Here is a 57671-nt window from a genome sequence, read left to right as displayed (position 1 = left end):
CTCAATCAGACGTCAAAGCAACAGGCGCTTCACTGGTCGGCCGCGTGTCCGTCGGCCTTGTGCCATTTAGCAGTGCGGCGACGCTCTCCGCCGATCTGTTGATCGAGACCCGAAAACGTCACCCCGGAATCCTGCTTCATCTGACCGAAAGCGTCGGTCAGACCTACAGCCAGATGATCATGAACGGACGTCTGGAAATGGCGCTCATTCACGGCTCGGGGCCAATCAAGGGCGTGCGTTTTGAGCCTTTGCTCAACGAGGATTTCTATTTCGTCGGTCACAGCCGAATGGGGATCGAAGCGAGCGATCAGCCTCTGCCAATTTCGGCGCTGGAGGATGTCCCCATTCTCATGCCGCCGCCTTACAATTTTGTGCGTCGTGCGGTTGATCTCGCCTTCACCCGCGCACGCGTCTCACTGAACGTCGTGGCAGAAATCGAAATCGTCCGGACGCTATCGCGTGCCGTAACAGATGGCATGGGTGCAACGATCATGCCGAAGGCGATCAGCGAGCGCCTTCTGGCCGAAACGAGCGAACCTCTGATCGTCCGCCCCATCACGCCAAGGATCGAGGAAACCCTGTCGTTCTGTGTTTCCGACCAAAGCGAGTTGTCGGAGCCGGCGCTGGCGGTGAAATCCATTCTGATGGAGCTCACCGCCCGCCTGAAATCTTAGTCGGTCAACGCAGCCCGTTGCAGAATTCTGCGATGCGGTTGCAGCCCTCTTCCAGCATTTCCATGCTTGTCGCATAGGAGATGCGGAAATACGGGCTCATGCCGTATGCCGCGCCCTGCACCGTTGCCACGTGGTGTTCTTCGACCAGACCCATGACGAAATCGACGTCGGTCGCAATCTTGCGACCGCCCTTGCTGGTCTTGCCGATGAGCTCGGAAATGTTCGGGAAAATGTAAAACGCACCTTCCGGCTTGTGCGCCCGCAGACCGTCGATCTCCGCAAGCCTGCCCAGCACGTAATCGCGACGGGTCTTGTAGATGGACGAACGTTCCTTGAGAAGATCCTGCGGCCCATCGAGCGCGGCCACGGATGCAGCCTGGGTCAAGGTCGAGGTACCGCCGCTGTTTTGTCCGTTAACGTTGCTGATTGCCGCGATCAGATCCTTCGGACCGCCGCAGTAACCGAGGCGCCAGCCGGTCATCGCATAGGCCTTCGACACGCCATTCATGGTCAACACGCGATCGTAAAGACGTGGCTCGACCTCGGCGATCGTGCAGAATTCGAAATCATCGTAGACGAGATGTTCGTAGATATCGTCCGTCAGAATCCAGACATGCGGATGGCGCAGCATGACCTCGGCGATCGCCGCCATTTCAGCACGCGAGCAGGCGGCGCCGGTCGGATTGTTCGGGAAGTTGAGGAAAAGCCACTTGGTGCGTGGAGTGATCGCTGCCTCGAGGTCTTCGGGCCGCAGCTTGAAACCTGCATTTTCCGGGCACGGTACCGAAACCGGAACGCCACCAGCAAACTTGACGATATCTGCATAGCTGACCCAGGACGGCGCAGGAATGACAACTTCATCGCCCGGATTGCAGGTTGCCAAGACAGCATTGAAGATGACCTGCTTGCCGCCGCCGGAAACAACGATCTGGTTCGGTTCGTAAACGAGTTTGTTGTCGCGCTTGAACTTGCGGATGATCGCCGCCTTCATCGCCGGCGTACCATCCATTGTGGGATATTTCGTATCACCTGCAAGAGCGGCCGCATGAGCGGCTTCGACGGCGTGTGCAGGCGTCGGGAAATCTGGTTCTCCGGACGAAAGGCTCACCACCTTGATGCCTTGAGCGGCAAGTTCGCGCGCGCGTTGCGTCATTGCGGCGGAAGCGGAAATCGAGACATTTTTCAATCGGTCGGCAATCGCAGGCATGGTCTGGTCTTCCAGTTTTGAACAGATGGTGAAAACGGATCGGCTGAAAACCTCAGCCGGCAACTTCGGATGCAGGCGCCAGCGAGCCGCCGGCGTTTTCGATTTCGCTACGGACAATGCGCGCCAGTTCGAGAGAACCCGGCGTATCGCTGTGGACGAGAATCGAGCGGGCCGTCATGGCGATGGTTGCGCCATCAATGGTCGTGACAGTTCCATCGATCAGGAACTGGCGAACGCGGGCGCGCACTGCAGATTCTTCTTTTACCAGCGCACCGGGCAGACCTCGGGTAACCAGACGGCCCTCGCGATCATAGGCTCTGTCCGCCAGAAAAAGGGTGAGCGTCTTCAGCGAAGCACGCTTTGCAGCGCCTTCAATCTCACTGCCCGGCATTGCAAAAATGATAAGCCCCGGATCAACGGCGCGGATCGCATCCATCATCAGATCGGCAAGCTTCGGGTCCCGGTTGACCATATTGCCCATTGCCGCATGGAAGCTGAAATGAGCGACCTGCTGGCCTTCGCTTGCGGCAATCGCCCTGAGCGCACCGAGCTGATAGAGCATCTGCTGACGCAGCTCATCCGCCGAATAAGGAATTTCGCGGCGACCAAAACCGGCACGATCGGGCAGGCCAGGATGTGCACCGATGCCCACACCGTTCGCTTTGGCCAGCCGTACCATCCGGACCATCGTGTCGGGGTCACCGCCGTGAAAACCGCAGGCGATGTTGGCCGAGGAGACAACCTTCATCATCGCTTCATCATCACACAGTCGGTAAGGGCCAAAACCCTCACCCATGTCGGAATTCAGATCGATCTTCATTCGTCCCTCCTTCGCGTCAGTTGATCACGGCAAGCGCCTGGCAAACCATGCGCGAGGTTCTGCGGACATCGGCAATGAATGCTGCGACCGACTTTTCGACCTCAGCCGCTTGCTGGTGCGTCACGCGGACAAACCGCAACCGGCTGCCGATGCGCGCCTGGCCAAGTCGCCACAGGTCGGCCTCGATAACGCCAGCAATCTTGGGATAACCACCTGCCGTGTTGGCGTCAGCCATCTGGATGATTGGCTCACCGCTCGGCGGGACCTGCACAACGCCGGAAACAACACCATGCGAGCGCATTTCCACCGGTGTTGTCGGCTTGATGGCATCGCCCATCAGTCGATAACCAGTTCTGTCGCTCTGGGTTGAGATTTTCCAGGTCTGCGACCAGAAACGCTCGGCATCATCGCCGAAAAGCGCATGTTCACCGGCCGGAATGGCACGAACCGAAAGCACACCATCTTCCGCTGCCGGAAAAGCATCCGCCAGCGCATAGACCGGATCGACAAAGGCGACGCCCGCTGCCGGAAAATTCAGTGGTTCGGAAACCTCATCGACGCGCAATGTATCGCCGACCGCGAGGAAACGGCCGTCGTTACCGCCGAAGGCACCGCGCAGCGACGTACTGCGCGATCCCATGACAGTTGCGACATCAATGCCGCCGGCAACGCAGATATAGGCGCGGGTGCCGGTGCGGGGTTGGCCCAGCTCCAGAACCTGTCCAGCTTGCACCGGCAAAGCGCAGCAAGATTGAATGGCTGCGCCATCAAGCGATGCGCCGCAGTCGGCACCGGTGACAACAAACGCGGTCGGCTTCGAAAACCGCAGCTTGAAGGGATAGGTCTGAATCTCGAGCGCGGCAGCGCCTGCGTCATTGCCGATCAGACTGTTTCCAACCTTCAAGGCCAGCGTATCCATTGCGCCGCTGGTGGTAACACCGATATTTCGGAAACCGGGGCGACCAAGGTCCTGTACCGTATTGAACGGTCCCGTGTGGATGATCTCTATCATAGCTCTATGCTCGCTGGCACGAAACGCACCGTATCACCCGGCGCCATGATGGCAGGCGTATCCGACATTGGATCAAACATCTGCAATTCGGCAAAGCCGATTGAATTCCAGCCATTCGGGCCCGTCAGGACTGCAACACCGGTCTGCATGCCGCCTATGGTGACGCAGCCTCTTGCCATGTTGAGTGAAGGAACGGTCTTTCGCGGCATGTAGATACGCGGATCAAGACCGTGCAGGTAACCGAACCCCGGCGCACTTCCGAGTGCAAACACCCGGTAGGTCCCTTCGTAGTGAATGCGCACCACTTCGCGGTCTGACAATCCTGATCGGTCGCAAAGCGCGGCAAGATCGGTGGCGTGATCACCGCCATAGGTCACTGCGATTTCGATCGTTCTTCCGGCAAGATCGATGCTCTCGGCCTGATCCCAGGCTTCCAGAAGACGCAGTGCCAGAGCCTCCGGGGCATCGGGCGTGGCCTTGAGCACAACGAGGAGATTGGTCATGCCCGGCACAATTTCCTGGGTTTCGCTCCAGGTTTCGACGACCTTGGACAAAGCCCAGATCCGCCGCTGCGAGGCAAGATCGAAATCGCCCGTGGCTTCAAGAAGGAAAGCGCGGGAGCCAATCGGCGACACGCGCGCCCCATTGCGGTCCTGTGAAAAGACCTCCAAAGGGGCTAGGATTTTGGCAATCGAGGCGTTCATGCTTCTGGCTCGACTTCTGCAATCGGGTCGCCGAAGCCGACGACCGTTCCGGGTTCAACGAGATGGCGGCGAAGGCGTTTCGAGGTCCCGGCTTTCACCGGCAACAGAACTGGTCCGACACGGAGGAAGCCCACCAGATTGTCATTCGCAGAACTGCCCTGCGTTGGCGCGCGCGAAAGATCTGATGGCCAGAACACTCCCGCCATCGGCGCCTTGAAGATCGCGGCAGACGCGGTCTCCGACTTGCTGGCGCTGATATCACGCGCGGATCTTCCCGCAGATCCGGCCACAACGATCCGCACGGTCTGGTCCCGGCGGGTGATCTCGATACCATCGACACCGGCGGCTGCAAGAACGAGTGTCAGCCTTTCGATGATCGCGGGATCGGTGAAATCAACCTTGCTCATGCGCGCCCCCGCGTCTTCAGCCATTTTTCGAGATAATGGATGTCCGTTTGGCCCTCTTCAAAAGCCGGGTCTTCAAACAACTCCCGCAACAGCGGCAGATTGGTCGCGATGCCGTCCAGCTTGAAGGCGGCGAGCGCGGCGCGGGTGCGGGCCATGGCCTCAGCCCGATCACGCCCGTGCACGATAAGCTTGGCGATCAAGGAGTCGTAATAGGGAGAGACCCTGTAACCGGCTTCGACATGCGTATCGACACGAACGCCTTCGCCTGTCGGCAGTTCGAGCGCGGCAATGACGCCGGCCGACGGCATGAAGGTGGCCGGGTCTTCGGCATTGATACGGCATTCGATGGCGTGCCCCTGGCAGGCCACGTCGTTCTGGTTCATCGGCAACTCTTCGCCCTGCGCAACACGGATCTGCTGCTGGACGATATCGACACCGCTGGTTTCCTCGGTCACGGGATGCTCGACCTGCAGACGCGTGTTCATTTCGATGAAATAGAACGCGCCATCTTCATAAAGAAACTCGAAGGTGCCAACACCGCGATAGCCGATCTGCTGGCAGGCCTTGACGCATGCTTCTCCGACGGGACCAATCAGCGCATCCGAAATGCCCGGCGCCGGCGCCTCTTCGACAACCTTCTGGTGGCGCCGTTGCATGGAGCAATCGCGGTGACCAAGCCAGACAGCATTTCCATGCGTGTCGCACAGCACCTGAATTTCAATATGACGCGGATGCTGGAGGAATTTCTCCATGTAGAGCGCCGGCGTTCCAAAAGCCTTGCGGGCTTCTTCGCGGGTCAATGTCACCGCTTCCAGCAGATCAGCCTCTTCAAGCACGACCCGCATGCCGCGCCCACCGCCACCACCGGCAGCCTTGACGATGATCGGATAGCCGATCTCCGACGCGATGGCGCGGATCGCCTCCGGCTCAGCGGGAAGTTCACTGTCGGGACCTGGAACGCAGGGCACACCGGCAGCAACCATGGCGCTCTTGGCGGCGATCTTGTCGCCCATCGTGGCGATCGCGGTGGCATCCGGCCCGATGAACGTCAGCCCCGCCTCGTCGACGGAAGCGGAGAACCGAGCGTTTTCCGAGAGGAAACCATAGCCTGGATGAACGGCACCGGCGCCAGAAAGACGTGCCGCGAGCAAAATGGCATTCTGGTTCAGGTAACTTTTCGGGGCAGGCGCCGGACCAATGCAGATCGCTTCGTCGGCGCTTCGGGTATAGGCGGCATTCCGGTCAGCTTCCGAGCAGACAACGACCGTCTTCAAGCCCATGTCACGGCAGGCGCGCACCACGCGCAGAGCAATCTCGCCGCGATTGGCGATCAGAACCTTGTCGAAACGTTGTTGCGGCTGCATCACGCGATCTCCGCAAGCATGTCACCAGCCTCGACCTCCGCACCGTTCACGTCCGTCAGACGCGTGATGCAGCCAGCGCGCGGCGCGGCAATCTTGTTGAAAACCTTCATCGCTTCGATGATAAAAAGTGTCTGCCCTTCGACAACCTCATCGCCGACGGCAACGAAAGGCGGATCATTGGGAGCCGGAGCAATATGCAGGACACCAAAGATGGGAGCGTTGACTGCAAACCCGCCTGTTGAAGGCTTGTCTTCAGGCACGGTGGCTTGCGCGGGTTGCTCGACAGCGGCGACGCTCTCAGCCGTCGACGACAAAGCATTTGTCGACCTTTCTCGGAAAATCCGGACAGTGGTGTCCTTCTCGGTGACCGTCAGTTCGGTAATGCTGGACCGGCCGACGAATTCGATGAGTGTTTCTATCTTTGAAAGGTCCATTCCTCGGTCCACATTTGGGCTGCGTCGATGCTGCGCCCCATTTCGAGCAGCAGCCATCACAGGCCATTGTGGTAACATAGGCAGCGGGTTGATGGGGTCAGACGAAGTTTCAATGGACCGGCAGTCGCCTCTTGCTGCATCAACGGGCAGATTCTCTGAGGAAGGAAGCACAATGATTATCACCAAAAGTGGTTCGCAGCCGTCGGCAAAGGGTCCGTCGGACTGGTTTACGGGAAATGTTCGCGTCGACCCTTTGTTTTCGGCAAACGATGCGCGCCGCGCCGCTTCGGCTTCGGTGACCTTCGAACCCGGTGCAAGAACCGCGTGGCATACTCATCCTCTCGGCCAGACATTGCTGGTGACATCAGGGCGCGGGCGTGTGCAACGCGAGGGCGGCCCGATCATGGAGATCCATCCCGGCGATGTGGTCTGGTTCGAACCTGGTGAAAAACACTGGCACGGTGCCTCGCCGGAAACCGCCATGACACATATCGCCATCCAGGAGCATGTTGACGGAAAGGTCGTCGACTGGCTCGAGCATGTGACGGACGCCCAGTATCTCGGCTGAAACGTCAGCCCGCATCATCAGCGAAAGCCGCATGACGCGGGCGCTTTAAATATGACAGTTTTCCACTAGTTTTGAGGACGCGGTCAGGCTATAGCTTGCCAATCTTCCGCTGTGCTCGAACCTCGTTATGTATCCAGGCGCAATCTCAAAACCCGCATCGATTGAACCGCTCTGATGGCGTGGGATGTTCACGACCTGTTTGGCCGCCATGCAAAGGAGCTGAGGAGTTTTCTGCGCAATCGCGGCATGACGGATGATTCTGCCGCTGATCTGACACAGGACAGTTTTGTGCGGTTGATGACGGCAAAGCCGACGGGCCAGGAGCACAATCCCCGAGCCTATCTCTTCCGGATCGCCCGAAACCTTTTGATCGATCATGGCAGGCGTGAAAGCAGCTCCCCCTTCAGTCATGTGTCGGAGGTGACGGTTCAGGCCGTTGCCGATCCGAAGCCGTCCGCGGAAACGATCGTCTACGACAAACAGCGGCTGGCGCTTTCCGATCAGGCGCTTGCAGAGTTACCCGAGCGAACACGCCGGGCGTTTGAACTCTATCGGCTCGAAGAAATGACCATCGCCGAAGTCGCAGAGAAAATCGGCCTGTCGACGACCAGAACCTGGTCGCTCATTCGGGAAGCCTATCGCCACGTCCGCACACGACTGAAGGATGTGTGACGTTCGTCCCCAGACAGAGAAAATTCCGCCTTCCCGTTCGTTATCCCTCATGTAAAGAAACGATCGTGTCGAAGCGCTGACCAAAGGAAAAACGTCGTTGAGTGATGATGCAACCGACGAAGATCGGCTGTTCGAAGAAGCGGTGGATATACTGATCCGTATCAAGAGCGATCCGGACAATCCGGTGGCGCTTGACGTTGCGACCCGTTGGCTGGGTCGCAGCGATCTGCATCGCCAGATTTTTGCAGAGGCGCTCGAAATTCACGGCATGACAGGCAAGCTTCTGACAGACAAACGTCGAGCGGAACGCAGCCATGCCTATTCGATGTCGCGTCGCACCCTTGTCGTCGGTGGTCTCGTCGGCGCTGGAGCACTGATCGCCGCTGGCTATTCCGCTCCCGGTCTGATCCTTCAGGCGCGCGCCGATGTCATCACTTCGACTGCGGAAATCAAACGCGTGGAACTTGCCGATGGCAGCATTGCGACGCTTGGGCCAGACAGTGCCATAGCCTCCCGCATCAACAGCACACGACGCGATGTCGAACTGATCCAGGGCATGGCATTTTTTGAAGTCGCCAGAGACAGCGCACGTCCATTTGCCGTTCAGATGGACACCATGATCGCCACGGCACTCGGCACCGCCTTCGATATCAGCGAAGACGGCGGCCAGCTCAATCTTTCGGTGAGCCACGGGATTGTTCGGGCCGACCTGCCGCCAGAGATCAAACGGCCAGCCATGACCTTGAATGCCGGAGACTGGCTTAGCCTTTCGACATCTGACGGAACGGTCTCCACCGGCACACGCGATGTCGGCCAGATTGGCAGTTGGCGTGACGGCATGATCGTTGTCGAAAAAGAGAAGATCGCCACCGTTGTGACAAGGATCGCCCGTTGGAAACGTGGCCGGGTTCTTATTGCGGACCCGGGCCTGGGAACCCAGCCGGTCAGCGGTGTCTATGACCTCAGAAACCCGCATCTGGCGCTCGAAGCCGTGGTCCAGCCCTATGGCGGCAAGGTCAGGGAATTGACCCCTTATCTCACCATAATTTCGGCCTTCTAAAAAAACTTGAGAAAAAAGAGAAAATTTTGCGGCCCCTTCCGTTTTCTCTATCGGGGCGACGATGAAAAAGCTTCATCGCGCCTTGAAACTGCGTATTTTGAAGGGGCACCTATGGGACTTTGGGGCAAATTGGATGTCGATTACAGGCATCGAGGTCGAGTTTCGGCAGTAACGCTGCTGTTGTCGTCGGTTGCGGCAATCGTGACGATGACAGCGGAAAAACCTGCCATCGCGCAGACCGCTGAAACGACCTACTCAATCGCACCCGGACCATTGAACCAGGCTCTGGCTGCCTTTGGTCGCCAGTCCGGCATTCAGGTCTCCTATGTCCCATCGAATGCAACAGCCAAACAGTCTCCCGGTGTCAGCGGGCGCCTGTCGGCCGATACAGCCATCGCGCGTATCCTTTCAGGTTCCGGCCTGAGCTATCGCTTCACCAATTCCAGAACAATTGTCATTTCGCCTGCAGGTGCCGGCACGGCAGATGCAGGGGGCGCCTCCACGAACCTTGCGCCGATCGTCGTATCCGGAGAGAGTGCCTTCGGCCCGGTCGACGGCTATGTGGCAAGAAATGCCTCGTCGGCGATGAAGGGTGACATCTCGATCCTCGAAACGCCACAGGCGGTGTCCGTTGTGACCGCCGACCGCATCGAGGATCAGGCGGCACAGAGCGTCAACGAGGCGCTTCGCTATACCGCAGGTGTCCGATCGGAAACGAGCGGCTCGCAAATGATGGACAATCCGCTCTATCTCCGCGGTTTCCAGCAGAGCAGTCTAGAAATGTATCAGGACGGTCTAAGGTCCGTCACCCCGGGCTATTTCGGCTTCTTCGCTGTCGAACCGTATGGTCTTGAACGTGTCGAGGTTCTCAAGGGGCCTTCTTCCGTTCTTTATGGTCAGCAGGCTCCGGGCGGATTGATCAATGTGGTCTCCAAACGGCCGACAGAAAACCCGGTCAATGAAGTCGAAGCAACGGTCGGCAGCTTCGATCATTATCAAGGCGGTTTCGATGTTGGCGGCACGACGGAAGACAAAAACATCATGTATCGCATGGTCGGCATGGTGCGTGAGGCCGATACGCAGGTCGACTACGTTGAAAACAATCGCCGCTACTTTGCGCCGAGTATCACCTGGGCGCCAAATGAAGACACCAAGCTGACCGTTCTCGGCTCCTATCAGCGCAACGAGGGCGATTTCTACGCGCAGGTTCCGGCCGCCGCCGTTCTCTTGCCGAATCCGAACGGCCACATCCCGTTCAGCCGCTTTCTCGGTGAACCGGATTGGGAATATGAAACATCCGAACGAACAGCGGTCGGCTACGAGTTCGAACATCGCTTCAACGATACCGTGAAGTTCGAGCAGAATTTTCGCTACACGCATCTGTCCAACCATCGCCAGTACCTGCAGGCCAGCGGCGCGCTGGTGGGCAACCGGCTGCTCAACCGCACCTATAACCTGCGTGACATTGAAAACGACGGCATTGCCGTCGACAGTCGCTTCCGGTTCGATTTCGACACCGGTCCGATCGAACACAAGGCGATCGTCGGTCTGGATTATCTCTGGGGCACATCGCGCTGGCTGGAGCAGCGCGGCACTGCGAGCGCAATCGATATCTACAACCCTGTTTACGGGTCGCCGGTTAACACCAACGTCTATTCGACCAAGTCACTGTCGGACATCGACGCGTCCCAGGCAGGTCTGTACGTTCAGGATCAACTCAAGCTCGACAATCTCATTCTGACACTCGGTATGCGGCAGGACTGGGCGTGGCGCGATACGGAAAACCTCACCTCCGGAACGTTGACCAAGCAGAACGATCATGCCTTCACCAAAAAGGCCGGTCTGACGTACCTGTTTGACGGCGGCATTGCGCCCTATGCCAGCTACTCCGAGTCCTTCAACCCTGTCGTCGGCACCGACAGCGTCGGCAATGTGTTCGTTCCCGAAACGGCCCAGCAATGGGAAGTCGGCGTCAAATATCAGCCGGATAGCTTTGATGGCATGTTCACCTTGAGCGCCTTCGATCTCGCACGCCAGAACGTCCAGACCTACGACCCGGCTGATCCGCGCTATACCCTGCAAACGGGTGAAATCCGCGCCCGTGGTCTGGAGTTCGAAGCCGTTTCCAATCTTGATAACGGCATCAGCCTCGCGGCTGCCTATACCTATACGGATGCCGAGATCACAGAAACAAAAACGGCGAGTCAGCTCGGAAATACGCCTTATCGTATTCCCCGCCATGCGGCGTCGCTCTGGGTGAATTACGAGTTGCAGCAGGAAGCGTTGGAAGGTCTGAGTGTTGGTGCCGGTGTGCGCTATATCGGCGAGACCTGGGGCAATGACGACAACACCTTCAAGGTGCCGGGATTCACACTCGTCGACCTCGCACTCCGCTATGATTTCGGCAAGAAATTCCCGGAAGCCAAGGGGTTGAGCGCCTCGATAAACGTCAGCAACCTGTTCGACAAGTATTACGTGCCCGGATGCTTCACCTATAACGGCTGCAACTATGGTTCGCAGAGAACCATCTTCGGCAAGCTCAGCTACCAGTGGTAAGACCCCAATATCATCTGCAGAATCGTATTTGCCGCCGCACCGTCATTTTCGGTGCGGCGGCATTTGCCTTGCAGGCCAGATCGATAAAGGCGGCCCCGTCCCTCAAACCCTATGTCGCGTCAATCGACTGGGCCGCGGCCGAGACGCTGATTGCAATTGGTATAGAGCCTGCAGCAATCGCCGATCTTTCGGGGTTTCGGGCAAGCTTCAGTCATCTGCCTGCAATGAACGATGTGATCGATCTGGGGTCAACCTGGGAACCGAACCTGGAGCTGCTTGATCGATTGAAACCCGATGCAATCTATCTGCCGTCATGGAGCGCAATCTCCCGCCCGCAGCTTGCGAAGATCGCACCGGTTCGTCTTTGCGACATCCATGGCAGCGGTGGCGACCCGATCGAAAGGGCGCGGATTTTTGCCACTGACGTCCTGAGGGATTTTCCTGATGCACCAGGACAAGGCAATATTCAACAACTTGAACAGCGGTTGACCGGGGTGGCCGGAGCAGCAAAATCGCGACGCGTTTTTCTTCTCAATCTGCGAAGCAACAACCGCTTCGTGAATGTCTACGCGACCGGCAGTCTGCCTGGCAGCGCCTTGACACATGTTGGTTTGGAAAATGCCTGGCAGGGACCGGTCAACGGCTTTGGTTTCACATCGATCGGTGTCGAAAAACTGCTGCAGACACCGGATGCATCGGTCGTGATCTTGAACCAGAACGACAGGACAACGGAAATGCTGTCGAGGCTGGACGATAATATTCTCTGGCGTTCGATCCCGGCCGTTCGCAGCGGAAAGGTCCATATTTCGCCTCCCGTCTCGGTCTTCGGCGGCCTCGTGTCGGCGACAAACTTTGCGGAGTGGCTTGCCACGACATTCGACAGGGCCGCGTGACATGGCGAAAGCAAGAGGTCACAGCATCAACCATTACGTCCTACCTTTGTGCGCCCTGCTGGTCGGTCTATTGGGCGCGTTGCTGGCGGCAGACAATCTGCAGCGTGTTCTGCCAGTTTCCGATTGGACAGCAGCCCTGACAACGCCGCCGTCAGGATCAATCGAAGCACTGCTGTTTGTCTTTGCGGCGCTGCCGCGTCTCGCCGTTGCCTTCCTCTGCGGCGCAGCCCTTTCCCTCTCCGGCCTGCTGTTCCAGCAATCCCTTCGCAATGGCTTGGCGGAACCGACGACGCTTGGAACATCGGCGGGTGCTCAGACCAGCCTGCTCCTAGCGTTGGTCTTTGCACCGGGTCTGCTGGATGTCGGCCAGGCGCCGATTGCCATCGCCGGCGCCGCCATCGCGACCGCCGCCGTGTTCGCTATCTCGGCCGGCGCTGGCCGTTCGCCAATCTCCATCATTCTCGCCGGGCTCGTCGTCAATCTGACGCTTGGAACGATCTGCGCTATCATCGTGCTTCTCTACCCGGAGCGCAGCGAAGATCTCGCACAATGGCAGACCGGCAGGCTGGAGCAGACAAGCTGGGGACCAGCATTCGGCCTGATGTTTTGTCTGCTGCTCGCATGGGCGATTGCAGCATTGTTTTGTCGTGCCCTTCGCCTCCTCGAGATGGATGACACCGTCGTCACTTCGCTTGGCATGAAACCGGCGTGGCTGCGTGGCCTTTCCCTTACCATTGCCATCGTCGTCGCAGGATCGGTGGTCGCCACTGTCGGTACCATCGGTTTCGTCGGTCTCGCTGTCCCGGCTCTTGCCCGTGCGCTGGGTGCACGCGATCTGCGATCGCTTATCATCTGGGCACCGCTGCTCGGTGGTCTGCTCGTCGTTTTGGCAGATCAGATCGTGCAACTGCCTGCCATTGCGAATGGCCAGCTTCCGACCGGCACCTTCGTTTCTCTTCTCGGAGCACCCGTCCTGCTTGTGCTTCTGTCGCGAGCCAGATCCGGCGCCATCCGGTCGCAAACCCAGCAGATGACATCTCACCTTATCCGGCTTATGCCGAACCATCTGGCGGGTTGTGCCGTCGTCCTCTCTGCCCTCGTTATCATCACGCTTGCCGTCGGCCATGGTCCGGCGGGTTGGGAGTGGAGTACCGACGTCAACCTGATTGCGCGTTGGCGCCTCATGCGCGTCGTCGGCGCCGTCTCCGCAGGTGTTCTCTTGGGCATCAGCGGCGTGCTTGTTCAACGTGTCACGGCCAATCCCATGGCAAGTCCCGAGGTCATGGGCATATCGGCCGGCGCAACGCTTGGCGCTATCGCACTGCTCTTCGTTTCGACTTCCTACACGCCCGGCGATCTGCTCATCGCCTGTGCCACCGGCTCGCTGCTGGTGACAGCCGCAATCATCATCCTGGGCAGACGCGCAAATTTCGCACCTGACAGGATCATTCTGATCGGCGTCGCTCTGTCGGCGATTGTCGGAGCCATCGGCGCGTTTGTCGTGGCCGTCGGGGGGCCTGCGCGAGGGCTTCTTCTCACATGGTTTTCCGGCTCCACCTACCGTGTCACCACCGATCAGGCGATAACAGTGGCGATCTTGGCCGCCCTGGCCCTGCTCGTTGTTCCGCTGCTTAACCGTCCGCTTGAACTGCTCGGACTTGGTGAAGACAGCGCCCGATCGCTCGGACTGCGGATTTCACGCACACGTGGTGCGATCATTCTCTACAGCGCCATTGCCACCGCCGGTGCAACCATCATTGTTGGACCTGCAAGTTTCGTTGGACTGCTGGCGCCGCATATGGTGCGCCAGTTTGGCATAACCCGCACGCTGCCGCAGATTTTTGCCGCCGCGCTTGCCGGAGGTGTTCTGATGCTGACAGCGGATTGGCTCGGGAGAACACTGATCTTCCCATGGCAAATGCCGGCCGGTCTTCTGACCGCGCTGATCGGCGGTCCCGTGTTTCTCTATACGATGCGCCAACGCGGCTGAACGTCCCGGATCAGACCAATCAGTTCAATAGGGGCATGATGTTTTCCGCCGCCTCTTTCAGCAGCGGCAGAACATCATCCGTCATCTGCTCCAGCGAGATATGTGCAGCCGGAGCGCCGACGTTAAGGGCCGCAATCGTTTCACCGCGCCTGTTCTTCAAAGGCACGGCGATCGATCTCAGGCCCAGTTCGAGTTCCTGATCGATCAAGGCATATCCAAGCTCCCTGACACGACCGAGTTCACTCATGATCGCGTCGGGGTCGACAAGCGTCCGGTCGGTGTTGACCCGCAGATCGGATCTCGCCAGCACATCGCGCGCATCGCTGTCGCTGAGGGCGGCAAGCAACACCCGACCCATCGAAGAACAGTAAGCCGGAAGACGGCTGCCGGGATTAAGGTTGATCGACATGACGCGCCGTTGCGATGCACGGGCGATGTAAAGGATCTGCGTATCATCAAGCACGGATGCGGATGAACTCTGGCCGGTCTTTTCCGCCAGCACGTCAAGATGAGGTTGCAACAGCGTCGGCAAGGGCGTGGCGGACAGATAGGAGTGACCAAGCCGTAGGATGCGAGGCGTCAACGTGAAGAATTTGCCATCATAGTCAGCATATTGGAGCTCGAAGAGGGTCAGCAGCGAGCGTCGCACCGTGGCGCGATCAAGCCCCGTTTTCTTTGCGACATCGGCAATCGACAGGCGCCGGTCGCTCTCGCCGAATGCCTCGATTACACGCAAACCCTTGGCAAAGCCGCTGACGAAATCCGTTTCTTTCACGGCTTAACCCTTTCGTTTTGTGCGGTATATGAACAAATATCAATTAACGCACAAACTTCATTGCCGCAAGCCCTGATGAGTCGTATCTACTGGCGGGAACACAGACAGTTTGTCGACGTAAGATCTAGGGAGGTCGAATGGACAAGAGATCGCAAAGTGCCGCGGAAGCGGTTTCCGCTATCGGCGACGGCGCCGTGGTGATGATCGGCGGCTTCGGCGGTTCCGGCGCACCGATTGAACTCATTCATGCGCTGATCGACAAGCGCCCCAGAAATCTCACCGTCATCAACAACAATGCCGGAAACGGCAGGATCGGCATCGCCGCGATGATCGACGCAGGCATGGTCGCCAAAATGATCTGCTCATTCCCGAAATCGTCCGACCCGCGCGCCTTCACAGACAAGTATCTTGCCGGCGAAATCGAGCTTGAACTGGTACCACAGGGGACACTGGCCGAGCGCATCAGAGCCGGCGGCGCGGGAATTCCGGCCTTTTATACGCCGACTGCCTACGGAACCGAGCTTGCCAACGGCAAGCCGATCGCTGAATTCGATGGTCGCCATTATGTTCAGGAACGCTGGCTGAAGGCCGATTTTGCGATCGTGAAGGCGCATGTCGGCGATACGCACGGCAACCTCACCTACAACAAGGCCGCCCGCAACTTCAATCCGCTGATGTGCATGGCCGCAGCCAGGACGATCGTTCAGGTTTCCAAGATTGTCGAGGCCGGCGGCATCGACCCGGAACAGGTCGTGACACCTGGAATTTTCGTCGACCGCGTCGTCGAAGTGGCGAACCCGCAGCAGGAAGAGGCAATGATCCGCGCCGGGATGCAGTATGAGGGAGGAATTTACGCATGAGCGCCGATACGCTGACGGTCGATGTCCGTGACGACATCAAGCTTTCCAACGCCCAGATTGCCTGGCGCGCCGCCCAGGATATTGAAGACGGCGCCTATGTGAACCTCGGCATCGGTTTTCCGGAAATGGTGGCGCGTTATCAGCCGCCGGGACGTCAGGCCGTGTTTCACACCGAAAACGGCATCCTGAATTTCGGGGAAGCGACGAAGCCCGGTGAGGAAGACTGGGATCTGATCAATGCCGGCAAAAAGGCCGTGACCCTGAAACCGGGTGCCGCGTTCTTTCACCATGCAGACAGCTTCGCGATGGTGCGCGGCGGTCATCTCGACGTGGCCATTCTAGGCGCGCTTCAGGTTGCCGAAAACGGCGACCTTGCCAACTGGCGGGTTGGCTCAAAGGGCGTGCCGGCCGTCGGCGGCGCCATGGATCTGGTTCACGGCGCCAAGCAGGTGTTCGTCATTACCGAACACGTCACCAAGAATGGCGAACCAAAACTCGTTGAAAAATGCACCTTCCCGCTGACCGGCGTTGCCTGCATCACCCGCATCTACACCAGCCACGCCGTCATCGACATCGTGGACGGCCATTTTGTCCTGCGTGAAAAGCTGCCGGGCATAAGTGTCGAAGAACTGCAGGCCATGACGGGTGCCAAGCTCCACATCGATGGCGCCGTGGCCGATCTGACCGTTCCGACACTGTGAATTCATAAAGCGTTCCAGTGTTTGGAAGTCGCATCCGATTCCACACCGGTCCGCTTGAGGAGGATTTTATGACTGACGCATTCATTTGCGATTATATCCGCACCCCGATTGGCCGTTTCGGCGGCTCGCTGTCATCCGTACGTGCCGACGATATGGGCGCGATACCGCTCAAGGCCTTGATGGAACGCAACACGTCTGTCGATTGGGAAGCAGTGGGCGATGTCGTCTATGGCTGCGCCAACCAGGCCGGCGAGGATAACCGCAACGTTGCCCGCATGTCGTTGCTCCTGGCAGGTCTTCCTGTTTCCTTGACTGGTACGACCATCAATCGCCTCTGCGGTTCCGGCATGGACGCCGTCATCACGGCGGCGCGTGCGATCAAGGCAGGCGAAGCCGACTTGATGATAGCAGGCGGTGTGGAAAGCATGAGCCGTGCGCCCTTCGTTATGCCAAAGGCGGAAAGCGCATTTTCCCGCAACGCCGAAATCTACGATACGACGATTGGCTGGCGTTTCGTCAACCCCGCCATGAAGAAGCAATACGGTGTCGATTCCATGCCGGAAACCGGCGACAACGTGGCCATCGACTACCACGTATCACGCGAAGACCAGGACGCCTTTGCCGTGCGTTCACAGGCGAAAGCTGCTGCTGCACAGGCAAATGGCCGGCTGGCTAAGGAAATCACGCCTGTCTTGGTCGCGCAGAGAAAAGGCGACCCAATCGTCGTGTCTGCGGACGAACATCCGCGTTCTACCAGCCTCGAGGCCCTTGCAAAGCTGAAGCCCGTCAATCGGCTGGAAGGCGCCACCGTGACTGCCGGCAATGCCTCTGGTGTCAACGATGGGGCTGCAGCCCTCATCATCGCGTCGGAAGCCGCCGCACGCAAATACGGTCTGACACCGATTGCGCGTATCATGGGCGGGGCCACGGCCGGTGTTGCACCGCGTGTTATGGGATTTGGGCCAGCGCCAGCCACGCACAAACTTTGCGCACGACTTGGCCTCACCCCTTCGCAGTTCGATGTCATCGAACTGAACGAAGCCTTCGCGTCGCAGGGCATTGCTGTGCTCAGAGACCTAGGTCTCTCGGATGAGGCGGAAAACGTCAATCCGAACGGAGGCGCGATCGCACTCGGCCATCCACTGGGGATGTCGGGCGCCCGCATCAGTGGTACTGCCGCCATGGAGCTTTCGCTCGGACACGGCCAATATGCTCTTGCCACCATGTGCATTGGCGTCGGCCAGGGCATCGCCGTCGCACTTCAGCGCGTCTAATCTGGGAGCAAGGCGAGGATCAGCTTAGTGGTCTTCGCCTTTTCAGCGTCTACCGCGATCGTAGTCAGGGACCGTGAACTCGTCGGCATCGGGCGTGAAGAATTTTGTCACGATCTTTTTGACGCCGGGGCTCGCGGCCACTCTCAGCACCGCATGTTGGAGAGCGACACCGAAGCGGGTTTGCGGCTGTAGCATTTTCGGTGCAATTTTTGGCACCCCCTGACCCTTTTCGACATAGGGCCGCATCAGCTCGTCATAGCGATGCAGCGCCGTATCAAGATCTTTGGCGGTCGCCAGTTCTCCGGCAAGAACATAGGCTCCAACAATGGCAAGCGTGGTGCCAATTCCTGAAATCGGGGTTGCACACCATGCGGCATCGCCAGTCAAAACCACGTGGCCGCTCGACCAGCGCTCCATCTTCACCTGGCGAAGAACGTCGAAATAAAGATCATCGGCGGTGTCGAGCCCCTGCAGCACGCGAGGTGCCTCCCAGCCGGCGTCGTGGAAATGCTGTCTCAGGAACTCCTTCTGCTCTTCAGGCGACAGCGCGTCTTCTTCATCTGGCTTTTTCTGCACAACAAGGATAACGCGCGTCGTCCCTTTGTTGTCGGGCCGCAACCATATGCTCCGGCCTTCGCCGGCTGTGTAAATGCGGCAATAGTCAACGTCGCTCTCGCTTTTTGGGATGGTGAAGTAACCCATGATGACATCGAGCCATCGCGGCTCATTCTCCCCCATGAAGAACATTTCCCGAGTTGATGATCCGACGCCTTCGGCAACAATCACCAGATCGTAGTTTTCCTGATTGCCAGATTTGAATGTTACGACAGCACCATCTTTCTGGTCATCGATATCCTCGATACAATCGCCGAAGCGAAACCGGGTATCGTGCCCGCAAGCCTCGAAGAGGATTCTTGCGAGATCGCCGCGCAGAATTTCCAGCTCCGCCGTCGGCCCATCGGGGCCAATTTCATCGACGTCGAATTCGGCAATCGTCTCGTTATTTTCGTTGACGAAGCGGATGCCCTCTTCGCCAGTTCCATTCCTGGCTACCACGTCTTCGAGCCGCATCTTATGGAGCACGTCCCGCCCTGCACCCCGGACATCGATATTCTGGCCGCCATCGCGAAACTGGGGATGGCGCTCCACCACCGTGACGTCAAAGCCCCAATGATTAAGCCACCAGGCCAATGTCGTGCCAGCAACACTGGCGCCCGTAATCAGAACCCGGCGCTTCTGCTGATCCATATCACGCATGCTCACACACTCGCACTGAACTGAAAAAAAGAAGAAGATCCCTGCGCCTATCGGGCCGGGGCTCGGTCGTCATCAAGCAATGAGGAAAAGGGATGTTTGGTTCCTCCTCACGCAGTCAGTCCCAAAGCCATTGCACTTGGAACGATTTGCAGTCGCCGCAATTAATGAAACGCGCTTCACGCGATCGGCGGGCACGCATCCGGGTGCAGAAGAGAGAAATGGCAATGGCAGGCGCTTCAATCAGAAAGGCGGAACCACCAGAGCTGACAGAATTTGCGATTGGCATCGCTCGCGGTGCCGCCGGCGCCCTGCTTTTCGGCATTCCCATGCTCATGACCATGGAGTTGTGGCAGCTTGGATTTTACATCGAGCGTTACAGGTTGTTCGTTCTGCTGCTTTTCAACATTCCGCTCCTGATCATGCTCGCAAGGATGATCGGCTTCGAACGGACGTCCACATGGCGTGAGGCGTATCGCGACGCCATGATCGCCTATGCACTTGGCGTTGTCATGAGTGCTGCAATCCTTGTCTTGCTTGGAGACATCAAGCCAGACATGCCATTTTCGGAAATGCTCGGAAAGATCGCGATCCAGGCTGTACCGGCAAGTATCGGCGCGTTGCTCGGTCGCTCACAGTTCGGAGACAAGTCGGATACGAGCGATGAAGAAGATAAGAACAGCTATGTGGATGAAAACGATCCTGTCGAAGGACAGCTCTCAACTCGCTACAGTCGCGAGCTTTTCCTCATGGCGGTCGGCGCGCTTTTTCTCAACCTGAATGTCGCTCCGACTGAAGAAGTAATCCTCATTTCCTACAGGATGACACCCTGGCATGCTTTCGTCGCCATTCTGATATCGATCGCCATCATGCACGGGTTCGTTTATGCCGTCTCGTTCAGAGGCACCCACGAGATACCGGATGATACACCACGGTGGCACGTCTTTTTCCGCTTCACCCTGCCCGGTTACGTCGTTGCACTGATCGTCAGCCTCTATGTGCTCTGGATATTCGGGCGGCTCGATCACACGGTACCGACGCAGATGCTGATGTCGACTATCGTTCTGTCGTTTCCAGGCGCAATCGGCGCTGCAGCCGCACGTCTCATTCTTTAGCGAGGGCGCATGGCCAGCAAGTCAAAACACCCCGAAGCACAGGAACCTCATTGGATCGAGTGGGCCACCGGTGTACTTTCAGGCCTGGTGGTCGCTAGTATTCTGGCGTGGGTCGGCTACGAGGCACTGACCCAGGATACCAACCCTCCGGATCTTGCCATTCAGGTCGGCCAAGACAGCGTCATTGAATCCGGCCATCGCGTCGAGTTTCAGGTGCTGAACCGTTCTGACCGAACTGCCGCCGCAGTGACTGTCAGGGGCGAAGTCATCGACGCTGGAAACGTATTGGAAAGCGTTGAGGTCATCCTCGACTATGTCCCTGCCCATTCAACAGCGGGCGGCGCTTTCATCTTCATAACCGACACGACCAATCGTGAAATCCGCATCAAGCCGCGCGGCTATGCCGACCCGTAAACACCAGTGCGTGAATGAAGATCTGTTGAGCTGATCGGGCCGCAGCGGGGGAACGAATCACCAGCCGCTTCGTTTAGCGTTATTGTCCGTATCGGGAGTCACGGAGATGGCGGCACCGCGCGCCAACTGGAAGGGCTATATCAAGTTCGGGGAGGTCACCTGTCCGGTGGCACTTTACACTGCAGCATCCTCCTCCGAACGGATCAGCTTCAACATTCTCAACCGAAAGACCGGAAATCGAGTCCGTCGCGAGTTCATCGACAGCGAGACGGGAGATGTCGTCGAACACGACGACCAGGTGAAGGGTTATGAAACCGGCAATGGCCGATATGTCATGCTAGAGCCGGAGGAGATCGCCGCAGCCATTCCCGACAGCGACAAGACACTTGCCATAGACGCGTTCATAGCCTGCACGGAAATCGACGACGTCTATTTCGACAAACCCTATTATCTGGCTCCGCAGAAAATGGGCGAGGAAGCGTTTGCGTTGCTGCGCGACGGCATGAGGGAGGCCAAAGTTGCCGCCATTGCCAGTACCGTACTTTTTCGCCGTCTGCGAACCTTGTTGATCCGTCCCAGCGGCGATGGCCTGATCGGCACCACACTGAACTTCGATTACGAGGTTCGCCCGGCCGAGGACGCTTTCCAAGAAATGACCGACATCAAAATCGACAATGAGATGCTCGATCTTGCTGCTCATATCATTGGAACGAAACGCGGTAGCTTTGACGTCTCGAAATTCGATGACCGTTACGAGGATGCACTAGCCGAACTGGTGAAGGCGAAGATCGAGGGCAAGCCGTTCAAGAAGATTGCTGCTCCAAAAGCATCGAAACCCAGCGACCTTCTGCAGGCGTTGCGAGAGAGCGCGCAGGCCATGAAGGCGTCTACAGCGAAGCGTGAATCTGCCAACACCAATCCAGCGAGGAAGAAAGTTTCCAGCAACAAGATCGCCTCGTCATCATCGCCGCGCCGGAAGGCCGGATGAAACGGAGATTGCCATCATGCCACTTCGTCCCCATTGGAAAGGTTATCTGAAACTATCCCTCGTCACCTGTTCGGTGGAGATGACGCCGGCAACGTCCGACAGCGAAAAGGTGAAATTCCATACGCTCAATCGCGAGACGGGCAACCGCGTTCAAAGCCACTACGTCGATGCCGTCACCGGTAAGGGGGTCCGCGAACAGGACGAGGTGAAAGGGTATCAGCGCGGCGATGATGATTATGTCATGCTTGAGGATGAAGACCTCGAGCACGTCGCACTGGAAAGCACGAAAACGATCGACATTTCGACCTTCACCCCACGTGACGAGATTGACTGGATCTGGTTGGACAAGCCGTATTATCTCACACCCAACGACAAGGTCAGTGAAGAGGCCTTTGCCGTCATTCGCGCCGCCATGGACCAGCAGAAAATGGTCGGTATTTCCCGGCTGGTGCTTGGACGTCGTGAACGGGCGGTCATGCTCGAGCCACGCGGCAAGGGAATTGTACTCTGGACGCTGAGATATGGCGACGAAGTGCGAGAGGCAGGCGACTATTTCGCCGGCTTGGCCGAAACAAAAACCGAAAGGGAAGCGCTTCCGTTAATTCGCAAACTCATCAAGACGCAGACCCGGCACTGGGACGGCAAGATGGTTTCCGATCCGGTTCAGGAAAACCTCCTTGATCTCATCAAGTCCAAGAAAAAGCAGCGTAAGCCGACCGCAGCCAAAAAGCCCACCGAAACGGAGACAGAGAAACCGAGCAACGTGATCAACATCATGGATGCGCTACGCAAATCGGTCGAGGCAGACAATCGTCGATCGAAAAAGACGAAATAGCCGAAGGCCTCTCAAATGCTGCGCCTCAGCTCATTTTTTCCAGACGTTTAATGGCTTCCGCCAGCGAGCGGCCCGATTGATCGTAATCCTTCCACGCCTCGCTCTTGCCGAGCAATGATGGGACCGTCCGTATCGTAAACCGCTTGGGATCAAGATCCGATTTCACCTGCGTCCATGTCAGCGGCATCGAGACCGTAGCACCGGGCCGCGCACGCGGTGACAGAGGAGCAACCGCGGTCGCCATGCGGTCATTGCGCAGATAATCGAGAAAGATACGCCCGTCCCGAAGCTTTTTTGCCATTTTGGTCAGATAGAGGTCGGGTTTCTCCTCGACCATCAACTCACAAACCCGCCGAGCAAAATCCTTTGCCTCATCCCAGTCGGGCGACGCACCTTTTGCGGCCTTCAATGGCGTAACCACATGCAACCCCTTGCCACCGGTCGTCTTGCAGAAACTGACAAGACCAAGCTCATCCAGACGGTCGCGGAAATCGCGCGCCGTCTCGACCACAGTGGAAAAGGCAACGTCGGGGCCTGGATCGAGATCAAAGACCAGACGGCCAGGCAATTCCGGCTCACCCGGATGGCAATTCCAGGGATGAAGTTCGAGTGACGCAACCTGTGCCAGTGCTGCCAGCCCCTCAATCCGGTCGACCTGCAGATAGGGCTTCTTGTCACCGGAGACTTTGACGAGCTCCAGCAGGTTCGACATGCCAGGCATGGCATGGCGCTGGAAGAATTGCTCGCCGCCGATCCCATCAGGCGCCCGGATGACCGAGCAGGGTCTGCCCCTGACGTGACCGATCATCCAATCCCCCACAGCCTCGAAATAGTGAGCCAGATCCTCCTTGGTCACGGGATCGTCTTTATCCGGCCAGAGCACCTTGTCAGGGTTGGAAATGAGGACACCCATGATCTCCACTTTTGCACCCTTTCGGCCTGTGGCCCTTGAAGCAGATTTCTGCACCGGCGCTTCACCGGGTTTCACCGGATCGACCGATGCCGCGACCTCCGTCGTCACCTCACCGGCCGGTTTGTCTTCCCTCAACCCCTTGAATGCAGCCTGACGCACCTGCCCATCCGCCGTCCATCCCGCGAATTCGATTTCGGCAACGCATTCCGGTTTCACCCAATGGATGTCGGTCGTCTTTTTCGGTGCGCCCATCCCGGTAAAGGGCGAACGGGACACCTGCAGCGGCACCAACATTTCCATCAGCATATCAGCTCTGCCAGCGCCGAAACCGGTACCGACACGGCCGACATGGACGAAGTGCTTGTCGCGATGGACACCGACCAGAAGAGATCGAAACCGTCCGTTGGTTGTGGCGTAACCGCCGATGACCACTTCATGACCTGCCCGGCACTTGGATTTTATCCAGCTATCACTTCGACCGGACTGATAAGGCGCATCCGCCTTCTTTGATACAATCCCCTCCAGAGACAGCCGGCATGCCGAGCGAAGGACGGCATCGCCGCCCGTATCGAAATGATCGGCATAACGTATGCGCTGGCCGGCCTTAGCTTCCGCGAGAAGTGCCTCAAGCCGTGATTTTCGCTCCTCAAGCGGCAGATCGCGTAGATCAGCGTCACCGTCGAACAAGAGATCGAAAGCAAAAAAGACCAGATGCTCGGTTTGCCCCTCCGACAAGGCCGCCTGAAGTGCTGAAAAATCCGGTGCGCCGCTGTGATCCAGCGCACAGATTTCGCCATCGACGATAACATCGGGAAGATCGGCGGCATCGCCGGCGATGTGGCTGAAACGTTTTGTCCAGTCGAGCCCCTTGCGCGTTTTGAGCTGAACCTTGCCTGCCTCAACACGCATCTGGATACGGTAACCGTCGAACTTGATTTCATGCAGCCATCCTGTCGAAGATGGTGGCCTCTCCTGAGACTTGCAAAGCTGCGGCGGGACGAAGGCGGGCATCGAGCTTGCAGAAGGTCTTTTTTTTGTGGCCTCGCGCTGTCGTTGCTTTTGCCGCTCTTCCGCCGCGCGCCCTTCGCTGCTGTCCCATACGGCGTCGGCACCGATAACGGCTTCACTCAACATGAATGGCTTTGGCTTCCGACCCGTACCGGCGGCGATCGCCGCCATCTCCCGGCCCGATGCCACCGACGTTTTTTCCCGATTGAGAATTGCGCCACCGTTCCGGCTGACGGATTTATCGTCACGATGCTTTATCAGCAGCCAGTTGGTCCGCTTGCCGCCGTTTCGGTCGTGTTTCATTCGAACAAGCACGAAGCTGCCTTGCAGGCGATCTCCGTTGAGGACGAATTTGAGGTCGCCTTTCTTGAGCGCATCTTCCGGCGACATGTCACCCTCCGGCTCCCAATAACCACGGTCCCACAGCATGACCGTGCCACCGCCATATTCACCTTTCGGGATCGTGCCTTCGAAATCGCCGTAATCGAGCGGATGGTCTTCAACTTCGACCGCCAGACGTTTGTCTGCCGGATCGAGCGAAGGACCGCGCGTCACGGCCCATGACTTGAACACGCCATCAAGCTCAAGGCGAAGATCGTAATGGAGGCGGGTCGCATCGTGTTTCTGTATGACAAAGCGAAGACGCCGCGATGGCTTTATTTCGACCGTTCCGGCGGGCTCTGTCGTCTTCTTGAAATCGCGTTTGCTTTGATAAGTCGAGAGTTTTCCGGACATGACTTCACCGGCCCGGCCCGATCTTCTTTCCCGAAGAACGGGATTTCATCTTCGAGAATTGATGCAGGAGCTTGCGGACCGTTTCCTGTTGTCCGAATTCATCGATCACGGGAACAGGGTCTGACGCAATCGCCTCAAGCACCTCCGATGCGGCACCCGACCGTGCAGCGTCAATAATCGCTTCGCGCGTCTCACGTTCGGCAACGAGTTTCAGATAGAGGACGTGGATGATCGCATCCCGAATGTCGAGATCATCTTGCAGCCGGTCGGTTTTCTTCAGTGGCGTGCCCATTCGGTAAAAAGACGCCAGAGGGTGCGGAAGTTCCAATCAGGCCGCGAAGAATCTTGATTCAAGGCGGAGAGGATGCCGTTTCGCTCTGACTCTCCGACGCACCTGGGAAATCTTAGGGGCGACGGGGATCAGATGATGACCCTGTCCGTCTCGTCTCTCTCAGGAAGACTGCTCTGGCTTCCAGGCCGCGAGCACGCCAAACCCGCTGCAATCGAGGCGCGCTGCATGGCCTCTTTCAGCGAAAGGCCGCGATCAAGCGCCGAGGCAAGGACACCAACGAAACAATCGCCTGCCGCCGTCGTGTCTTTCACATCAATCGACATGGCCGCGACCCGCACCTTGTCGCCAAACGCGACGGCTTCGGCGCCTTCACCGCCAAGTGTACGCAGGACACCGGTACCAAGGCGCGCGGACAGGTCCTCCGCCGATACACCGCAGCCGAGCCAACCCGCCAAAGCCTCGGCTTCGTCTTCATTGACGACGATCAGATCGCACAAAGAGAGAACCTCTTCCGACAAGGGAAATGCCGGTGCGAGGTTGAGGATTGAGGTGGCACTGGAGGCATGCGTGCGGCGGATGAGCTTTTCCACTTCCGCCACATCGTTTTCCATTTGCATGAGCACGACATTCGCCCGCTGCAGCAGGTCGTCCTCCACACAATCGGAAGAAACCGCCAGGTTGGCACCAGCTGCGACCACAATCATATTCCGCCCCTTGGCGTCGATATGGATCGAGGCATTGCCAGTCGGCTCGCGAAGAGTGGCCACACGGCTGATATCCGTTGCCGTTTTGAGGTTCTGCAGGCCGATCTCTGCCAGACCATCCTGGCCGACAGCACCCACCATCACCACCTCCGCCCCGTCGCGGGCTGCAGCAAGCGCCTGATTGGCCCCTTTGCCACCGGCTTCCGTGCGGAAGCGTCTGGCAAGCAGCGTCTGGCCCGGCTGCGGCATGTCCTCGACCTCGTACACGAAGTCGACATTGATTGAGCCGAAGGTGATGATCATGGCATGGTTTCCTTACGCGATCTGAACGAAGTGGCCTTCGCCAGCTTCTTCGTAAGTCCGCTTCGGCGGTACATAATCGGCAGCGCGGAACGGGCTCTTGATCTCGTCATTGGAGATACGGCGTGTCTGCCGACGCGATGGATCTGCAATCGGAACCGCGGCCATCAGACGTTTGGTATATTCGTGCTGCGGGTTTTCGAAAACGGCCTGACGCGGGCCGATCTCGACGATTTCGCCGAGATACATGACGGCGACACGGTGGCTGATGCGCTCGACAACCGCCATGTCATGGCTGATGAACAGGTAGCCGAGACCGTATTTTTCCTGCAGGTCGAGCATCAGATTGATGACCTGAGCCTTGACCGACACGTCGAGCGCAGACACGGATTCGTCGGCAATAAGAAGCTTTGGTTCCAGCGCGAGGGCGCGGGCGATACACACACGCTGACGCTGGCCACCGGAAAACTCGTGCGGGAAACGATCCGCCATCGACGCGGAGAGACCGACACGTTCGAGAAGTTCGCCAACGCGCTGACGCGCCTGCGAGGCTGGCGCCAGACCATGGGTGATGATCGGTTCGGCAATCGCCTGACCGACACGAATGCGCGGATTGAGACTTTCGAACGGGTCCTGAAAGATCATCTGCGCTTCACGACGGATATTGGCGAGATCGGTCTTTCCAGCTTTCAATACGTTCTTGCCGTCGATGTGGACTTCGCCTGAAACCGCATCGGTCAGACGGATGATCGATCGACCGGTCGTCGACTTCCCGCAACCGGATTCGCCGACCAGAGACAGCGTTTCTCCCTGACGCAGTTCCAGCGAAACGCCCTCGACCGCATGAATGCGACCGATGGTCTTGCGCAGGAACCCCTTCTTGATCGGAAAGCGCGTGACGAGGTTATCGACCTTGAGGATCGGCGGCTGGTCGCGCTTGACCGTATCTTCAGTGGGCTTAACCGACTGGATTTCGCCGGTTGCCATGTCGACCTGCGGGAACCGCAACGGACGGTCCTTGCCGGTCATTGAGCCGAGCTGCGGCACGGCCGACAAAAGGGCGCGGGTGTAGGGATGCTTGGCACCCGCGAAGAGATCGTGCGTCGTGCCGGTCTCGACCTGCTCGCCACGATACATCACCACCGTCCGGTCGGAGATTTCCGCAACCACACCCATGTCGTGAGTGATGAAGAGAACAGACATGCCCTCTTCTTCCTGCAACGTCTTGATCAGCTCGAGGATCTGCGCCTGGATGGTCACGTCGAGCGCGGTCGTCGGTTCGTCGGCGATCAGCAACTTGGGATCGCAGGCAAGCGCAATGGCGATGACGACGCGTTGACGCATGCCGCCCGAAAAGTTCATCGGGTATTCGTTGAGACGCGACTTGGCCGAGGGAATGCGGACTTTTTCGAGAAGCCGTACAGCTTCCGCCTGTGCCTGGGCTTCCGACATGCCGCGATGCTGACGCAGCACCTCGGTGATCTGCTCGCCGATCTTCAGCACCGGATTGAGCGACGTCATCGGCTCCTGGAAGATCATGCCGATGCGGTTGCCGCGGATTTTCTGCATGTCGTCGAGCGGGATCGACAGAAGATCCTTGCCCTCGAATTCGATCTTGCCGGTGACGCGCGAGTTGCCTGGCGACAGGAGCCGCATGATAGACATGGCGGTCACGCTCTTGCCGGAGCCGGATTCGCCGACGACCGCAACGGTTTCTTTCGGCGCGATATCGAAGCTGACATCATGCACGACGTTGCGCCACTCACCGCCAACACGGAATGCCGTGTTGAGGTTGGAAATCGAAAGAATAGGTTTGGTCATGATCTTAGCCCTCACGACGCGGATTGAGGATGTCGCGCAGGGAATCGCCGATCAGGTTGATCGCGACGATGAGCAACAGAAGGGCGATGCCCGGGAAGAAGCTGATCCAGTAGTCGCCGGACAGCAGGTATTCGAAGCCATTCGAAATCAGCAGGCCAAGCGAGGGCTCGGTGACCGGCAAGCCGATGCCCAGGAACGAGAGCGTTGCCTCCAGCATGATGGCATAGGCGACGCGCATGGTTGCGACGACGATCAGCGGCGGCAGGCAGTTGGGCAGAATATGCCGGAAAAGGATGCTGCGGTCTGGCAACGCCATCGAACGGGCTGCATCGACGTAAGCCCGCTTGCGCTCAACCAGGGCGGAGCCGCGGATCGTACGGGCATAATAGGCCCACTGCGTGACCACCAGCGCCAGAATGATCTTGTCGACGCCCTGGCCGAGAATGGCGAGGAAGATGAGCGCAATCAGAATGGCCGGGAAGCTGAGCTGAATGTCGACGATACGCATCAGGACCGAGTCCAGCCGGCCGCCGACATAGGCGCTGGTCAGACCGATCGATGCACCGATGACAAGTGCGATCGCCGCACTGGAAAGACCCACGAGAATACTGGTTCGCAAGCCGTAGAGAATGGCACTGAACAGGTCACGGCCCTGCGTGTCGGTACCGATCAGGTAGGTCATACCCGACATGCTTTCCGAACCGGGCGGCAGGCGACCATCGAGAATATCGAGCTGCGCCAGATCATAAGGGTTCTGCGGCGCAATCATCGGAGCAAAGATGGCGGCGAGAATGAACACCGTCACCAGCACGAGACCAAGCAGCGCCAGCTTGTCACGCATCAGCGCGAAAAGAACTTCACGCGATGGCGAACGCGAGGCGGATTTTGCGCCGCTGTTTGCTGCGGCATGGACCGAAACGGTCGAGCTGTTGTTGTCGGTCATCACGAGTTCCCCTCAAGACGGACGCGGGGATCGACGATCGAATAGAGGATGTCGACCAGAAGATTGATGACGCTGAACATCACGACGGTGATCATCAGATAAGCAAGGATGACGGGACGATCGAGAACACCGATGGCGTCGATGATCAGCTTGCCCATGCCCGGCCATGCAAAGATGGTTTCGGTGACAACCGCAAAGGCGATCAGCGAGCCGAGTTCGAGGCCGATGACCGTGATCAGCGGGATCAGGGTGTTTTTAAGCACATGCACGGTAACGATGCGGCGTTCCGGCAGGCCCTTGGCGCGGGCAAAACGGACGAAATCGAGCTGCATCGTTTCCATCACGCCCGCGCGGGTCAGACGAATAACGAGCGAAATCTTGAAGAGCGCCAGATTGAACGCCGGCAGCAGAAGATGCGACAGGCCATCCCAGGTGAACATCGACAGCGGGACGCCAAGCACATTGACGGTGTCGCCGCGACCGGAGGACGGAAGCCAGCCGTAATACACGCTGAACAGCATAATCATCACAAGACCAATCCAGAAGGTCGGCAAGCTGAAACCGAGGATGGAGAAAGTCATGATCGATTTGGAGATGAAGCCTTTCGGCTTCAGGCCGGCGTAAACACCCAGCGGAATACCGATCACCAGCGCCATGGCGAGCGCCACAAAAGCAAGCTCGAGTGTCGCAGGCATGCGGTTCATGATCAGTGTCAGCGCTGGCTGGTTGAACACGAAGGAGTTGCCGAGATCGCCCGAAAGGGCGTTGCTGAGGAAGATCCAGTATTGTTCCCAGACAGATTTATCGAGACCAAAGGACTGGATGACCTGCAGGCGCTCGGCCGGTGTCGCAGTCGGGCTCAACAGCACGTCGACAGGGTTGCCGACGAGATAGAGGCCGGCAAAAACCAAGACCGACATGACAAACAGTGTGAGTATGGTCTGGAGCGACCGGCTTAAGAGATATCCGCTCATGCGTGTGAGCCTCCCAGGGTTCGTCTGTCGAGCGCGTCGTCGCCATGGCGGGCGATGCGCTCGATCAGCAATTCGATGAACCCGGCTTCGTCGACATCGGTGACGACAGTGGCATTGGCCGGCCGGTCCATCTTCTTGTAGAAATCGGCATAGGTATAACCCATTGTCAGGCCCGTGACCTGAACGCCGACAAAAGCCTCGCGGCTGGTGAACAGTTCAGGCCGGATCAACCAGGCGATCGTCGTCGCATCATGGATCGGTCCGCCCGGACGACCAAAGCGTTTTTCATCGCTGCGATCGAAGGTGGAGAAGAGATTGTAAAGCGCAGCACCCGCTTCCCCACCCGCGCAAAAGCGCTGGAAATGGTCGGCGGTGAAAAGCGCCTGAAATGTCATGTCGAGCGGCATCAGCACGATGGGTACGCCGGACTGGAAGACGATTTCCGCCGCATGCGGGTCGGCGTAGATGTTGAATTCTGCCCAGGGCGTGCGGTGCCCGAGAGCCGTGAACGCACCACCCATTGAAACGATCTGGCGAATGCCACGGGCAACATCCGGATGCTGGATCAACGCCAGCGCCACATTGGTCATAGGTCCGATGGCACAGATGGTGATCTGTTCGCCTGCAGCTGCGGCAGCACGCGCCGATCGCACGATGAACTGAACAGCACCTTCTTGCGCCGGCACGATATCGCCAGCCTTGACCAGCGTATCGTCAAAGGAGCCGATCAGGGCATATTTGCCGTAAACCTGCTCACGTACCAGAGGTCCACTCGCACCGGCATGAACCGGCACGTCGCGGCGACCACTGAGCCCAACAAGCTTGCAGGCATTCGTCACGGTGTCGCCGAGCGGCACGTTGCCAGCCACGATCGACAGGCCGAGCACCTCGATTTCAGGCGAGGCAAGCGCCATCAGGATGGCGGCGGCATCGTCCACGCCCGGGTCCGCATCGATGATGACCTTGTGGATACTCATGCCATGGCCTTTTCGGCATAACGCGACAGGCGCTCAAGGAAGAAGGCAATCACGCCTTCCGCATCGACCTTCGTGACGATGTCGGCATTCGGTTCGAGGCCGCTCTTACCGTACCAGTCGGCAATCGTCTGACCCATGCAGAGTTCGCTTTCATATTCGACGAAAACACGGGCTTTCTCAGTTTCGAACAGATGTGGCGCAAGGATATAGGCCATGACCAGGGGATCATGCAGCGGCCCCCCGCGCGAACCATAACGACGCACATCGTTGCGATCCCAAAATGCCATCAACTCGGCCAGTGTTTCGGAGATGCGGCCGCTGACACGCGAAAACTCGGCGACATGCTCTGGCTTCAGCATGACCTGATGCGTGGCATCAAGCGACAAGGCAACCAGTGGAATGCCAGTCGAAAACACGACATGAGCGGCATGCGGATCGGCCAGAACGTTGAATTCCGAGGTCATTGTGCGGTTACCCGGCTCGCGATAGGCACCACCCATCATCACGATGCGTTCGATGCCTTCGGCGATCTGCGGTTTCATGCGCAGGGCGACCGCGACGTTGGTCAGCGGCCCCAGGCAGCAGAGCGTGATACGCTCGCCCTGCTCTGCGGCCTTGGACAGCGCATCAATCAGGAAATCGACGGCAGACGTTTCTTCGGCCTTTTTCACCGGTTCCGGCAACACGGTGTTGCCAAGTCCGGTCTTGCCATGAAACTGCCCATGGATCGGCTCACGCAGCATGGGCCGGAAGCAACCGGCGTAAACCGGAATATCGATACGGTTGCCAAGTTCGCAAACCTGCAACGCATTGCGCACCGTGCGCTCGAGCGGCTGGTTGCCACAGACCGGTGTGATGCCCAGAATTTTGAGTTCCGGCGACACAAATGCGGTCAACAGGGCAATCGTGTCATCGATACCGGGATCACAATCGACGATGATCGAAATCGGCTTCATTCTCAATGCCTTCAATGTGTGGGATCAGAAAACTCAGAGCGCGCCAATATCGCGCAGCACGCTGGCGATTTCCGCTCGCGCGGCCTCACCGAGCGGCATTTGCGGATGCATTGGCGCACCGACGGCAAAACCCTGCAGATCGAGCGCCGTCTTGATGCAGGCGGCGATCGAATATTTCGCGAAAATCTCGTTGACCTTCCACATCGGCCTTTGAAGGTCCATCGCACGCGTCCAGTCGCCGGCCTTGGCCGCCTCGTAGAGTGCAATGCTCTGCTTGGGCACGATGCAGGCTGGACCGGCCATCCAGCCGACCCCGCCAATCATCATCACGCAGACCGGAATATGCGCGGAGGCTGCAAATACCTCCATGCGGCCACGGGTCCGCTCAATGATCGAAAGCAGCCGACCCGTGTTGGTCGAGGCGTCCTTGATGTAGCGGATGTTATCGATCCTGCTCAGTCGTTCGATGACCGGCAAAGAAAGATCGGACCGCTGGAACTGCGGATTGGTGTAGAGCACCACCGGACGACCCTTTCCCGCCTTGGCGATGGCGGTGAAATAGGCTTCGACGCCCTCGTCACTGACCGGGAAATACGCTTCGAGGATCGCCAGAATGCCATCTGCGCCGGCCTCGACCATGTATTCTGTCTGGGCAACGGCATCGGCAGTGGATGTCGACGCCACGCCGGCGACAACGGGAACCCGGCCCCGATTGGCCGAGATCACGGTGTCGACGACGCGGCGTCTTTGCTCTTGGGAGAGATAGGCAAATTCACCCGTGCTGCCGAGCGGCGCCAGACCATGGACGCCAGCGTCGATCAGATGATCCACCAGATCCGTCAGCACACCTTGCATCACCTGACCGGCGCTATCGACCGGCGAGACGAGATAGGGAAATACACCGCTGAAAGACATGGTGGACCGCTCCTTGTTCTTCGATCAGTTCGGCTTCACGTAGTAGGGAAGCGTATAACCATCGGAGCGACCGGCGTAGTTGATGTCGCTCTTCACCGCCCAGGTATTGGCGAGGTAGAAAACCGGAATGACACCGAGATCCGTCATTGCGATTTCAGTGGCCTTCTTCAGAAGTTCCTCACGCTTTTCGTCGTCGAGCGTTGATCGGGCTTCGTTCAGAGCCTTGTCGAACTCCGGATTGGAGTAACGACCGCGATTGCCCTGACCGGCCTTTTCGCCGTAGGTTTCGAGGATCGGTCCGAGAACGCCGGAAGCCTCACCCGTTTCAACAGCAGCACCGCCCATGATGAACGAAAATTCGAGGTTCGAGGCGCGTGTGAAATAGACGCTGCCCGGCAGCGTCGCGACTTCCGTTTTCACGCCAACACGGCTGAAGAACTGGCCGATGGCCTGCGCAACCTTGCTGTCATTAGGATAACGGTCGTTCGATGCATGGAAGGTCAGCTGGAAACCGTCGGGATAACCCGCTTTCGCCAGCAGTTCCTTAGCCTTGTTCGGGTCATAGGCATCGACCTTGATGGCCGGATCGTAACCGAAATACCCTTCCGGAACGACCTGACCGGCCGGCACGCCCTGGCCGTCCATGATACGGTCGACAAGCGCTTCACGGTTGATGGACAGCGACAGCGCGCGACGTACTTCCGGTTTCAGAAGCGGGTTCTTGCCATCAGCCCCCTTCGCGAAAGGCGATTCCTCACGGCCCTGATCCATATGCAGGTACATGATGCGGTTGCCGGCAATGTTGACGACCTTCATCTTGTCCGAAGCTTCCAGACGGCGGGTATCGGCCGTCGGGATGTTTTCGATCATGTCGACATCGCCCGAAAGCATGGCGGCCACGCGGGCGCTCGGGTTCTTGAAGACGCGGAAGGTAACCTTGTCCCAGGCAGCCTTTTCACCCCAATAGGTATCGTTGCGCGCAACAACGACATTGTCGTCCGGCGACCAGGAAACGAACTTGAACGGGCCGGTGCCAACAACACCCTTACCGGTGTTCATCTCGCCGGTCGTAACCTTTTCCATTTCGGCCGGAAGCATGGCGATACGGCTGAGGTTGTTGAGCAACAGCGGCGTCGGGCCTGATGTCTTGATGCGGACCGTCAGAGGATCGACAGCTTCGACCTCGGTAATGGCCTTCACATAAGCGGCAAACGAGCTTGGGCTGTTGGTCGAGGCAAGCGGAATACGCTTGATGCTGGCGACCACGTCTTCAGCGGTAAAATCGCTGCCGTCGTGGAACTTCACGCCTTCTCGAAGCTTGAATTCCCAGGTCGTGTCATCAACGATTGTCCAGGAAACAGCCAGAGCCGGCTGGATCTGCTGCTTGTCGTCCTGGTTGACGAGACCATCGAAAATGTTGCGCGCCATCGCGCTGTTCGGGCCGACGACATAGAATTGCGGGTCCATGGACGTCGTAGAGGCAGACAGGCCAACGGTCAGATCCCGGGCCTCGCTCGCGAGCGGCATGGCAAAAACGGACGCTGCCATTGCGGCTGCGAAAACAGAAAATTTCATAACGGGGACTCCTCCGGGTTGTCCGACCCGCGCTCCCTGCGGGTAAAAGACGAATTAACGTTTTACCTGGCAAAAGAAAAATTGCATTTTGTACTTAAGCCATGCCGTAATGTTATGTGAGGGACTGCAAGTTGAGGCTGAAACCAAGACAGGTCGAAGCATTTCGCGCCGTAATGATGACCGGTGGCATCACTGCTGCCGCCGAGGCCATGAACGTTACGCAGCCTGCTGTCAGCCGCCTAATCCGCGATCTCGAAGATATCGTCCAAATGCGACTGTTTGAACGCGTGGGCGCGCGATTGGTGCCAACCGCCGAAGCGACACAGTTCTACCGGGAAGTCGAGCGACTTTACCTCGGCCTCGACCAGATCGCCCAGGCGGCAGACGACATACGGGCACACAAGAACACCGTCTTGCGGATTGGCAGCGTCACATCGCTGGTAAGGCCTTATCTTCACAAGGCAATTGTCGAGGTGATTGGTGACCGGCTGGATATTCCGCTGGTCATTGACGTCGAAAACAGCCGCTACATCTGGGATATGGTCGACCAGAACCGGTATGATCTCGGGCTGGTATTCGCCTCACCCAGAATGGCGGACAAGAACGCCACGCCTCTGCACAGTTCCTACGCGGTTGCGGCAATGACGGCGGATCACAGATTGGCATCCCGTCAGGTCGTCACGCCTGGCGACCTGCTCGATGAACGTGTTCTTATCCCCGGCAGAAATTCGCCTTTGCGGCTGGCGCTCGACCGCGCCTTTTCGACGGAAGACCATCAGCCGATCAGCACGATGGAAACGTCCATGCTCAACTGTTGTTACTTCGCCGCCGCGGGCATGGGGGTCGGCATTGTCGACCACACCAGTCTCCGTTCCGCCGATGCGAAGGTGGTGGCAATACCGTTCGAGCCGAAGATTGAGGTTTCCTATTACGCCATACGCCCTGTCGGAGCGCAGAGAATAGCCGTGCTCGATCGGTTGATCGAACGGATGCAGCAGATGATGAGTGCAGCGGGCTCGCAGTAGCGATAAACAGCGAGCCCTAAATCTCAGGCGACGGCCTGAGCACCCGTGATTTCGACTAGAGAACCGCACATGAAGGCCGCCTCCTCAGACGCGAGGAATGCCACCAGTGATGCAACCTCTTCCGGTTTGCCAATGCGGCCGAAGGGTACGAGCTTGTCGAGGTCGGCAATGGTGCGTCCCGAACGCTTGACCCCCGCTTCCAGCATTGGCGTGTGAATTTCACCGGGGCAGACCGCGTTGACGCGCACGTTGCTGGGCGCATAATCACGGGCGAGGTTCTGAGTGAAGCTTGCAACCGCTGCCTTTGTGACGTTGTAGGCAATGTGGTTCGGTGCCGGGTAAAGCCCCCATTGCGACGCGGTGTTGACGATAGCGCCGCCACCGGCTTCGATCATATGCGGAAGCACTGCCTGGCAAAGATGGAACATCGCATCGATATTGACGGCAAAGCTCAAACGCCAGTCCTCCGGCGTCAATGACAGCAGATTGCCACGCCTGTTGATACCGGCATTGTTGCAAATGACGTCAATCCGGCCCTCGTGAGCAATCACATCGTCGATGATGGCGCGGCAGCCCTCGGCGTTCGAGATATCACTGGCCACGGCCCGGGCAGAGCCGCCCTCACCCCTGATCTGGCTTGCCGTTGACTCGGCTCCCTCGCCATTCATATCCGTGACGATGACGTGGGCGCCCTCTGCCGCAAAACGGCTGCTGATGGCGCCGCCGATACCACCTGCGGCACCGGTAACTATAACGACTTTGTTCTGGAAGCGCATGTCTGATTACCTCATATAGCTGCCACCATTCACGTCCAGCACAGCGCCGTTAAGGGAGGCCTGGGAAGGACGGAAGGCAAATGCGGTGATTTCGCCGATCTCTTGCGGGTCGGCCATTCTGGCGATGGGAATGCCGGCGAGCGCTGCCGCCTCACCATGTTCGGCAATATAGGCTTCGGCCATCTCTGTGCGCACCCACCCCGGCGCCAGCGCGACAGAGGTAATGCCCTCGTGCCCATGGCTTTGTGCAATGGACTTGGTGAGATTGATCAGTGCAGCCTTTGATGCGCCATAGGCCATGGCGCTCGATGTGTAGCCACGCTGCCCTGCACGGCTCGCCATGTTGACAATGCGACCACCGCCGTTATGGCGGAAGTGCTGGATGGCAAGCTTCGACAGATCGACGGCAGACAGGAAATTGACCTGCATCTCACGCGCCCAGACCCGTTGCCACTCGTCCATCGGGGCGTCGATTGCCACCTCCGAGCGGATACCGGCATTGTTGACCAGCCCGGTAAGCTTGCCTGCCACAGCAATCGACTGATCCCACAAAAGCTGCGCACCCTCGGGACTGGAGAGGTCCGCGGTGACGGCCGAATGGCCTTCCCCCAGGGTTCTCACCAGCGTTTCGGCAACGTCGCGATTGCGGCCGAAATGAACGACAACACGCGCCCCCTCGGTAGCAAGAGCCTGACAGATGGCCTGCCCAATGGCGCCCGTCGCGCCGGTCACGAGGATGGATTGTCCGGAAAGTTTCATAGTTCCCCCACTTGCGGTCCCCAGGTATCCGACATGGCAAAACCTTGGGCAAAGGGATCTTCTGGATCAAGCCGCAGTTGCTGCCGCCCGAAAACATAAGCCTGACCCGTGATACGCGGCAAAACCGCGGGACGACCGGCAATATCGGTCTCGCCGAGGATCTCGGCCGTGAAGGTTCCACCGATTATGCTGCGTGAAACCCTTATGTCTCCGACCGCAGCCATATGCTTCGCATGAAGGATGGCAAGATTAGCCGACGAACCAGTTCCGCATGGAGAGCGATCAACCCGTCCCGGCTTCAGTGTTGTGCAGGTGATGACGGAGCCATCCGGTTGATAATCGCGGAACATCACATAGGCGATCTCATCCAGACTTGGAATTTCCGGATGGCTGACCTTGATCTGACTGGACAGAAGCGCCTTGATTTCGGTACCGGCTTCCGCCAGGGCACGCGCGGCTTCGGGCTCGATCCGCATCCCAATCTGCGCAACATCGATCTGTGCGTAGAAGACACCGCCAAAGGCAATGTCCGCCGTGATCAGCCCCCATTTGGGTGTGTCGATGGCCACTTCGAGTTGATGCACGAAGGCGGGCACATTATCGAGACTGACCGACAGGCAGCGGCCGCCTTCGCATCTGGCTCGAGCGACAATCAACCCGGCTGCCGTATCCAGGCGAACGACCGTTTCCGGCTCGACCATCTGCAAACGACCGCTTTCGAGAAGCGCCGTCACGACGCAGATACAGTTGGAGCCGGACATCGGATGCGCCCGGTCAGGCTGCAACACGATAAATGCCGCGTCGGCGTCCGGTCGGGTCGGCACCAGAAGCAGATTGGTGGTGTGCACCACCTGGGCACGCGGTTCGCGCGTCAAGAACAGACGCAACGAGGGGTCCACATCATTCAGATAGTTCATCTTATCGAGAATGGTCTCACCGGGAATGTCCGGAGCACCCCCGACAAGCACATTGCCGCTTTCGCCCTGGCAGTGGACAAGCAGGATATCGAGCACCTTGTCGAAGGTCATTTCAGATACCATCCCCATGGCTCATCGCTGACCAGCCGCGTGATCTGCTTGGTCTCCAGATAATTGTCCAGCCCCCACCGGCCCAGTTCACGACCAATGCCTGACTGCTTGTAGCCGCCCCAGGGCGCTTCGGTGAATGTCGGCTGCGAGCAATTGATCCAGACGATGCCGGCCCGGAACGCTGCGGCAACCCGTTCGCAACGGGCATCGTCGGCAGACATGACAGCCGCCGCAAGCCCGAACCGGGACCCATTGGCAAGCCTGATCGCCTCTTCCTCGGTTTCGAACGGACGTATGCAGACAACAGGGCCGAAAATCTCCTCCACCCAGGCATCACTGTCGAGCGCCACATCCGTCAGGATTGTCGGCGAAACCCAGAACCCTTTTTCAAACCCGTCATACCGACCGCCACAGGCAAGGGTCGCGCCTTGCTCGACGGCCCGGTCGATATGGCGCAGCACATCATCGTACTGTCCTTCGTTGACGAGAGGCCCAAGCAGCGTTCCAGCGTCTAGCCCATTGCCGATCCTGATCTTGCCGGCTTCCTCGACGAGCCGGTCAAGCAGTCTCGGATAAAGACCAGCCTCGACCAGTACACGCGATGTCGCCGAGCAGACCTGCCCCTGGTTCCAGAAAATGCCGAACATGATCCATTCAACGGCCTTTTCGATGTCGGCGTCGGCGAAGACAACGAAGGGAGATTTGCCGCCAAGCTCAAGGCTGATGCGTTTGATGTCCTTCGCGCCGGCCGCCATGATACGCGCGCCGACCGGACCCGAACCGGTGAAGGCAACCTTGTCAACATCGGGGTGGTCGACCAGAGCCTGCCCGACCACCGACCCCTTTCCGGAAAGGATATTGAGGACGCCTTTCGGCAACCCTGCAGTTTCCGCAATCACACCGAGTTCGAGCGCCGTAAGTGATGTCGTCTCCGCTGGCTTGAGGATCATGGTGCAGCCGGCGGCAAGGGCCGGGGCAACCTTCCACGACGCCATCAGCAACGGGTAGTTCCACGGCACGATCGCGACGGCAACACCAAGCGGCTCACGCACGGCTTTCGAGATAAAGCGGGCATCGGCAAGTTTGATGTCCTCAACCTCGCCATCCAGCTCCTCGGCAAGATCGGCGTAAAAGTCGAAGCAGCCGGCAGCGTCGGCAAGATCCCATTCGGATTCCGGCAGGGGCTTGCCGTTGTCACGGGTCTCCATCTGCGCCAGATCGGGCAGACGGTCTCGAATACCCTGCGCAATGGCACGCAGATAGGAGGCGCGCTCCTTGCCAGACAGTCTTGGCCACGGCCCATGGTCAAACGCTTCACGCGCAGCTTTTACTGCAGCATCCGCCTCTGTCCGACCGGCAGCCGCAATGTGATGAATGACCTCTTCCGTCGCCGGGTCGATCACCGGAAGAATGGCACCGTCTGCAGGAGCGATCCATTGGCCGTCGATGAAAAGTCTGTTCTGCATGGTATCCTCACACGATTATGTCTGACCGAACGTCCATCAGAAACGGTCGATACGATAGGGGTGCATGTCGATAGGTGGCGGGGCGCCTGTGATGAGATCTGCCATCAGCCGCGCAGTCGTGGCGGCGTAAGTGACCCCGAGATGGCCGTGACCGGTGGCGTAGAAAATGCCTGACGTCTTTGCCGAGGCGGAGAGAACCGGCACCGTGTCAGGAAGGGCGGGACGATGCCCCATCCATTCGGAAAAATTCTCGCATTTTAGGTTGGGCAGAGCGGTCTGCGCCCGTCGCACCGTCACTTTTGAGCGCCGATAATCGGGGGCCGCGTCGAGACCCGCCATTTCGACCGTACCACCGACCCTGATGCCACCCGCCGTGGGCGTGACCATGAAGGCGCGGGCCGGCCAGATAATGGAATGACGCATGGAGATACCGGGCGTCATGATCTGGGTATGATACCCCCGCTCGGTCTCCAGCGGGATGGGCTCACCAAGAATTTTCGAGAGGCGGCCACTATGGGCACCGCCGCAGATCACGACTTTGTCGGCGGAGATCGAGCCGCCATCTGCGAGTTTTACGGCCGTGACGCGATCGTTCCTATCGAACCCCACCACTTCGCCGCGTGCGACGGTACCACCAAGAGCCGTGAACTTGTCCGCTAGACGGTTCACCAGGCGGAAAGGATCGCGCAGGCTGCGGTTTTGTGGGAACAGAACCGCCATGCCAATGTTTTTTGCCAGCGCCGGCTCCAGTTCACGCGCCTCGTCGCCGCTCAGGCGCTGGTGTGGAAAATCAAACCGCTCGAGGAGCTCGATGTGTTCACGGTCGGCACGAAACTCCTTCTCATCGAGATAAAGCGACAGGCAACCTTCATCGGTCAGCTCGCCTTCCAATCCGGTTTCCCGAAGCAGAGGAAGGAGATCGTCAAAGACGCGTTTGCAAAGTGCTGCCCCCTGCGCTTCAAGCTGGCGCAATTTTCCCGGACGTGAGGCGGCGACAAAACGGGCGAACCAAGGGAGAAGCTTTGGCATATAACCGGGGCGAACGCGCACCGGCCCTTCAGGGTCGAGCATCCAGCCGGGGATCTGTTTCCAGATGGATGGGCGCGAGGCGGGCATGAATTCAGTCACGGCAATGGATGCCATGTTGCCATACGACGCCCCGCGTCCGATCTCACCCTTGTCGACAAGAACCACCTGGTGCCCGCGCTTCTGCAGCTCGTAAGCGATGGCTGTACCGATGATCCCTGCGCCGACAATCACGGTTGTCATGCTCGCATTCTCCATTGATGTCATGGCGGTGGGCGCCAGGACGCCCACCGGTCTTTTTTCACCAGTTCAGGATGGGCTGCATGGCGGCCTTGAATTCAGCCTTCTCTTCGGCGGTCAGCTCGCCGAGCGGTGCACGGCAGTTGCCGACGGACAGACCCTGCAACTCGCAACCATATTTGACCTTTTGAACGAACTTTCCGCTCTCGAGAATGTTCATGGCCTTGTAGAGCACGATCATCTTGTCGCGGGCCGCCTTGAGATCACCGGAGCGGAATGTCCGATCAAGGTCGACGCAGGCCTTTGCCATGCAGTTGGCAGGGCCGCAAATCCAGGAATCCGCCCCCCAGAACATGAAATCGAGAGCAATATCGTCAGAGCCCGAGACCAGTCCGATACGGCCGTCGTAACGGGAATGAATATCGACGGCGCGCTGAAGCGAGCCCGAGCTTTCCTTGATGCCGATGACGCGTGGGTCATCAGCCAGCGCATCGAGAATGTCGAAACCAATCTCGACACCGTCCTTGTAGGGATAGCTGTAGAGCACGAGGTTGATATCCGTTTCATCGAGCACCCTCTGGAAATGCGCCAGCAATTCGTCCTGCGTCGGGCGTGTGTAGAACGGGGTCGCAAGCAGAACCGTGTCGTAGCCGATCTCCTTGGCCTTCAAAGTATTTTCGATGACCTCCCGGGTTGCCGGGGCGTTGGTACCGGCGATCAGGGCCTCGCCTTCAATGGCGAAATCCTTCACGAACTTCAAAACCTCCAGCCGTTCGTCATTCGACATGGCGGAATATTCTCCGGTCGAGCCCATCGGCACCCAACCCGTGACGCCGGCGGCACGCAGTGCCGTCAGGTGCTTTTCATAGGCCTTGAAATCGACCTTTCCATTGGCATCGAACGGGGTGATGAGAGCGGGCATTACGCCAGACAATTTCATAGATGCATTCTCCTGTGGCAGATGCGCTAAAGGGCAAGTTTCTTGAGGATTCGCCCTTCAACAAGCGTGACGGCGCGGGTGATTGGAAAAGCGATGACGAAATAGATCAGCGCGACCACTGTCAGAACCTCGACGGGTCGCGCCGTGTTGTTGGAGATGTTCTGGCCGACAAACATCAGGTCAGCCATGCCAACGGCTGACACCAGCGCACTCTCCTTGAACAGGCTGACGCAGTTGGAGAGGAGCGTCGGGATTGCCCGAAGAACCGCCTGCGGCAGCACGACACTGGTGACCTGGATACGTGGGGGAAGACCAAGCGCGACGCAGGCATCCCGCTGTTCCGGTCCGACAGACCTGAGGCTGGCGCGGAATGTCTCGCTGGTGATCGCTCCCATATAGAGCGTCAGGGCAATGACACCGGACATGAAGTTCGACAGTTCGACGCCGAGGATCAGCGGCAGGCAGAAGAAGATCCAGAAAAGCTGGATCAGTACCGGCGTACCGCGAAAGAACTCCACGTAGAGCCCGGAAACAAAGCGAAGGACGGTGCTTCGCGATGTTCTGGCAAGGCCGACGATAAAGCCCAGTGAGCATCCAAGCAAAATGCAGACTACCGTTAGCTTCAGCGTGGTAAAAAGCCCAAGCAGCAATGCGTTTTCGAAACGCGCCAGGACCGAGAAATCGAGTGACATCACATCCTCCTAGCTTGCCAGCAACTGGCGTCGACGCTCCAGAAACCCAACGATCTGGGTGACGGGAAACGAGACAGCGAAATAGATCAGGGCAACGACCGTGAAGGTTTCAATCGGGCGATAGGTTTCGGTCGCCAGCGACTTGCCCTCGTACATGAGGTCGGCAATCGCGACGATCGCGACCAGAGCGCTCTGTTGGAAGATGACGATGCCGTTTGTCAGCAGCACTGGCACGGAAGCGCGAAAGGCAGTCGGAAACACGATGTATAGAATGCGCTGCCAGGGATTGAGGCCGAGCGCAATTCCCGCGTCGATCTGCTCCTTCGGCACCGCCTGGATCGAGGCGCGATAGGCCTCGGCATTGAACGCGGTCAGGTTCAGCCCCAGCGCCATGATGCCCATCGTGATCGGATCGAGAAACACGTCGAACAACATTGGCACGCAATAAAAGATCCAGACAATCTGGACGATTGCCGGTGTGCAGCGAAAGAATTCGACAAACAGCATGAACGGCACTCTGACCAACCGGTAGGGGCTCATCAGCAGCAGCGCCAGACCGAAACCGGCGACGATACCCATGATGTTTGCGGCGACAGTCAGCTCAAGCGAAACCCATAGCCCTCGAAGGAGCGGCGCGAAGGAAACGGCATTGAAGTCGAACGTGTAGTTCACGGCCCCCTCCTATTGCTTGATATGGAAAACGCGGTCGATGAACTCCTTGGTGCGCTCTTCCTTCGGCGAACCGAGCACCTGTTCCGGCGGCCCGTCCTCCACCACCACGCCACCCGCACAGAAGATCACCCGCGAGGCGATGTTCTTGGCAAACCACATGTCGTGCGTGACGATCATCATCGGCATGTTCTGCGCCGCCAGTTGCATGATCACCTGCTCCACCTCGCTGACAAGTTCCGGATCAAGCGCCGAGGTCACCTCATCGAAAAGCATCAGCTTCGGGTCCAGCATCAACGCACGGGCAATGGCAACACGCTGCTTCTGTCCACCTGACAGTTGCGCCGGATAGGCCTTTGCCTTGGCGCCAAGTCCGAACCGTTCTAGCAGGGCCTGCGCCCGGGCTTCCGCTTTCGCTCTTGCCTCACCGCGCACCTTGCAGGGTGCGAGTACGAGGTTCTGGATGACGTTGAGGTGCGGAAACAAAGTGTAGTGCTGAAACACCATGCCGATCGAACGGCGAACATCGGTGTCGATGACGGTTTTTTTGCCCGCCCCCTCCGAGAAAATATAGGGTTTTCCATCAAAACTGACGGCGCCGCTGTCGATCTGCTCCAGCCCCATCATGACGCGAAGCAGAGTGCTCTTGCCGCCGCCACTTGGTCCGATGACGACGACCCGGTCGCCAGGCTTCATTTCAATATCGATGCCCTTGAGCACCTGAACTGCACCATTGCCATAGCTCTTGTGCAACGACTGCATTTTCACGAGGGGAAGACTGAATGACATGGTCATGGCCGATCTCGGTTTATCGTAGCGTCGAGAAGAGGCTGCCGACGGAGACCGCCGGCAGCCGGCGAAGTCAGTTCGAGCCCTTGAGAACCTGATCAATTGCCTTCTTGATCAGTTCGTCGACGTGACCGGTTGCAACCCGTTCTTCGAGGAAGATGTTCACGACCTCGACGTCAGAGGCCGTCATTCCATGCGGTAGGCCGAAGGACACACCCTGTTTGGCAAGCGCCGGCTTGGGGTTGAGCGCCATTGCCCAATCGGGATTTGCCTGGGTCAGCAACAGATTGGTGTCCGAAGCATCGACGAGAATATCGGCGCGTTTAGAGGTCAAGGCCAGGCGCGTCTCGTCATTGCCGGGCAACCGCATGATGGTGGCGTTCTTCACGGCAGCGGAGATTGCCTTGTCCTGTGCGGTACCGGACATCACCGCGATGGTGACACCTGCCTTGTCGACGTCAGCAACGGACGAGGCGCCTTGAGGGATTTTCGGGTTGTTTTTGTTGTAGGCGAGAGAGATCTGATACTCCATCGCCGGGATGGAAAACTGGACGGCCATGGCACGCGCAGGCGTCCTGTTCAGCGCCAGCGACACGTCCCATTTTCCAGCCTGAAGGCCAGCCACGATGTTGTCCCAGGTGGTGTCGACAAACTCCGGCTTCACCTTCAGAACGTCAGCGAATTCACGGCACAGATCAGCATAGAAACCGGAGTAATCACCGGTGGCGGGATCGCGCATGATGTAGGGTGGTGCGACGGCGGCACCGCATTTCAGCACTCCCGCCTTCTGCACACCCTGCCAGTAGCCTTCTGCGGTCTGGGCGTGGGCGGATGTGACAGCGAGACCTCCCAGAAGGGCGAGCGCAGGCAGCGCCCGCAGTGCGGACGTTATCATCTTCGAAAGCATCGGCATTCCTCTTTGCTGTGCGCGAAGCGCGTTTGTTCCACTCGTCGGCTAGAGCCGTTTCTATTGCTTATCTCTGTCGGCTTCGTGTCGACTGAGCATTATCAGTCAACATGGTGTCGACAAAGTCAAGCGGAAATTTTACATTGCTGTGACGATGGATTTCTGGCCCAATGCGGGCTCTGAAAGTGAAAGGGACTTAAGTGTCTGAAGAAGTTGAAGTGAAGCGGGTGCGGGGAACAGGCTCGAGAAGTGTCTATGAAACGCTGCGCAACGAGATTCTGTCGCTGGCGTTGCCACCCAGACAGCTTCTTGATGAGACGACTTTGGCGGAGCGTTTCAACATGTCGCGCGCGCCGGTGCGCGAAGCGCTGATCCGGTTGGGGTCCGACGAACTAGTTGTGACACTTTCAAACCGCAGCACCATTGTTGCCCCGATCGAGGTCGCGACGTTTCCAAAATATGTCGAAGCGCTCGACATCGCCCAGCGCATGAACACCAGGCTTGCCGCTGCGCTGCGCACCGAAGCCGACCTGAAGATCATCGCCAAGTGCGACAAGGCTTTCGCCTCAGCGGTAAAGACGGGCAATCACCTTGCAATGTCCGAGGCCAACAAGGAATTCCATATGGCGATTGCCCATGCCGGCAAAAACCAGTACCTGGCCTCCTTCTACGAGAAGCTGCTTTCGCAGGGGCAACGCATGCTCCATCTGCACTTCGAATATCTCGAACGCACGCATGAGGGCTATCTCCTGACCGACGAGCATAGCCTGATGCTCAACGCCATCCGCGATAAGAATGTCGACCTCGCCGACGAACTGGCGCACGCCCACACCCGGCAGTTCCAGGACAACTTCATCAATTTCATGCGCGAAAACTATGCGACGGACGTTACATTGGGCCCGTTGCGCGCTGCGGAGTAAAAACCATGACCATTGAATCGATTGGCTTTGTCGGCACTGGTGCCATCACCGAGGCTATGGTCCGAGGACTGCTGGCGACGCCTGCCTATGCTGGCAAGGTACACCTTTCTCCACGCAGCGCCGATATATCTTCACGCCTTGCTGCTGACTTCGAGACCGCATCGGTCGCCAGGGACAATCAGGCGGTCGTTGACCAGAGCGACGTCGTCGTTCTTGCCGTCCGCCCGCAGATCGCCAAAGAGGTTATTGAGCCACTTTCATTTCGGGACGGTCAGTCGGTCGTCAGTGTCATCGCTGCAACCGAACGGCAGACCCTTTTGGAGTGGATCGGTGCTGACGTACATCTGGTTCAGGCGATCCCGCTGCCCTTCGTTGAAGACCGCATTGGTGTAACCGCAATTTTTCCGCCGGACGTTGAGACAGCGGCACTTTTCGATGCACTTGGCAGTGCCGTTCAGTGCGAAAGCAAAAAAGAATACGACCTGCTGGCTGCAGCCAGCGCACTGATGTCGACCTATTTCCACATTCTGGACGCGGCAACAGATTGGCTTGAAGACAATGGTCTCGACCGGGCGAAAGGACAGGCTTATCTGGCGCCGCTCTTTCATGGTCTCGCTGAGAGAGCCAAAAAGTCGCGTACCAGCTCCTTTGGCGAACTCAGCCGTGAATTTGCGACGAAGGGTGGCCTGAACGAACAGGTACAGGTGGATTTCGACAAAGATGGCGGCACAACGGCTCTGAAACAGGCTCTGGATCGCGTTTTTGCGCGTATCACCGGGTGACAGCCAATTTTATTGCGAGAAGTCCGCTTGCTTCGGGAGTATCGGCAAACATGACACGTTACGTAATTATCGGCGCAGGTGCGATCGGGGCCAGCCTTGCCGGACAATTCGAACTGACGGGTATCAGCTATGCACTCGTCGGTCGCGGCGCTCAGATCAAGCATATCCAACAAAACGGATTGAGTTTCCAGCGCCCATCCGGAACACGACAGATCAACTTGAACGCTTTTGATCTCAGCAATCCTCCGGAACTCAACTCCGACGACATCCTGTTGCTGACAGTCAAATCGCAGGATGCAGCCACGGCATTATCCTTCTGGTCCTGGCGTCCGCTACAAGATCAAAACGACGGTGTGGCCGCCAGCCTGCCGATCGTCACGTTCCAGAATGGTCTCGCAACGGAGGCTGCGGCTCTCAGGACATTTTCCCATGTCTACGGCGCCAGCATTATGACGCCTGCCCGGTTTACGGAAACCGGCAAGGTAGCAGTGGGCGGTGACCCGCAACTTGGTATCGTTACAGTTGGGCGCTTTCCTTCACGGAATGATGCAACGAGCGAACTGATTGTCACCGACCTGATCCGGGCAGGCTATCTTGCCGAAACCAGCGCAGACATTCGCCGCTGGAAATCGGCGAAGCTGCTGCACAACGTCAGGAACGCCCTCGAACTCTTCGATGGCACGGATGACCAGGCCGGTTCAATCGGTGCAGCGCTCGGGCAGGAGGCTCGGGATGTTTTGCAGGCTGCGGGCTATTCGCCCGCATCACCGATTGAGAGAACCATCGATGTATCAAACTGGAAAACAGCGGAAAACAGCGGCATCCAGTCCGGTCAGCAATCGACATGGCAAAGCTTCAAACGTGGAGCTTCGAGCGAGGTCGATTATCTCAACGGCGAGATCGTCCTCCTCGGCCGCCTACACGGTGTCCCGACACCCTATAATGCGGCGGTTCAGTTGCTAACGGGCAAGCTGGAGCAAAATGGCGGCTTTGACGGAACACTGTCCCTTGCAGCAATACAGGCGCTCGTCGACCGCTGATATGTTGTCGGCCGGTGTGTATCGTCCCGCCTTAAATCAGTTTGGTTTGCCGCACCTAATGTTACTGAACAGCAGAGAGTTAAAAGCGGACAATCGGGATTGCTACGCTTTGATACAGTTCCCGCAAATCTGAAAACATTCGGGATACGTCGGCTGCATAGCCTGATTTCGTCATGAACAACGACGAAGGAAACACCTATGCCCGTGATCAAGAATAATGTCGCCGAAAGACACGTCGAGGCTCGCCGCATCCTCGCAGCGCTTGCGGCAGCCATGCTCGTGTCAGCAGCCCACATCTCGAATGCAGCCGCCGCAGACCCCCAAGTGTCCACAGCCGACGAAAGCATCCGTCCATTCCAGGTCCATGTTCCTCAGTCCCAGCTTGATGACCTGCGCAGACGCATCGCCGACACCCGTTGGCCGGACAAAGAAACGGTTGGTGACATTTCGCAAGGCATTCAGCTTGCCAACGTGCAGGCCCTCGTTCGTTACTGGGGAACAGACTATGACTGGCGCAAGGGCGAGGCACAGCTCAATGCATTGCCTGAATTCATAACGAACATCGACGGCGTCGATATTCAGTTCATCCATGTCCGCTCTCGTCACCCGAATGCCCTGCCGGTCATCTTGACGCACGGCTGGCCCGGTTCCCCTTTCGAGTTCCTGAAGGCAATCGGACCTCTGACCGATCCAACCGCCTATGGTGGCCGGGCGGAAGATGCCTTTGACGTGGTCATTCCATCGATCCCCGGTTATGGCTTCTCCGGCAAACCAACGGAGTTGGGCTGGGGTCCAGATCGGACGGCCCGTGCCTGGGATACGTTGATGAAGCGGCTTGGATACAAGCACTATGTTTCTCAGGGCGGAGACCACGGCTCGGTTATATCGGATGCCTTGGCGCGACAGGCTCCGGAGGGCCTTCTGGCTATTCACCTCAACATGCCGGCGACCGTGCCAGGAAACCTCATGAAGGCAATCAATAGCGGCGATCCCGCTCCTACCGAATTGACGTCGCCGGAACGTGATGCGTTTCAATCGTTGAGTACGTTCTTCGGCCGGAATGCAGCATATGGTGCCATGATGGTCACGCGACCGCAGACAATCGGCTACTCGCTCTCGGACTCGCCTGCGGGGCTTGCTTCCTTCATGTACGAGAAATTCGCGCAGTGGAGCGACAGTGACGGCGTACCGGAAAAGGTCCTATCGCGCGACGAGATGCTCAATGACATCACCTTGTATTGGCTGACCAACACTGGGGCTTCGTCATCGCGCTTTTACTGGGAAAATAACAACAACAATTTCAGTTCAGAGACGCAGAAAACGCAGGACATCAAGATACCCGTTGGGATCACCGTCTTCCCGAAGGAAATCTACCAGGCACCGGAAAGCTGGAGCCGGCAGGCCTATCCAAATCTGACCTACTATAACCAGGTAGCCAAAGGCGGACATTTCGCTGCCTGGGAACAACCGCAGATCTTTGCGGAAGAACTCAGGGCAGCCTTTAAATCAGTCCGTTAACATCGCCGCCGCGCGGCTAGGAGAAAGAGCCGCGCGGCATTCCGAAAATGAACTGCTCTGGCCATTGCCGATGGGCTTTGGGGCGCCAGACTTTTCAGGAAACGCCAATCTCGCTCCGTACAAATAAAATCGCCCCGCGTCCTCGGAAACGCGGGGCGAAATACTGTCTACGAATACCGTGGGGGATATGGACGCTGGAATGATTAAGGCGCGTAGCGCGTAAAGACGTAGTCATGATCCTTGACGTTGCCGACATGGCACGAAAGACAGGTCTCATGCTGCGCAATGTCTACCGGTTTGCCGTCAACAAACCGCCCAAAGCCCCATCCGTGGCTGTCGGGATATTTTTTCGAATCCTTGACCATCACCTGCACGGTTGTTGGTGCACCAGGAACAGTCGCTGGCTGAAATTCGGTCGACTGCTGGCGCTTGTACGCCAGCTTAACCAGAACCGAGCCATCAGGGAACGGCAATGTCCCCTTTTTATAGGCATCGACGGCAATGTCATTTCCAAGAACCGCCCGCAACTCATCCAGTGGCGGCGCCTCCTGCGCTGGTGCAATGAACTTCCAGTCCCGATAACCGGCCGGAATGGTCACACCATAAATAGGCGAGGCATTCTCCGATGGAACATCGGTCGCTCTGGAATAGGATGCCGCACCACCAAAAACTGCAACGGACACTGAACAGACACCCAGTACTGCGTATATCGGCTTCATCAATCTTCTCCTGCACCTTTAGATATCGCGGCACAGGTTGAGGCAGCCATGTATCTCCCGGATTTCATTGGCACCCGGAAGTGTATCGTAATGTAGTCCGAAGGCACCCTCGTCCTCGATCTTCAAGTGCGTCAAAAGTCAAGTTGGAGCATTGCTCAGACGTTGGAGCGCCTGTCCGCCTCTCTTTCCAGACAGAATCGTATGGATCGTGGGCTCTAGCTACGTCCGGACGCTTTATGGGCCCGACGGAAGACTGTCCGCTGTTTGTCCATCCCCACACGAAAAGCAGGCAAAGCCTCGCCACCGCCGTCAGACTGTGGCCCAAAAGTTTGGACAGGCGATCGTATATGAATTCTGGGGCGAATAGCGAAAGTCGCGATATGTATCGCCGGACCATTACGATACAGTCCATTGAAATCAATCTCCCAATTGAAGCATATTAACGCAGGGTTTGAACCGAACGGGATATCGCATGGCAAGGCAGGTATCTCATGACAGCATCCAAACGATGGTTTCCGGACCACGGAGCTTCGGGCCCGATGCCTGGAGGCACGTTTCGGCGATACGCCATGATGGGATCAGCTACGGGATCAAGTCTGTCTCGATGTGGACTCATCTCAGCGCCAAGGTCGTGGAAGCCTCCTGCCTTCGCCCTTCCTACAATTCGGACGAAGCTGATTGCTCACGGCTCGTTGTGATGCTGGCTCAGGACAATGCGCGCGTAACGATCGGTCCCCACAGGTCGCGCCGACCCACGCCGACCCACGACACACCGTTTCAGATGTCGGTCAGCGCGCCGGGAGCGCGGCAGTGGGGCTTTTTCGATCAGCCCTCCGGATACCTTCGGTGGCTCGTCCTGCAGTTTGACGTCGGCAAGCTTGGGCAGCAACTAGGCGCGGGTTTCGAGGCCTGCGACTTTCGCCCCAGGCACATGTTCTACGATGAGACACTCTATCATGTGGCACGGCAGTTCGAGCTCGCTTGCAGCGAGGAGGATAGCGGTGAAACACTCCGCGATGATCTCCTCATGCTTTCGCTCCTCAACGCCATATCGCGACTGGAGAAGCCGGGAGAGGACCGCCCCTACGGCCTGTCCCCGACACAACGCCGCCTTCTGGTCGAATACATGCGCTCGCGGCTCGCCTCGAACATTCGGCTGAGCGAACTCTGCAATCTCGTTCAACTTTCGCCATTCCACTTCTGCCGCGCTTTCAAGACTTCTCTGGGTGTTTCTCCACATGCCTGGCACACGCGCGAGCGGGTCCGCGTCGCACAGGCCATGCTATGCGACCGCCGGATGAGGCCAGCCGACGTGGCGCATGCAGTCGGCTTCTTCGATCAGGCGCATTTAACAAAGAGCTTCAGCCGCATTGTCGGCATGCCTCCGGGAACGTGGCAAAGAGTTCGCTGCGGCTGACGCCCACCATCTTGACCTCCTCGATCTTCTCGAACCGCCGACAATGGCCAGTCGCTCGGCCACGAACGATTTAGACGAAAGTCGGACGACCGCGCTCTGCCGAAAGCAAGAACTTACAAGACCCCCAATCAGGCTCGCAGTACTCTTGCGCGGCTGGCATGCAGCGCTTTCGTTCGCCTTCTTAAGGATGGAAAAATCGCATGGACGGGACTTCAGCAACATTTGCACCGACACAGTATCTTCCGTTAAACGACCGGACCCTGGCCTATCGATCAATCGGGTCTGGCACCCCGATCGTGCTGTGCAACCGCTTTCGCGGTGTTATGGATCTCTGGGATCCCGCATTTCTCGATGCGCTCGCAGCGAACGGCTTACGCGTCATCACCTTCGACTATTCCGGGCTAGGGCTTTCGACAGGGACCCCGACATATAACCCGATCGAGATGACGGCGGACCCGCGCGATATTGTTGCCGGATTGGAGTTGGAAGGGGTCGTCCTTGCAGGCTGGTCGCTCGGCGGGATGGTGGCGCAAGCAACGCTTGCCCTGCATCCAAACGGGATCAGCCATCTTGCCCTCCTCGGGACGACACCACCCGGCGATCTGGTCAAACTTGCCGAACAGCTTTTCTACGACCTCGCCGGCAAGGACGTTTACACGATAGAAGACATTACGGCGCTGTTCTTCGAACCGCGCTCCGCAGCCAGTCGGGAAGCGGCTGCCCGCTCCCAAGCAAGAATCGAGGCCCGCAAGCAAGACCTGTGCCCGCCAGTACCAGTGGAATTTGCACGCCCCCTGCTTGCGCATGGTCCCAGAAGCCCGGCCTTCCCCGCTCCCCCCGTACTGCAGATGCTGAAGCAGACGCACATTCCGATCATCCATATCGGCGGCGACCACGACATCATCTTTCCGGTCGAAAACTGGTACGCCCTTAACGAGATGCTGCCCACCGTGACGTTGCTCACGTTCCCGCAGTCCGGTCATGGCCCGCATCACCAGCATCCGCAGGCGAGCGCAGACATCATCGCCAGCTTCGTGTGCAACGTGTGAGGAGAATGCCGATACCAATCGGGCTCGATATCACACAAGCTGCCGAATAGCTCGAACCGTTGGGACCCGGCACGGTCCCGATGTCCGCACCGGCCTCTAATGGAGAATGCATCATGTCTCACACAATCTATGAGACGGAAACGACCGGGCTCCTGATTGTCGACCCGTACAACGATTTCATCTCGCAAGGCGGCGTGCTCTACGGCTACTGCGAAGCCACCATAAAGAGACTGAACACCGTCGAGAATATGAAAAGGGTACTGGCTGCCTGTCGCAAGGCAGGCATCCGGGTGTTCATTGCCCCACATCATCGTTGGCGTGAGGGCGATTTTCTCAGGTGGAAGCATCAGCCCCCGGCGCAGGCAGGCGCGAGCAGCCTCAAGGCTTTTGCGGAAGGCACATGGGGCGGCAGCTTCCATCCGGACTTCGAGCCGCGGCCGGGCGACGCGGTGGCGCAGCAGCACTGGTTGTCGAGCGGTTTCCAAAACACCGACCTCGATCTCCTGCTGAGGCAGAGCGGCGTCGAAAAGGTCATTATCATCGGTTTGCGCGCCAACACTTGCATCGATTCAACCATGCGGTACGCCGCCGAACTCGGATACCACGTCACGCTTGTTACCGATGCCATCGCAGCCTTCAACTCGCAGGAGGTCGCCACCACCGTCGAACTGAACGCACCAGCTTATGCCTCGGCCATTCTGTCAACCGAAGCGGTGATCGCAGCACTTGAAGGGACGCCAAAGTGAGTATGACGCGCTACGCTTCCAGACTTTCCTCCCCGATCGGCGCGCCGGAACCGCTCTCATTGCGAGCCATCCGCTTGATCCTCCTGGTCGCCGGCCTGGCCATGTTCCCGTTTGAGCCGGCCGTGGCGCACGTCAAGTGGTTTGCCCCCTACATCATCGATGCACCACCACAGCCGGTCACCACGGTGATCGCCGATATTTGGTTCTGGATTGGCATTGCACTGGTGGTGATTTTTTTCGCCGGGACGCGGCTGATAGAAATCAGCACCTGGGGCGAGACGATACACCGCGGACTGGATCGCGCGACCGCATTCTTGTGGAACAGGCTCGACGACTATGTCAGGGTTACCGTCGGAGCGTTCTTCGTCGCGATCTTCTCTGTCGGCGGGGTCTACCTCACACCGGACCTCAAGACGCCGAGCGAATGGGTGTCGTGGCTGCAACTGCTCATTGCCGGCTGCATTTTTTTCCGGCCCACAATGCCGCTGGCGGGCATCGGCATCATAGCGCTGTGGCTCCTGGCGCTGCGCGACTATGACCTGTTCCATCTCTTCGACTACCTGGCGCTCGGCGTCGGTGTCGCAGCCTACCTGATCATGGAACCATCGAAAAACGAGGCGTTGCGTTCCCATCGGTTCGAGGCATTGCGATGGGGTCTAGCCATCGCACTGATGTGGTCGAGCCTGGAAAAATTTGCCTATCCGGAATGGTTCTATCCGCTCGTTGAGGAAAAGCCTTTCCTCACCTTCGGCATGCCGCGCGATGTCTTCATTCCAATGGCAGGCGTGGCGGAATTCACCATGGGCTTCGGACTTCTGTGGACACCGCTCGTGCGGCGACTGTCGGCCATCGCCCTGCTCGTCATCTTCACCGCCGCGGTCTGGCCGTTCGGCCGGATCGACCTCATCGGTCACGGCCTGATCATGGCAATCCTGGTGGCGGTCGCCTGCGACCAATGCCGAAAGACACGCATGCTGCCGTCGCTGAAAATCCATATCGCGGCGATCCCGGGTGGTGTCGCCACGGCCCTTCTTGTGTTTGCGACCGCCTATTGGGGCCTGCACCTGACCTTCTACGGCAGCGAATATTCTTTACAAGCGGCGCCCGATGAGCGCGCGACACACTCCTACAATCCCGATCATCCGCATGGGCCACGGGCAGACGAAGGCATAGGTGCACCCCCGACCAAACAATAGGCATCATGGGAAATCTCGGGGTTCAGCTCATGCCACTTGCATTTAAATAGGATTCCTATATATAAGCACTATGGAAACGCCGACGAACCCGACAGCCATTCAACACCGTATCCGCGAGGGCCTTTCGCGGATCGCGATGGTCATGCGCGCCGACGACTGGAACAGGGCGAAACTCGCCGGAATCAATCCGACGCAGCTTTCGATCCTCGAACTGCTGGAGGGACGCAAGGGCGGACTAAGCGTCAAGGACATCGCCCTGCATCTGGCGGTCTCCCAGCCAACGGCTACGGACTCCATCGGCGCCCTTGAACGCAAGGGCTACGTCGAAAAGCGCCAGACAGCGAATGACAGGCGTGGCGTAAGCGTTGGCCTAACGTCCGAAGGTGTCGCCGCACTGCGGGCGGGCGGCACGGTCGAAGGCGATGCCGAACAGGCGACCGGGGTGCTGGACGGGCAGGAGCAGGAGGAACTCCTGCTCACGCTGGTCAAGATGATCCGTACCCTGCAGGAACGCGAGGCGATACCGATCCAGCGGATGTGCGCAAGCTGTCGATACTTCGCGCCATTCGTTCATACCGATGCGGCAAGGCCGCATCATTGCAATTTCGTAGACGCGGCCTTCGGCCAGCGGGAGCTCCGCATCGATTGCCGCGACCATGAAACCGCCGACCCAGCGATCCGGGCTGCCACCTGGAACGCTTTCGTCGAAGGATAATCAACCCTCCAGGCAAACAGAAAAGTAAGGAGAACTTCAATGCTACTGAAATTCGCAACCGGCGCCCTTGTCGCCGGGACGGCAGCGCTATGGCTGACTTCAGACGAAGCCCATTCCATTGAGGCAAAGCCGGCGGAGGCCGTGCAGGCCGCATTCGACATCATCGAGACCACCATCGTCACAAAAGGCGATACAGCGGTATTTACGACACGCGTCCGCGGCGAGGCCGGCAAGGACAAGCCGGACGCGACCGGCAAGTTCGAGGGTTCCAGTGTCTACGCCTATGTGTGGCCGACCAGCCTTAACAGCGGCGAGATCGGCTTCGAGAAGGATCAGGGCATCGTTGCGCTGGCCGTAACCTTCCATCCCGATTTCGACGATGCGGCTTATGGCGGCAAGAACCGCCACATCTGGCATCCGCACTGGGTCGTGTTAGCCCAGGACAAAGCCTGTGGCGGTGGACTCAAGGTCATCGACATTCCGGAAGGCGCCAAGCCCAAGGTTCCAGCGACCTGGCCGGGTGTTCCGCTTCTGATCGATAGCCCAGAATATCCAACGACTTTCAAAGGAGAGTCGGTTGATGTGGAAATCCCGCTGTCTCTGATTAGCGGTATCAAAGGTGCATCCTTTGATGGCGTCACCGCTGGCCTCAAGGTCAACGGTAATCTGCACGCACCGCTGCTGTGCGTCAGCAACGTCTTCAAAGTTGCATCCGGAAATCTCAGTCTGCCAGGTAAAGTGATCGCGGCTGACTGATAACGTCGGTCCGGCGACTGCCATCGCCAGACCGACAAATCTCCCCCTCCAGGCAAATGAAAGGAAAGAACATGACAAGGATTACCCTCATAGACCCGTCCGATGCAACAGGAATGACGGGTGAACAGCTTTCGCAGATCAAGGCCGCTTTCGGCATGGTGCCCAATATGTTCAAGGCGGCGGCCAACTCGCCAGCAGCACTTTCCAGCATGTGGGGCTCGTTCGGGGCCCTGGGCAACGGCCGTCTCGGTGCCAAGCTCGGCGAGCAGATAGCCGTCGCCATCGCTGATCGCAACAATTGCAATTATTGCCTCGCTGCACACACCGGTCTTGGCCGAAAGGCTGGCGCGACCGCGCAGGAAATGCTTGAGGCTCAAGCGGGCCGTTCTGCCGATGCACGCACGGCTGCAGCGCTCCGGTTCGCGATCAAGGTGGTGAACGAGCGAGCGGATATAAAGATCGCCGATGTAGATGCTCTCAGAGCGGCAGGGTTTGATGACGAGGAAATCGTCGAGATTATCGCTCACATCGCGCTCAATCTCTTCACCAACTACCTGAATGTCGCGCTCGATGTTCCGGTCGATTTTCCGGGAGTGAAGCTCACGCGTGCCGCCGCCGCGTAAGCCCCTAGAGGGCGGACCGTTTCCTCTCCGGTCCGCCCACAATCTAAGGATCAAGAATTATGTCCAGCTCTTCAACAACACTTGCGCCTGAATTGGCGGTGAGTGAATGGTTCAATACACCAACCCCGTTGACCCTCGCAGGGCTTCGTGGTCGTCCGGTATTCCTTCATACATTTCAGGTTCTCTGCCCGGGCTGTGTGACGGAAGCCATTCCACAGGTGCAACGCATCGAGCGCATCTTCGCCAGAACCGACCTTCAGATCATCGGGATCCATACGGTATTCGAGCATCATGCGGCCATGTCGCCAGTAACCCTTCGGGCATTTCTGCACGAATACCGTCTGCGATCGCCGGTCGGCGTCGATCTGGCAGAAGCGGGATCCGACATCCCAGCAACGATGCGGCGGTTCGGCCTGCGCGGCACACCCTCGTCCGTCCTGATCGGGCGCGACGGATCCATCCTTCACCACGCGTTCGGGGTTGAGGATGACATCGCGGTCGGCGCAAGGATCGCCACAGCACTGTCAGCACGCGTTCCCGAGATTGAACCCGCTACCGTGAGCGGGCAGGACCGCGAGTGCGCCAACGGACTATGCGAGATCCCCTCATCGTCGAAACACGTTTCGTGAGGTCAAGATGAAGAAATCCGCGCTCGTATTGCGGCACATCCACTTCGAGGATCTCGGCTCCTTCTAGTGAAGTCGGGCGTATTGCTCAGAGGCTGAAGCGCCTGCCTGCCTCTCCTTCAATATAAAATCATGCGGATCTAATCGGTTTATTCGAGCTAGAAGACTGCCGTGACAGGAGCGGCGAAGGCCACTCTTTTCACGCACAGACCAGCGCCATAAAACCTATATTTCGATATTAATCACCATCCGAGCCCGCGTTATTGGAGTCCCCCGGCGGGTGATCTTGGGATGCTGCGATTTACTTTTCAGATTCTGATTTGGGAATTTTGGTGTTGGGGATTAGATTGGTTGCGGGGGCAGGATTTGAACCTGCGGCCTTCAGGTTATGAGCCTGACGAGCTACCGGGCTGCTCCACCCCGCGGCACCATGACTTTGCCTTTGGCGAAGTCTCATTCAGCAGATTTGTCTGCTGAGAAGTTGATATTATAACAAAAAAGGCCGCGATGTGCGGCCTCTGTTATGGGCTTGAGGCCCTTATGTGATGAGAAGATTT

Annotated in this window: 57 protein-coding genes and 1 tRNA gene (1 of these 58 running past the window's edge); 27 read left to right on the top strand and 31 right to left on the bottom strand. The window is 58.3% G+C overall.

The window, feature by feature from the left end; genetic code table 11:
* On the top strand, positions 1-674 hold the 3' portion of the coding sequence (nac, locus tag HWX89_RS15395) for a nitrogen assimilation transcriptional regulator NAC (RefSeq protein WP_138794125.1). Its footprint begins 232 nt before the window's first position; the window shows 674 of its 906 coding nt (coding positions 233-906); the start codon falls outside the window, past its left edge; its stop codon occupies positions 672-674.
* Between the two features lie 4 nt (positions 675-678).
* On the opposite strand, the gene HWX89_RS15390 is transcribed toward nac, so the two are convergent.
* Genes HWX89_RS15390 through HWX89_RS15360 form a run of 7 tightly spaced genes read right to left on the bottom strand, consistent with a single transcriptional unit; the run spans position 679 to position 6622 of the window.
* Entirely contained in the window at positions 679-1881 is a 1203-nt protein-coding gene (locus HWX89_RS15390; protein WP_138794124.1) for a pyridoxal phosphate-dependent aminotransferase, read from the bottom strand.
* A 52-nt stretch (positions 1882-1933) separates the two neighbouring features.
* The gene (locus HWX89_RS15385; RefSeq protein WP_138794123.1) at positions 1934-2701 is read right to left on the bottom strand and encodes a LamB/YcsF family protein; all 768 of its coding nucleotides are present in this window, start codon (positions 2699-2701) and stop codon (positions 1934-1936) included.
* Positions 2702-2717: 16 nt separating this feature from the next.
* On the bottom strand, positions 2718-3713 hold the full coding sequence (locus tag HWX89_RS15380) for a 5-oxoprolinase subunit C family protein (RefSeq protein ID WP_138794122.1): 996 nt from the start codon (positions 3711-3713) through the stop codon (positions 2718-2720).
* On the bottom strand, positions 3710-4417 hold the full coding sequence (gene pxpB, locus HWX89_RS15375) for a 5-oxoprolinase subunit PxpB (RefSeq protein ID WP_138794121.1): 708 nt from the start codon (positions 4415-4417) through the stop codon (positions 3710-3712). Before pxpB ends, HWX89_RS15380 begins: the two co-directional genes overlap by 4 nt.
* Complete coding sequence (locus HWX89_RS15370) at positions 4414-4824, bottom strand: acetyl-CoA carboxylase (protein WP_138794120.1); 411 nt, start codon at positions 4822-4824, stop codon at positions 4414-4416. The genes pxpB and HWX89_RS15370 overlap by 4 nt, the downstream gene beginning before the upstream one ends.
* Entirely contained in the window at positions 4821-6188 is a 1368-nt protein-coding gene (accC, locus tag HWX89_RS15365) for an acetyl-CoA carboxylase biotin carboxylase subunit (RefSeq protein WP_138794119.1), read from the bottom strand. The genes HWX89_RS15370 and accC overlap by 4 nt, the downstream gene beginning before the upstream one ends.
* Complete coding sequence (locus HWX89_RS15360) at positions 6188-6622, bottom strand: acetyl-CoA carboxylase biotin carboxyl carrier protein (RefSeq protein WP_138794118.1); 435 nt, start codon at positions 6620-6622, stop codon at positions 6188-6190. Before HWX89_RS15360 ends, accC begins: the two co-directional genes overlap by 1 nt.
* Before the next feature lie 172 nt (positions 6623-6794).
* Here HWX89_RS15360 and HWX89_RS15355 point away from each other — a divergent pair, with 172 nt between their 5' ends.
* From HWX89_RS15355 to fhuB, 6 genes are all read left to right on the top strand, one after another.
* Positions 6795-7190 (top strand): (R)-mandelonitrile lyase, encoded by a 396-nt coding sequence (locus HWX89_RS15355; RefSeq protein WP_138794117.1) that lies wholly within the window; start codon positions 6795-6797, stop codon positions 7188-7190.
* 174 nt (positions 7191-7364) lie between these two features.
* Positions 7365-7862, top strand: a complete 498-nt coding sequence (locus HWX89_RS15350) for an RNA polymerase sigma factor (RefSeq protein WP_138794116.1) — start codon at positions 7365-7367, stop codon at positions 7860-7862.
* 97 nt (positions 7863-7959) lie between these two features.
* A complete protein-coding gene (locus HWX89_RS15345) occupies positions 7960-8922 on the top strand; it encodes a FecR family protein (RefSeq protein WP_138794115.1) in 963 nt (320 codons plus the stop codon).
* 111 nt (positions 8923-9033) lie between these two features.
* A complete protein-coding gene (locus tag HWX89_RS15340) occupies positions 9034-11478 on the top strand; it encodes a TonB-dependent siderophore receptor (protein ID WP_138794114.1) in 2445 nt (814 codons plus the stop codon).
* A gap of 68 nt (positions 11479-11546) precedes the next feature.
* Positions 11547-12371, top strand: a complete 825-nt coding sequence (locus tag HWX89_RS15335) for an ABC transporter substrate-binding protein (RefSeq protein WP_178340783.1) — start codon at positions 11547-11549, stop codon at positions 12369-12371.
* 1 nt (position 12372) lies between these two features.
* Positions 12373-14361: a Fe(3+)-hydroxamate ABC transporter permease FhuB gene (gene fhuB, locus HWX89_RS15330; protein WP_138794112.1), complete on the top strand. Its 1989-nt coding sequence runs from the start codon at positions 12373-12375 to the stop codon at positions 14359-14361.
* A 19-nt stretch (positions 14362-14380) separates the two neighbouring features.
* Here fhuB and HWX89_RS15325 read toward each other — a convergent pair whose 3' ends face one another.
* Positions 14381-15136, bottom strand: coding sequence for an IclR family transcriptional regulator (locus tag HWX89_RS15325; RefSeq protein WP_138794111.1), 756 nt, complete (start codon positions 15134-15136; stop codon positions 14381-14383).
* A gap of 137 nt (positions 15137-15273) precedes the next feature.
* Here HWX89_RS15325 and HWX89_RS15320 point away from each other — a divergent pair, with 137 nt between their 5' ends.
* From HWX89_RS15320 to pcaF, 3 genes are all read left to right on the top strand, one after another.
* The gene (locus HWX89_RS15320) at positions 15274-15996 is read left to right on the top strand and encodes a 3-oxoacid CoA-transferase subunit A (RefSeq protein WP_138794110.1); all 723 of its coding nucleotides are present in this window, start codon (positions 15274-15276) and stop codon (positions 15994-15996) included.
* The gene (locus HWX89_RS15315) at positions 15993-16697 is read left to right on the top strand and encodes a CoA transferase subunit B (protein WP_138794109.1); all 705 of its coding nucleotides are present in this window, start codon (positions 15993-15995) and stop codon (positions 16695-16697) included. Before HWX89_RS15320 ends, HWX89_RS15315 begins: the two co-directional genes overlap by 4 nt.
* 68 nt (positions 16698-16765) lie before the next feature.
* A complete protein-coding gene (pcaF, locus tag HWX89_RS15310; RefSeq protein WP_138794108.1) occupies positions 16766-17971 on the top strand; it encodes a 3-oxoadipyl-CoA thiolase in 1206 nt (401 codons plus the stop codon).
* Positions 17972-18013: 42 nt separating this feature from the next.
* Here the strand turns inward: pcaF and HWX89_RS15305 are convergent, their stop codons facing one another.
* Positions 18014-19228, bottom strand: coding sequence for an FAD-dependent monooxygenase (locus HWX89_RS15305; RefSeq protein WP_210271417.1), 1215 nt, complete (start codon positions 19226-19228; stop codon positions 18014-18016).
* 224 nt (positions 19229-19452) lie between these two features.
* Here HWX89_RS15305 and HWX89_RS15300 point away from each other — a divergent pair, with 224 nt between their 5' ends.
* The 4 genes from HWX89_RS15300 to ku (HWX89_RS15285) all read left to right on the top strand — a co-directional run bounded on the left by HWX89_RS15300 (position 19453) and on the right by ku (HWX89_RS15285) (position 22577).
* On the top strand, positions 19453-20340 hold the full coding sequence (locus HWX89_RS15300) for a TIGR02587 family membrane protein (protein ID WP_502707601.1): 888 nt from the start codon (positions 19453-19455) through the stop codon (positions 20338-20340).
* A gap of 9 nt (positions 20341-20349) precedes the next feature.
* Entirely contained in the window at positions 20350-20754 is a 405-nt protein-coding gene (locus HWX89_RS15295) for a hypothetical protein (RefSeq protein ID WP_138794106.1), read from the top strand.
* 106 nt (positions 20755-20860) lie between these two features.
* Positions 20861-21742 carry a non-homologous end joining protein Ku gene (gene ku / locus HWX89_RS15290; RefSeq protein WP_138794105.1) on the top strand — a complete coding sequence of 294 codons (882 nt, stop codon included), beginning with the start codon at positions 20861-20863 and terminating at the stop codon, positions 21740-21742.
* A gap of 16 nt (positions 21743-21758) precedes the next feature.
* On the top strand, positions 21759-22577 hold the full coding sequence (ku, locus tag HWX89_RS15285; RefSeq protein ID WP_138794104.1) for a non-homologous end joining protein Ku: 819 nt from the start codon (positions 21759-21761) through the stop codon (positions 22575-22577).
* 25 nt (positions 22578-22602) lie between these two features.
* Here the strand turns inward: ku (HWX89_RS15285) and ligD are convergent, their stop codons facing one another.
* The 10 genes from ligD to HWX89_RS15235 form a co-directional block, all read right to left on the bottom strand.
* Positions 22603-25233 (bottom strand): DNA ligase D, encoded by a 2631-nt coding sequence (gene ligD, locus HWX89_RS15280; RefSeq protein ID WP_138794103.1) that lies wholly within the window; start codon positions 25231-25233, stop codon positions 22603-22605.
* A gap of 4 nt (positions 25234-25237) precedes the next feature.
* Complete coding sequence (locus tag HWX89_RS15275; RefSeq protein WP_138794102.1) at positions 25238-25525, bottom strand: hypothetical protein; 288 nt, start codon at positions 25523-25525, stop codon at positions 25238-25240.
* Between the two features lie 128 nt (positions 25526-25653).
* Positions 25654-26532 (bottom strand): ribokinase, encoded by an 879-nt coding sequence (locus HWX89_RS15270; RefSeq protein WP_138794101.1) that lies wholly within the window; start codon positions 26530-26532, stop codon positions 25654-25656.
* A gap of 12 nt (positions 26533-26544) precedes the next feature.
* On the bottom strand, positions 26545-28350 hold the full coding sequence (locus HWX89_RS15265; protein WP_138794100.1) for an ABC transporter ATP-binding protein: 1806 nt from the start codon (positions 28348-28350) through the stop codon (positions 26545-26547).
* Between the two features lie 4 nt (positions 28351-28354).
* A complete protein-coding gene (locus HWX89_RS15260) occupies positions 28355-29293 on the bottom strand; it encodes an ABC transporter permease (protein WP_138794099.1) in 939 nt (312 codons plus the stop codon).
* Entirely contained in the window at positions 29293-30267 is a 975-nt protein-coding gene (locus HWX89_RS15255; RefSeq protein ID WP_138794098.1) for an ABC transporter permease, read from the bottom strand. The genes HWX89_RS15260 and HWX89_RS15255 overlap by 1 nt, the downstream gene beginning before the upstream one ends.
* Entirely contained in the window at positions 30264-31244 is a 981-nt protein-coding gene (locus tag HWX89_RS15250; protein WP_138794097.1) for a nucleoside hydrolase, read from the bottom strand. The genes HWX89_RS15255 and HWX89_RS15250 overlap by 4 nt, the downstream gene beginning before the upstream one ends.
* Positions 31241-32200, bottom strand: a complete 960-nt coding sequence (locus HWX89_RS15245; RefSeq protein ID WP_138794096.1) for a nucleoside hydrolase — start codon at positions 32198-32200, stop codon at positions 31241-31243. Before HWX89_RS15245 ends, HWX89_RS15250 begins: the two co-directional genes overlap by 4 nt.
* 33 nt (positions 32201-32233) lie before the next feature.
* Positions 32234-33115 (bottom strand): dihydrodipicolinate synthase family protein, encoded by an 882-nt coding sequence (locus tag HWX89_RS15240; protein ID WP_138794095.1) that lies wholly within the window; start codon positions 33113-33115, stop codon positions 32234-32236.
* A gap of 24 nt (positions 33116-33139) precedes the next feature.
* Positions 33140-34690, bottom strand: coding sequence for an ABC transporter substrate-binding protein (locus HWX89_RS15235; protein WP_138794094.1), 1551 nt, complete (start codon positions 34688-34690; stop codon positions 33140-33142).
* Between the two features lie 131 nt (positions 34691-34821).
* Between HWX89_RS15235 and HWX89_RS15230 the strand changes: the two genes are divergently transcribed.
* Positions 34822-35715: a LysR family transcriptional regulator gene (locus HWX89_RS15230; protein ID WP_138794093.1), complete on the top strand. Its 894-nt coding sequence runs from the start codon at positions 34822-34824 to the stop codon at positions 35713-35715.
* Between the two features lie 23 nt (positions 35716-35738).
* On the opposite strand, the gene HWX89_RS15225 is transcribed toward HWX89_RS15230, so the two are convergent.
* The 10 genes from HWX89_RS15225 to HWX89_RS15180 form a co-directional block, all read right to left on the bottom strand.
* On the bottom strand, positions 35739-36491 hold the full coding sequence (locus tag HWX89_RS15225) for an SDR family NAD(P)-dependent oxidoreductase (RefSeq protein ID WP_138794092.1): 753 nt from the start codon (positions 36489-36491) through the stop codon (positions 35739-35741).
* A 6-nt stretch (positions 36492-36497) separates the two neighbouring features.
* A complete protein-coding gene (locus HWX89_RS15220; protein ID WP_138794091.1) occupies positions 36498-37250 on the bottom strand; it encodes an SDR family NAD(P)-dependent oxidoreductase in 753 nt (250 codons plus the stop codon).
* Positions 37247-38278 carry a proline racemase family protein gene (locus tag HWX89_RS15215; RefSeq protein ID WP_138794090.1) on the bottom strand — a complete coding sequence of 344 codons (1032 nt, stop codon included), beginning with the start codon at positions 38276-38278 and terminating at the stop codon, positions 37247-37249. The genes HWX89_RS15220 and HWX89_RS15215 overlap by 4 nt, the downstream gene beginning before the upstream one ends.
* Positions 38275-39744 carry an aldehyde dehydrogenase family protein gene (locus HWX89_RS15210; RefSeq protein ID WP_138794089.1) on the bottom strand — a complete coding sequence of 490 codons (1470 nt, stop codon included), beginning with the start codon at positions 39742-39744 and terminating at the stop codon, positions 38275-38277. The genes HWX89_RS15215 and HWX89_RS15210 overlap by 4 nt, the downstream gene beginning before the upstream one ends.
* A 36-nt stretch (positions 39745-39780) precedes the next feature.
* Positions 39781-41013, bottom strand: a complete 1233-nt coding sequence (locus tag HWX89_RS15205; protein WP_138794088.1) for an NAD(P)/FAD-dependent oxidoreductase — start codon at positions 41011-41013, stop codon at positions 39781-39783.
* A 58-nt stretch (positions 41014-41071) separates the two neighbouring features.
* Entirely contained in the window at positions 41072-41950 is an 879-nt protein-coding gene (gene dapA / locus HWX89_RS15200; protein WP_138794087.1) for a 4-hydroxy-tetrahydrodipicolinate synthase, read from the bottom strand.
* A 26-nt stretch (positions 41951-41976) separates the two neighbouring features.
* Complete coding sequence (locus HWX89_RS15195) at positions 41977-42642, bottom strand: amino acid ABC transporter permease (protein ID WP_138794086.1); 666 nt, start codon at positions 42640-42642, stop codon at positions 41977-41979.
* A 9-nt stretch (positions 42643-42651) separates the two neighbouring features.
* On the bottom strand, positions 42652-43314 hold the full coding sequence (locus HWX89_RS15190; protein ID WP_138794085.1) for an amino acid ABC transporter permease: 663 nt from the start codon (positions 43312-43314) through the stop codon (positions 42652-42654).
* 9 nt (positions 43315-43323) lie between these two features.
* On the bottom strand, positions 43324-44106 hold the full coding sequence (locus HWX89_RS15185; RefSeq protein WP_138794084.1) for an amino acid ABC transporter ATP-binding protein: 783 nt from the start codon (positions 44104-44106) through the stop codon (positions 43324-43326).
* 67 nt (positions 44107-44173) lie between these two features.
* Positions 44174-45007 (bottom strand): substrate-binding periplasmic protein, encoded by an 834-nt coding sequence (locus HWX89_RS15180; RefSeq protein ID WP_138794083.1) that lies wholly within the window; start codon positions 45005-45007, stop codon positions 44174-44176.
* A 200-nt stretch (positions 45008-45207) separates the two neighbouring features.
* On the opposite strand from HWX89_RS15180, the gene HWX89_RS15175 reads away from it, so the two are divergent.
* From HWX89_RS15175 to HWX89_RS15160, 4 genes are all read left to right on the top strand, one after another.
* Entirely contained in the window at positions 45208-45927 is a 720-nt protein-coding gene (locus HWX89_RS15175; RefSeq protein ID WP_138794082.1) for a GntR family transcriptional regulator, read from the top strand.
* Positions 45928-45932: 5 nt separating this feature from the next.
* A complete protein-coding gene (locus HWX89_RS15170) occupies positions 45933-46709 on the top strand; it encodes a pyrroline-5-carboxylate reductase (RefSeq protein ID WP_138794081.1) in 777 nt (258 codons plus the stop codon).
* A gap of 50 nt (positions 46710-46759) precedes the next feature.
* Positions 46760-47749, top strand: coding sequence for a ketopantoate reductase family protein (locus HWX89_RS15165; protein WP_138794080.1), 990 nt, complete (start codon positions 46760-46762; stop codon positions 47747-47749).
* A 273-nt stretch (positions 47750-48022) separates the two neighbouring features.
* On the top strand, positions 48023-49267 hold the full coding sequence (locus HWX89_RS15160; RefSeq protein ID WP_502707600.1) for an epoxide hydrolase family protein: 1245 nt from the start codon (positions 48023-48025) through the stop codon (positions 49265-49267).
* A gap of 203 nt (positions 49268-49470) precedes the next feature.
* Here HWX89_RS15160 and HWX89_RS15155 read toward each other — a convergent pair whose 3' ends face one another.
* The gene (locus HWX89_RS15155; protein ID WP_138794078.1) at positions 49471-49986 is read right to left on the bottom strand and encodes a cytochrome P460 family protein; all 516 of its coding nucleotides are present in this window, start codon (positions 49984-49986) and stop codon (positions 49471-49473) included.
* Between the two features lie 472 nt (positions 49987-50458).
* On the opposite strand from HWX89_RS15155, the gene HWX89_RS15150 reads away from it, so the two are divergent.
* The 8 genes from HWX89_RS15150 to HWX89_RS15115 all read left to right on the top strand — a co-directional run bounded on the left by HWX89_RS15150 (position 50459) and on the right by HWX89_RS15115 (position 57117).
* Positions 50459-51403 carry a helix-turn-helix domain-containing protein gene (locus HWX89_RS15150; RefSeq protein ID WP_138794077.1) on the top strand — a complete coding sequence of 315 codons (945 nt, stop codon included), beginning with the start codon at positions 50459-50461 and terminating at the stop codon, positions 51401-51403.
* Positions 51404-51603: 200 nt separating this feature from the next.
* Positions 51604-52452 (top strand): alpha/beta fold hydrolase, encoded by an 849-nt coding sequence (locus tag HWX89_RS15145; protein WP_138794076.1) that lies wholly within the window; start codon positions 51604-51606, stop codon positions 52450-52452.
* Between the two features lie 113 nt (positions 52453-52565).
* On the top strand, positions 52566-53198 hold the full coding sequence (locus HWX89_RS15140) for a cysteine hydrolase family protein (protein WP_138794075.1): 633 nt from the start codon (positions 52566-52568) through the stop codon (positions 53196-53198).
* Positions 53199-53200: 2 nt separating this feature from the next.
* A complete protein-coding gene (locus HWX89_RS15135) occupies positions 53201-54394 on the top strand; it encodes a MauE/DoxX family redox-associated membrane protein (RefSeq protein ID WP_246705185.1) in 1194 nt (397 codons plus the stop codon).
* 70 nt (positions 54395-54464) lie between these two features.
* A complete protein-coding gene (locus HWX89_RS15130; RefSeq protein WP_138794074.1) occupies positions 54465-55109 on the top strand; it encodes a MarR family winged helix-turn-helix transcriptional regulator in 645 nt (214 codons plus the stop codon).
* A 39-nt stretch (positions 55110-55148) separates the two neighbouring features.
* A complete protein-coding gene (locus HWX89_RS15125; protein WP_138794073.1) occupies positions 55149-55865 on the top strand; it encodes a hypothetical protein in 717 nt (238 codons plus the stop codon).
* A 71-nt stretch (positions 55866-55936) separates the two neighbouring features.
* Positions 55937-56488, top strand: coding sequence for a carboxymuconolactone decarboxylase family protein (locus HWX89_RS15120; RefSeq protein ID WP_138794072.1), 552 nt, complete (start codon positions 55937-55939; stop codon positions 56486-56488).
* A gap of 59 nt (positions 56489-56547) precedes the next feature.
* On the top strand, positions 56548-57117 hold the full coding sequence (locus HWX89_RS15115; protein WP_353505692.1) for a TlpA disulfide reductase family protein: 570 nt from the start codon (positions 56548-56550) through the stop codon (positions 57115-57117).
* A gap of 345 nt (positions 57118-57462) precedes the next feature.
* Here HWX89_RS15115 and HWX89_RS15110 read toward each other — a convergent pair.
* Positions 57463-57539: transfer RNA gene (locus tag HWX89_RS15110), tRNA-Met, on the bottom strand.
* Between the last annotated feature and the right edge of the window lie 132 nt (positions 57540-57671).

It is taken from the genome of Rhizobium sp. RM, from assembly GCF_013390595.1.
Taxonomy (GTDB): Bacteria; Pseudomonadota; Alphaproteobacteria; order Rhizobiales; family Rhizobiaceae; genus Agrobacterium.
Note: the sequence above shows the minus strand (reverse complement) of the source record. Positions and strands in the feature narration are given on the sequence as shown.

Coding starts and splice junctions, on each gene's coding strand:
- HWX89_RS15390 (WP_138794124.1), bottom strand. CDS start 1,881: ATGCCTGCGATTGCCGACCGATTGAAAAATGTCTCGATTTCCGCTTCC.
- HWX89_RS15385 (WP_138794123.1), bottom strand. CDS start 2,701: ATGAAGATCGATCTGAATTCCGACATGGGTGAGGGTTTTGGCCCTTAC.
- HWX89_RS15380 (WP_138794122.1), bottom strand. CDS start 3,713: ATGATAGAGATCATCCACACGGGACCGTTCAATACGGTACAGGACCTT.
- pxpB (WP_138794121.1), bottom strand. CDS start 4,417: ATGAACGCCTCGATTGCCAAAATCCTAGCCCCTTTGGAGGTCTTTTCA.
- HWX89_RS15370 (WP_138794120.1), bottom strand. CDS start 4,824: ATGAGCAAGGTTGATTTCACCGATCCCGCGATCATCGAAAGGCTGACA.
- accC (WP_138794119.1), bottom strand. CDS start 6,188: ATGCAGCCGCAACAACGTTTCGACAAGGTTCTGATCGCCAATCGCGGC.
- HWX89_RS15360 (WP_138794118.1), bottom strand. CDS start 6,622: ATGGACCTTTCAAAGATAGAAACACTCATCGAATTCGTCGGCCGGTCC.
- HWX89_RS15355 (WP_138794117.1), top strand. CDS start 6,795: ATGATTATCACCAAAAGTGGTTCGCAGCCGTCGGCAAAGGGTCCGTCG.
- HWX89_RS15350 (WP_138794116.1), top strand. CDS start 7,365: ATGGCGTGGGATGTTCACGACCTGTTTGGCCGCCATGCAAAGGAGCTG.
- HWX89_RS15340 (WP_138794114.1), top strand. CDS start 9,034: ATGGGACTTTGGGGCAAATTGGATGTCGATTACAGGCATCGAGGTCGA.
- fhuB (WP_138794112.1), top strand. CDS start 12,373: ATGGCGAAAGCAAGAGGTCACAGCATCAACCATTACGTCCTACCTTTG.
- HWX89_RS15320 (WP_138794110.1), top strand. CDS start 15,274: ATGGACAAGAGATCGCAAAGTGCCGCGGAAGCGGTTTCCGCTATCGGC.
- HWX89_RS15315 (WP_138794109.1), top strand. CDS start 15,993: ATGAGCGCCGATACGCTGACGGTCGATGTCCGTGACGACATCAAGCTT.
- pcaF (WP_138794108.1), top strand. CDS start 16,766: ATGACTGACGCATTCATTTGCGATTATATCCGCACCCCGATTGGCCGT.
- HWX89_RS15305 (WP_210271417.1), bottom strand. CDS start 19,228: ATGCGTGATATGGATCAGCAGAAGCGCCGGGTTCTGATTACGGGCGCC.
- HWX89_RS15300 (WP_502707601.1), top strand. CDS start 19,453: ATGGCAGGCGCTTCAATCAGAAAGGCGGAACCACCAGAGCTGACAGAA.
- HWX89_RS15295 (WP_138794106.1), top strand. CDS start 20,350: ATGGCCAGCAAGTCAAAACACCCCGAAGCACAGGAACCTCATTGGATC.
- ku (WP_138794105.1), top strand. CDS start 20,861: ATGGCGGCACCGCGCGCCAACTGGAAGGGCTATATCAAGTTCGGGGAG.
- ku (WP_138794104.1), top strand. CDS start 21,759: ATGCCACTTCGTCCCCATTGGAAAGGTTATCTGAAACTATCCCTCGTC.
- ligD (WP_138794103.1), bottom strand. CDS start 25,233: ATGTCCGGAAAACTCTCGACTTATCAAAGCAAACGCGATTTCAAGAAG.
- HWX89_RS15275 (WP_138794102.1), bottom strand. CDS start 25,525: ATGGGCACGCCACTGAAGAAAACCGACCGGCTGCAAGATGATCTCGAC.
- HWX89_RS15270 (WP_138794101.1), bottom strand. CDS start 26,532: ATGATCATCACCTTCGGCTCAATCAATGTCGACTTCGTGTACGAGGTC.
- HWX89_RS15265 (WP_138794100.1), bottom strand. CDS start 28,350: ATGACCAAACCTATTCTTTCGATTTCCAACCTCAACACGGCATTCCGT.
- HWX89_RS15260 (WP_138794099.1), bottom strand. CDS start 29,293: ATGACCGACAACAACAGCTCGACCGTTTCGGTCCATGCCGCAGCAAAC.
- HWX89_RS15255 (WP_138794098.1), bottom strand. CDS start 30,267: ATGAGCGGATATCTCTTAAGCCGGTCGCTCCAGACCATACTCACACTG.
- HWX89_RS15250 (WP_138794097.1), bottom strand. CDS start 31,244: ATGAGTATCCACAAGGTCATCATCGATGCGGACCCGGGCGTGGACGAT.
- HWX89_RS15245 (WP_138794096.1), bottom strand. CDS start 32,200: ATGAAGCCGATTTCGATCATCGTCGATTGTGATCCCGGTATCGATGAC.
- HWX89_RS15240 (WP_138794095.1), bottom strand. CDS start 33,115: ATGTCTTTCAGCGGTGTATTTCCCTATCTCGTCTCGCCGGTCGATAGC.
- HWX89_RS15235 (WP_138794094.1), bottom strand. CDS start 34,690: ATGAAATTTTCTGTTTTCGCAGCCGCAATGGCAGCGTCCGTTTTTGCC.
- HWX89_RS15225 (WP_138794092.1), bottom strand. CDS start 36,491: ATGCGCTTCCAGAACAAAGTCGTTATAGTTACCGGTGCCGCAGGTGGT.
- HWX89_RS15220 (WP_138794091.1), bottom strand. CDS start 37,250: ATGAAACTTTCCGGACAATCCATCCTCGTGACCGGCGCGACGGGCGCC.
- HWX89_RS15215 (WP_138794090.1), bottom strand. CDS start 38,278: ATGACCTTCGACAAGGTGCTCGATATCCTGCTTGTCCACTGCCAGGGC.
- HWX89_RS15210 (WP_138794089.1), bottom strand. CDS start 39,744: ATGCAGAACAGACTTTTCATCGACGGCCAATGGATCGCTCCTGCAGAC.
- HWX89_RS15205 (WP_138794088.1), bottom strand. CDS start 41,013: ATGACAACCGTGATTGTCGGCGCAGGGATCATCGGTACAGCCATCGCT.
- dapA (WP_138794087.1), bottom strand. CDS start 41,950: ATGAAATTGTCTGGCGTAATGCCCGCTCTCATCACCCCGTTCGATGCC.
- HWX89_RS15195 (WP_138794086.1), bottom strand. CDS start 42,642: ATGTCACTCGATTTCTCGGTCCTGGCGCGTTTCGAAAACGCATTGCTG.
- HWX89_RS15185 (WP_138794084.1), bottom strand. CDS start 44,106: ATGACCATGTCATTCAGTCTTCCCCTCGTGAAAATGCAGTCGTTGCAC.
- HWX89_RS15180 (WP_138794083.1), bottom strand. CDS start 45,007: ATGCTTTCGAAGATGATAACGTCCGCACTGCGGGCGCTGCCTGCGCTC.
- HWX89_RS15170 (WP_138794081.1), top strand. CDS start 45,933: ATGACCATTGAATCGATTGGCTTTGTCGGCACTGGTGCCATCACCGAG.
- HWX89_RS15165 (WP_138794080.1), top strand. CDS start 46,760: ATGACACGTTACGTAATTATCGGCGCAGGTGCGATCGGGGCCAGCCTT.
- HWX89_RS15160 (WP_502707600.1), top strand. CDS start 48,023: ATGCTCGTGTCAGCAGCCCACATCTCGAATGCAGCCGCCGCAGACCCC.
- HWX89_RS15155 (WP_138794078.1), bottom strand. CDS start 49,986: ATGAAGCCGATATACGCAGTACTGGGTGTCTGTTCAGTGTCCGTTGCA.
- HWX89_RS15150 (WP_138794077.1), top strand. CDS start 50,459: ATGGCAAGGCAGGTATCTCATGACAGCATCCAAACGATGGTTTCCGGA.
- HWX89_RS15145 (WP_138794076.1), top strand. CDS start 51,604: ATGGACGGGACTTCAGCAACATTTGCACCGACACAGTATCTTCCGTTA.
- HWX89_RS15140 (WP_138794075.1), top strand. CDS start 52,566: ATGTCTCACACAATCTATGAGACGGAAACGACCGGGCTCCTGATTGTC.
- HWX89_RS15135 (WP_246705185.1), top strand. CDS start 53,201: ATGACGCGCTACGCTTCCAGACTTTCCTCCCCGATCGGCGCGCCGGAA.
- HWX89_RS15130 (WP_138794074.1), top strand. CDS start 54,465: ATGGAAACGCCGACGAACCCGACAGCCATTCAACACCGTATCCGCGAG.
- HWX89_RS15125 (WP_138794073.1), top strand. CDS start 55,149: ATGCTACTGAAATTCGCAACCGGCGCCCTTGTCGCCGGGACGGCAGCG.
- HWX89_RS15120 (WP_138794072.1), top strand. CDS start 55,937: ATGACAAGGATTACCCTCATAGACCCGTCCGATGCAACAGGAATGACG.
- HWX89_RS15115 (WP_353505692.1), top strand. CDS start 56,548: ATGTCCAGCTCTTCAACAACACTTGCGCCTGAATTGGCGGTGAGTGAA.